General features: G+C 68.7%; 53 protein-coding genes, 1 tRNA gene and 1 riboswitch. Of the genes, 15 read left to right on the forward strand and 39 right to left on the reverse strand.

Features of this window, described 5'->3' with window-relative positions:
- The 3 genes from VKQ35_RS18180 to VKQ35_RS18190 all read right to left on the reverse strand — a co-directional run.
- Positions 1 to 125 (reverse strand): uL13 family ribosomal protein (locus VKQ35_RS18180; protein WP_324364182.1); only part of this gene is annotated, 125 nt, incomplete at its 3' end.
- A gap of 166 nt (positions 126 to 291) precedes the next feature.
- Positions 292 to 915 (reverse strand): cytochrome P460 family protein, encoded by a 624-nt coding sequence (locus tag VKQ35_RS18185; protein WP_324364132.1) that lies wholly within the window; start codon positions 913 to 915, stop codon positions 292 to 294.
- Between the two features lie 94 nt (positions 916 to 1,009).
- Positions 1,010 to 2,041: a COX15/CtaA family protein gene (locus tag VKQ35_RS18190; protein WP_324364133.1), complete on the reverse strand. Its 1,032-nt coding sequence runs from the start codon at positions 2,039 to 2,041 to the stop codon at positions 1,010 to 1,012.
- A gap of 88 nt (positions 2,042 to 2,129) precedes the next feature.
- Between VKQ35_RS18190 and VKQ35_RS18195 the strand changes: the two genes are divergently transcribed.
- Together VKQ35_RS18195 and VKQ35_RS18200 are read left to right on the forward strand one after the other, a co-directional pair.
- Positions 2,130 to 2,333 carry a DUF2842 domain-containing protein gene (locus VKQ35_RS18195; protein WP_324364134.1) on the forward strand — a complete coding sequence of 68 codons (204 nt, stop codon included), beginning with the start codon at positions 2,130 to 2,132 and terminating at the stop codon, positions 2,331 to 2,333.
- Positions 2,334 to 2,394: 61 nt separating this feature from the next.
- Positions 2,395 to 2,471: transfer RNA gene (locus VKQ35_RS18200), tRNA-Pro, on the forward strand.
- 29 nt (positions 2,472 to 2,500) lie between these two features.
- Here VKQ35_RS18200 and VKQ35_RS18205 read toward each other — a convergent pair.
- The 6 genes from VKQ35_RS18205 to VKQ35_RS18230 all read right to left on the reverse strand — a co-directional run bounded on the left by VKQ35_RS18205 (position 2,501) and on the right by VKQ35_RS18230 (position 6,598).
- A complete protein-coding gene (locus VKQ35_RS18205) occupies positions 2,501 to 2,899 on the reverse strand; it encodes a MerR family transcriptional regulator (RefSeq protein ID WP_324364135.1) in 399 nt (132 codons plus the stop codon).
- A 28-nt stretch (positions 2,900 to 2,927) separates the two neighbouring features.
- The gene (locus VKQ35_RS18210) at positions 2,928 to 3,230 is read right to left on the reverse strand and encodes an integration host factor subunit alpha (protein WP_324364183.1); all 303 of its coding nucleotides are present in this window, start codon (positions 3,228 to 3,230) and stop codon (positions 2,928 to 2,930) included.
- Positions 3,231 to 3,324: 94 nt separating this feature from the next.
- Positions 3,325 to 4,305 (reverse strand): beta-ketoacyl-ACP synthase III, encoded by a 981-nt coding sequence (locus VKQ35_RS18215; protein WP_324364136.1) that lies wholly within the window; start codon positions 4,303 to 4,305, stop codon positions 3,325 to 3,327.
- Entirely contained in the window at positions 4,302 to 5,414 is a 1,113-nt protein-coding gene (plsX, locus tag VKQ35_RS18220) for a phosphate acyltransferase PlsX (protein ID WP_324364137.1), read from the reverse strand. The genes VKQ35_RS18215 and plsX overlap by 4 nt, the downstream gene beginning before the upstream one ends.
- 108 nt (positions 5,415 to 5,522) lie before the next feature.
- On the reverse strand, positions 5,523 to 6,056 hold the full coding sequence (locus VKQ35_RS18225) for a DUF177 domain-containing protein (RefSeq protein WP_324364138.1): 534 nt from the start codon (positions 6,054 to 6,056) through the stop codon (positions 5,523 to 5,525).
- Positions 6,053 to 6,598, reverse strand: coding sequence for a ubiquinol-cytochrome C chaperone family protein (locus VKQ35_RS18230; RefSeq protein ID WP_324364139.1), 546 nt, complete (start codon positions 6,596 to 6,598; stop codon positions 6,053 to 6,055). Before VKQ35_RS18230 ends, VKQ35_RS18225 begins: the two co-directional genes overlap by 4 nt.
- A gap of 130 nt (positions 6,599 to 6,728) precedes the next feature.
- On the opposite strand from VKQ35_RS18230, the gene VKQ35_RS18235 reads away from it, so the two are divergent.
- Positions 6,729 to 7,232, forward strand: a complete 504-nt coding sequence (locus VKQ35_RS18235; RefSeq protein WP_324364140.1) for an outer membrane protein assembly factor BamE — start codon at positions 6,729 to 6,731, stop codon at positions 7,230 to 7,232.
- 215 nt (positions 7,233 to 7,447) lie between these two features.
- Here the strand turns inward: VKQ35_RS18235 and VKQ35_RS18240 are convergent, their stop codons facing one another.
- Together VKQ35_RS18240 and VKQ35_RS18245 are read right to left on the reverse strand one after the other, a co-directional pair.
- Entirely contained in the window at positions 7,448 to 9,580 is a 2,133-nt protein-coding gene (locus tag VKQ35_RS18240; RefSeq protein WP_324364141.1) for a sodium-translocating pyrophosphatase, read from the reverse strand.
- Between the two features lie 198 nt (positions 9,581 to 9,778).
- Complete coding sequence (locus tag VKQ35_RS18245; RefSeq protein WP_324364142.1) at positions 9,779 to 10,219, reverse strand: hypothetical protein; 441 nt, start codon at positions 10,217 to 10,219, stop codon at positions 9,779 to 9,781.
- 99 nt (positions 10,220 to 10,318) lie between these two features.
- Here VKQ35_RS18245 and VKQ35_RS18250 point away from each other — a divergent pair, with 99 nt between their 5' ends.
- Together VKQ35_RS18250 and VKQ35_RS18255 are read left to right on the forward strand one after the other, a co-directional pair.
- Positions 10,319 to 11,290, forward strand: a complete 972-nt coding sequence (locus tag VKQ35_RS18250) for a retroviral-like aspartic protease family protein (RefSeq protein WP_324364143.1) — start codon at positions 10,319 to 10,321, stop codon at positions 11,288 to 11,290.
- Positions 11,291 to 11,344: 54 nt separating this feature from the next.
- Positions 11,345 to 11,839, forward strand: coding sequence for a hypothetical protein (locus tag VKQ35_RS18255; RefSeq protein ID WP_324364144.1), 495 nt, complete (start codon positions 11,345 to 11,347; stop codon positions 11,837 to 11,839).
- On the opposite strand, the gene VKQ35_RS18260 is transcribed toward VKQ35_RS18255, so the two are convergent.
- The 10 genes from VKQ35_RS18260 to glyA form a co-directional block, all read right to left on the reverse strand.
- Positions 11,836 to 13,650: a DEAD/DEAH box helicase gene (locus VKQ35_RS18260; protein ID WP_324364145.1), complete on the reverse strand. Its 1,815-nt coding sequence runs from the start codon at positions 13,648 to 13,650 to the stop codon at positions 11,836 to 11,838. The two genes, VKQ35_RS18255 and VKQ35_RS18260, sit on opposite strands and share 4 nt — an antisense overlap.
- An 89-nt stretch (positions 13,651 to 13,739) precedes the next feature.
- A complete protein-coding gene (locus VKQ35_RS18265) occupies positions 13,740 to 14,243 on the reverse strand; it encodes an isoprenylcysteine carboxyl methyltransferase family protein (RefSeq protein WP_324364146.1) in 504 nt (167 codons plus the stop codon).
- Positions 14,240 to 15,289, reverse strand: a complete 1,050-nt coding sequence (locus VKQ35_RS18270; RefSeq protein ID WP_324364147.1) for a hypothetical protein — start codon at positions 15,287 to 15,289, stop codon at positions 14,240 to 14,242. Before VKQ35_RS18270 ends, VKQ35_RS18265 begins: the two co-directional genes overlap by 4 nt.
- 60 nt (positions 15,290 to 15,349) lie before the next feature.
- Entirely contained in the window at positions 15,350 to 16,306 is a 957-nt protein-coding gene (gene thiL, locus VKQ35_RS18275) for a thiamine-phosphate kinase (RefSeq protein WP_324364148.1), read from the reverse strand.
- Complete coding sequence (gene nusB / locus VKQ35_RS18280; RefSeq protein ID WP_324364149.1) at positions 16,293 to 16,748, reverse strand: transcription antitermination factor NusB; 456 nt, start codon at positions 16,746 to 16,748, stop codon at positions 16,293 to 16,295. The genes thiL and nusB overlap by 14 nt, the downstream gene beginning before the upstream one ends.
- Position 16,749: 1 nt before the next feature.
- Positions 16,750 to 17,193, reverse strand: coding sequence for a 6,7-dimethyl-8-ribityllumazine synthase (locus tag VKQ35_RS18285; protein WP_324364150.1), 444 nt, complete (start codon positions 17,191 to 17,193; stop codon positions 16,750 to 16,752).
- A 31-nt stretch (positions 17,194 to 17,224) separates the two neighbouring features.
- Positions 17,225 to 17,815 carry a riboflavin synthase gene (locus VKQ35_RS18290; protein WP_324364151.1) on the reverse strand — a complete coding sequence of 197 codons (591 nt, stop codon included), beginning with the start codon at positions 17,813 to 17,815 and terminating at the stop codon, positions 17,225 to 17,227.
- Positions 17,816 to 18,460 carry a RibD family protein gene (locus tag VKQ35_RS18295; RefSeq protein ID WP_324364152.1) on the reverse strand — a complete coding sequence of 215 codons (645 nt, stop codon included), beginning with the start codon at positions 18,458 to 18,460 and terminating at the stop codon, positions 17,816 to 17,818.
- Positions 18,461 to 18,462: 2 nt separating this feature from the next.
- On the reverse strand, positions 18,463 to 18,930 hold the full coding sequence (gene nrdR / locus VKQ35_RS18300; protein WP_324364153.1) for a transcriptional regulator NrdR: 468 nt from the start codon (positions 18,928 to 18,930) through the stop codon (positions 18,463 to 18,465).
- 29 nt (positions 18,931 to 18,959) lie between these two features.
- Complete coding sequence (gene glyA / locus VKQ35_RS18305; protein WP_324364154.1) at positions 18,960 to 20,264, reverse strand: serine hydroxymethyltransferase; 1,305 nt, start codon at positions 20,262 to 20,264, stop codon at positions 18,960 to 18,962.
- A gap of 232 nt (positions 20,265 to 20,496) precedes the next feature.
- Here glyA and VKQ35_RS18310 point away from each other — a divergent pair, with 232 nt between their 5' ends.
- Entirely contained in the window at positions 20,497 to 20,928 is a 432-nt protein-coding gene (locus VKQ35_RS18310) for a MucR family transcriptional regulator (RefSeq protein WP_324364155.1), read from the forward strand.
- A gap of 65 nt (positions 20,929 to 20,993) precedes the next feature.
- Positions 20,994 to 21,824 (forward strand): hypothetical protein, encoded by an 831-nt coding sequence (locus tag VKQ35_RS18315; protein ID WP_324364156.1) that lies wholly within the window; start codon positions 20,994 to 20,996, stop codon positions 21,822 to 21,824.
- On the opposite strand, the gene hemA is transcribed toward VKQ35_RS18315, so the two are convergent.
- The 6 genes from hemA to VKQ35_RS18345 all read right to left on the reverse strand — a co-directional run bounded on the left by hemA (position 21,821) and on the right by VKQ35_RS18345 (position 28,898).
- Positions 21,821 to 23,047, reverse strand: coding sequence for a 5-aminolevulinate synthase (gene hemA / locus VKQ35_RS18320; RefSeq protein WP_324364157.1), 1,227 nt, complete (start codon positions 23,045 to 23,047; stop codon positions 21,821 to 21,823). The two genes, VKQ35_RS18315 and hemA, sit on opposite strands and share 4 nt — an antisense overlap.
- A 179-nt stretch (positions 23,048 to 23,226) precedes the next feature.
- Positions 23,227 to 24,117, reverse strand: coding sequence for a 3-hydroxyisobutyrate dehydrogenase (gene mmsB / locus VKQ35_RS18325; RefSeq protein WP_324364158.1), 891 nt, complete (start codon positions 24,115 to 24,117; stop codon positions 23,227 to 23,229).
- A gap of 24 nt (positions 24,118 to 24,141) precedes the next feature.
- The gene (locus tag VKQ35_RS18330; protein WP_324364159.1) at positions 24,142 to 24,900 is read right to left on the reverse strand and encodes a methyltransferase; all 759 of its coding nucleotides are present in this window, start codon (positions 24,898 to 24,900) and stop codon (positions 24,142 to 24,144) included.
- Positions 24,901 to 24,944: 44 nt separating this feature from the next.
- Complete coding sequence (locus VKQ35_RS18335) at positions 24,945 to 25,997, reverse strand: enoyl-CoA hydratase/isomerase family protein (RefSeq protein ID WP_324364160.1); 1,053 nt, start codon at positions 25,995 to 25,997, stop codon at positions 24,945 to 24,947.
- Positions 25,998 to 26,010: 13 nt separating this feature from the next.
- On the reverse strand, positions 26,011 to 27,150 hold the full coding sequence (locus VKQ35_RS18340; RefSeq protein WP_324364161.1) for an isobutyryl-CoA dehydrogenase: 1,140 nt from the start codon (positions 27,148 to 27,150) through the stop codon (positions 26,011 to 26,013).
- 53 nt (positions 27,151 to 27,203) lie between these two features.
- Positions 27,204 to 28,898, reverse strand: a complete 1,695-nt coding sequence (locus tag VKQ35_RS18345) for an amidohydrolase (RefSeq protein WP_324364162.1) — start codon at positions 28,896 to 28,898, stop codon at positions 27,204 to 27,206.
- Positions 28,899 to 28,996: 98 nt separating this feature from the next.
- Between VKQ35_RS18345 and hemB the strand changes: the two genes are divergently transcribed.
- Positions 28,997 to 30,013, forward strand: coding sequence for a porphobilinogen synthase (gene hemB, locus VKQ35_RS18350; RefSeq protein ID WP_324364163.1), 1,017 nt, complete (start codon positions 28,997 to 28,999; stop codon positions 30,011 to 30,013).
- Between the two features lies 1 nt (position 30,014).
- On the opposite strand, the gene VKQ35_RS18355 is transcribed toward hemB, so the two are convergent.
- The 4 genes from VKQ35_RS18355 to VKQ35_RS18370 are packed head-to-tail and all read right to left on the reverse strand — an operon-like array spanning position 30,015 to position 33,214.
- Complete coding sequence (locus VKQ35_RS18355; RefSeq protein ID WP_324364164.1) at positions 30,015 to 30,890, reverse strand: SMP-30/gluconolactonase/LRE family protein; 876 nt, start codon at positions 30,888 to 30,890, stop codon at positions 30,015 to 30,017.
- A gap of 59 nt (positions 30,891 to 30,949) precedes the next feature.
- The gene (locus VKQ35_RS18360; RefSeq protein WP_324364165.1) at positions 30,950 to 31,825 is read right to left on the reverse strand and encodes an alpha/beta hydrolase; all 876 of its coding nucleotides are present in this window, start codon (positions 31,823 to 31,825) and stop codon (positions 30,950 to 30,952) included.
- 10 nt (positions 31,826 to 31,835) lie between these two features.
- Positions 31,836 to 32,333: a GNAT family N-acetyltransferase gene (locus VKQ35_RS18365; RefSeq protein ID WP_324364166.1), complete on the reverse strand. Its 498-nt coding sequence runs from the start codon at positions 32,331 to 32,333 to the stop codon at positions 31,836 to 31,838.
- The gene (locus VKQ35_RS18370; protein WP_324364167.1) at positions 32,330 to 33,214 is read right to left on the reverse strand and encodes an NAD(P)-dependent oxidoreductase; all 885 of its coding nucleotides are present in this window, start codon (positions 33,212 to 33,214) and stop codon (positions 32,330 to 32,332) included. The genes VKQ35_RS18365 and VKQ35_RS18370 overlap by 4 nt, the downstream gene beginning before the upstream one ends.
- Positions 33,215 to 33,302: 88 nt before the next feature.
- Between VKQ35_RS18370 and VKQ35_RS18375 the strand changes: the two genes are divergently transcribed.
- The 6 genes from VKQ35_RS18375 to VKQ35_RS18400 all read left to right on the forward strand — a co-directional run bounded on the left by VKQ35_RS18375 (position 33,303) and on the right by VKQ35_RS18400 (position 40,531).
- Positions 33,303 to 34,199, forward strand: a complete 897-nt coding sequence (locus VKQ35_RS18375) for a flagellar motor protein MotB (RefSeq protein WP_324364168.1) — start codon at positions 33,303 to 33,305, stop codon at positions 34,197 to 34,199.
- Between the two features lie 102 nt (positions 34,200 to 34,301).
- Entirely contained in the window at positions 34,302 to 35,069 is a 768-nt protein-coding gene (locus VKQ35_RS18380) for an arginyltransferase (RefSeq protein ID WP_324364169.1), read from the forward strand.
- Positions 35,070 to 35,078: 9 nt separating this feature from the next.
- Positions 35,079 to 35,753: a DnaA ATPase domain-containing protein gene (locus VKQ35_RS18385; RefSeq protein ID WP_324364170.1), complete on the forward strand. Its 675-nt coding sequence runs from the start codon at positions 35,079 to 35,081 to the stop codon at positions 35,751 to 35,753.
- Between the two features lie 63 nt (positions 35,754 to 35,816).
- On the forward strand, positions 35,817 to 38,042 hold the full coding sequence (locus tag VKQ35_RS18390; protein ID WP_324364171.1) for an RNA degradosome polyphosphate kinase: 2,226 nt from the start codon (positions 35,817 to 35,819) through the stop codon (positions 38,040 to 38,042).
- Positions 38,023 to 39,537, forward strand: coding sequence for a Ppx/GppA phosphatase family protein (locus VKQ35_RS18395; RefSeq protein WP_324364172.1), 1,515 nt, complete (start codon positions 38,023 to 38,025; stop codon positions 39,535 to 39,537). The genes VKQ35_RS18390 and VKQ35_RS18395 overlap by 20 nt, the downstream gene beginning before the upstream one ends.
- Positions 39,538 to 39,541: 4 nt before the next feature.
- On the forward strand, positions 39,542 to 40,531 hold the full coding sequence (locus tag VKQ35_RS18400) for a D-2-hydroxyacid dehydrogenase (RefSeq protein ID WP_324364173.1): 990 nt from the start codon (positions 39,542 to 39,544) through the stop codon (positions 40,529 to 40,531).
- On the opposite strand, the gene VKQ35_RS18405 is transcribed toward VKQ35_RS18400, so the two are convergent.
- The 3 genes from VKQ35_RS18405 to rnd all read right to left on the reverse strand — a co-directional run bounded on the left by VKQ35_RS18405 (position 40,528) and on the right by rnd (position 44,170).
- Entirely contained in the window at positions 40,528 to 41,364 is an 837-nt protein-coding gene (locus VKQ35_RS18405; RefSeq protein ID WP_324364174.1) for a hypothetical protein, read from the reverse strand. The genes VKQ35_RS18400 and VKQ35_RS18405 overlap by 4 nt on opposite strands.
- Positions 41,365 to 41,468: 104 nt before the next feature.
- The gene (locus tag VKQ35_RS18410) at positions 41,469 to 42,458 is read right to left on the reverse strand and encodes a metallophosphoesterase family protein (protein ID WP_324364184.1); all 990 of its coding nucleotides are present in this window, start codon (positions 42,456 to 42,458) and stop codon (positions 41,469 to 41,471) included.
- A 530-nt stretch (positions 42,459 to 42,988) separates the two neighbouring features.
- Complete coding sequence (rnd, locus tag VKQ35_RS18415) at positions 42,989 to 44,170, reverse strand: ribonuclease D (RefSeq protein ID WP_324364175.1); 1,182 nt, start codon at positions 44,168 to 44,170, stop codon at positions 42,989 to 42,991.
- A gap of 81 nt (positions 44,171 to 44,251) precedes the next feature.
- Between rnd and purM the strand changes: the two genes are divergently transcribed.
- The gene (gene purM, locus VKQ35_RS18420; protein WP_324364176.1) at positions 44,252 to 45,277 is read left to right on the forward strand and encodes a phosphoribosylformylglycinamidine cyclo-ligase; all 1,026 of its coding nucleotides are present in this window, start codon (positions 44,252 to 44,254) and stop codon (positions 45,275 to 45,277) included.
- On the opposite strand, the gene VKQ35_RS18425 is transcribed toward purM, so the two are convergent.
- The 5 genes from VKQ35_RS18425 to VKQ35_RS18445 form a co-directional block, all read right to left on the reverse strand.
- Entirely contained in the window at positions 45,274 to 46,008 is a 735-nt protein-coding gene (locus tag VKQ35_RS18425; protein ID WP_324364177.1) for an alpha/beta hydrolase, read from the reverse strand. The two genes, purM and VKQ35_RS18425, sit on opposite strands and share 4 nt — an antisense overlap.
- A gap of 17 nt (positions 46,009 to 46,025) precedes the next feature.
- Entirely contained in the window at positions 46,026 to 47,033 is a 1,008-nt protein-coding gene (locus VKQ35_RS18430) for a sodium:calcium antiporter (RefSeq protein WP_324364178.1), read from the reverse strand.
- 25 nt (positions 47,034 to 47,058) lie between these two features.
- Positions 47,059 to 47,216: riboswitch (yybP-ykoY riboswitch) on the reverse strand.
- Positions 47,217 to 47,254: 38 nt separating this feature from the next.
- On the reverse strand, positions 47,255 to 48,310 hold the full coding sequence (locus VKQ35_RS18435) for a 2-oxoacid:ferredoxin oxidoreductase subunit beta (protein WP_324364179.1): 1,056 nt from the start codon (positions 48,308 to 48,310) through the stop codon (positions 47,255 to 47,257).
- A complete protein-coding gene (locus VKQ35_RS18440; RefSeq protein ID WP_324364180.1) occupies positions 48,307 to 50,151 on the reverse strand; it encodes a 2-oxoacid:acceptor oxidoreductase subunit alpha in 1,845 nt (614 codons plus the stop codon). The genes VKQ35_RS18435 and VKQ35_RS18440 overlap by 4 nt, the downstream gene beginning before the upstream one ends.
- Positions 50,139 to 50,411 (reverse strand): NADH-quinone oxidoreductase subunit I (locus VKQ35_RS18445; protein WP_324364181.1); only part of this gene is annotated, 273 nt, incomplete at its 5' end. The genes VKQ35_RS18440 and VKQ35_RS18445, both read right to left, overlap by 13 nt.

Consider the following 50,411-nt stretch of genomic DNA (forward strand, 5'->3'; position numbering starts at 1 on the left):
TGCTTGCCGCGAAGACGGTTGGCGATGAAGGTCGCGAGGCGGCCGACCACGGCGTTCTCGGCGTCGATCACGATCCACTTCTTCTCGACCTCGGCGGGCTTCAGCGAAGCCGTGGTCTTCATCATGGGAAACTCATCCGGATCTTGGGCGGCGACAAAGGGGTCTCCGCGTGAGCCGGCGCATATGCCGACAATGCCGGACGCTGTCAACTCGCGCGGCGCGATTTATATCTAGATCGTTGAAAATAAGAACTTTTCTTGATACGGTAGTATAATACCGTCTGGGTCACCCCTACTTCGCCTTGGAGGCCGCCGCCTCTTCCGCCAGATAGGCGGCGCTGTAGGTTTTCATCTGCGCCGCCTTCTCCTGCAGCGTCGGGTAGAACTGCACGAAGGTGGTGTCCACCGCGCCGTGCTGCTCGTGGCAAACGTTGCATTGCGAGGTCTGCGGCAGCGCCGCGCCGGGCGTGTCGCCGTTCAGCGGGAAGAAGGCCCAGCCGCTCTTGAAGCGCGCGGTATCCTTCACGTGCGCCTCGCGGCCCATCACCAGCGGCGCCTGGTACAGGCCGTTCTTGTTGATCGAGCCCCGCTGCTGGCCCATGCGGGCCTCCAGGACAAAGATCGTCTTGTCGGGCCAGGTCCCGGTCTTCTGGTAGGCCGCGTAGGCCTCGCGGTTGACGAAGACGTTGTCGAACATGTGGTGGTCGGCCGCGCCAGGGGCGTCGCTGTAGGACATGTCCATGCCGCTGGAGAGATAGATCCAGGACCGGTAGTCCTTCGGCGGGATCAGCTTGCCGTCGGGCGTGTAGCTCACGGCGGGCGCGGCCGGCTGGGCCTGCGAAACCGCCGCGGCGGCGAGACCGCCGGCCAGCGCGATGGCCAGGACGGCGGCGAAGGTGCGGATCTGGGGCGTCATCGGGGCGTCTCCGGCCAAGCTGGGCTTACACAGGGTTCTGGCCTGAGCCGCACCCAGCCGCAATGACGGGTTTCCCGCGATTCCTGCCGCGCCGTCAGACCCGCCGCACCCGCCAGGCGAAGGCGGTGGCCAGGCAGAGGGTGAGCGCCGCCATCAGCTGGTGGGCCACGCCCAGGCCGAGCGGCACGCGCGCCATCAGGGTGGCGACGCCCAGCAGGGCCTGCACGACCACGGCGCCCGCGACGATCGCGCCCAGCGCCTTGGCCGGCGCCGCCAGATAGGCGGAGCGCCAGGCGGCGGCGCCCAGGCCCACGGCCACGATCAGCAGCAGGTAGGCGACCAGCCTGTGATGCAGCTGCACAGCGCCCTGGCTGTGCGCCAGCGTCGCCCACAGGCTCGGCCCCGCGTAGTCGCCCGGCAGCAGATGGCCCGCGAACAGCGGCCAGTCGTTGTAGACCAGCCCCGCCTGGTTGCCGGCCACCAGGGCGCCCAGCAGGATCTGGACATAGATCAGGCCCAGCAATCCCAGCGCTCGGCCGCCCCAAGGGCTCGGCAGGGTCTGGCGCGCCCAGCCGGCCCAGGCGTCCAGCGCGGTCCAGACCAGCGCGGCCAATAGCGCGAAGGCCAGGCCCAGGTGGATCATCAGCCGCTCGGGGGCGACCGAGACCCGGGTCACCAGCCCGCTCGCCACCATCCACCAGCCGACCAGCCCCTGCAGGCCGCCCAGCAGGAAGAGTCCGCCCAGGCGCCAGAACAGCCGGCGCGGGATCTCGCGGCGGACCGCGAACCACAGGAAGGGAACAAGGAACGCCACGCCCAAGAGACGCCCCAGCAAACGGTGCGACCACTCCCACCAGTAGATGAAGCGGAACTGGTCCAGCGTCATGGTCGGATTGACGAAGCGGAACTGCGGGATCGCCTGGTAGCGCGCGAACTCCGCCTGCCAGTCGGCGAGGCTGAGCGGCGGCAGGGCGCCGGTGATCGGCTTCCACTGGGTGATCGACAGGCCCGAACCGGTCAGCCGCGTCGTCCCGCCCAGCACCACCATGCCCAGCACCAGCACGGCGACGGTGAGCAGCCAGATCGCCACGGCGCGCGAACGGTCGGAACGCAGGAACGAGGTCATCGGCGCGCCCTACCCCGGAAAGCCGGCGCCGTCCACTTAACGCCTGTCCATGCTTCCGCCGGACCCGGTCAGCGGCTAAGCAGCGCCCATGTCCCCGCGCCTGCGCAAGCTCATCGGCCTCTTCGGCGTCCTGGCCTTCCTGCTGGCCTACATCGTCCTGGTCGCCGACATCGCGCCGCACGTGCCGACCCACGGCCCGCTGCAGTTCGCCTTCTACGCCCTGGCCGGCGTGTGCTGGGGGATTCCGATCCTGCCGCTGCTGAGCTGGATGAACCGGGCGCCGCGCGCCTAGCTCAAATTAGCGTTTGCCCCCATCGGAGAAGCCGCTAGAAGACCCGCTCGCCGCGAGGCGTCGGAGCGTAGCGCAGCCTGGTAGCGCACTTGACTGGGGGTCAAGGGGTCGCAGGTTCAAATCCTGTCGCTCCGACCATTCGCCGGCGAGACTTCCCCCTTAGAGTCTCACTTCAGAAGCGCGTCGAGCCGCTGCTTGGCGGCCTCCAGGGCGCGCAGGGCGTCGTAGAGGCCATCGCGTCCCGCGGCGGGCGCTGCAGGCGATGATGCCGCGCCCTGCGCCGGCGCCGGCCCGGCCTCGCCCCCAGCGCTGACCAGCCGGCGCAGACCTTCCTCGCGGTGCAGCCGCTGGACGCCCTTGATGGTGTAGCCCTCGTCGTGCAGCAGGCGCCTGACGCCACGCAGGACCGCGATGTCGGAGGGGCGATAGAACCGGCGCCCGCCGGCCCGCTTCATCGGCCGGATGAAGGCGAACTTGGTTTCCCAGAACCGCAGGACATGTTGCGGCACGTGAAGCTCGTCCGCCGCTTCGGAGATTGTCCGAAAGGCTTCCGGCCCCTTGGCCACGGCCTAGGCCGTCCTCACAGCGCCGCCGTCATCGGGCCAGCGCGTTGTCGACGCGCGCCTTCATGACCTGGGAGGCGCGGAAACCAATCACCCGGCGCGGCTCGATGGCGGCCGGTTCGCCGGTCTTGGGATTGCGCCCCATGCGCGCGCGCTTGGCCCGTACCTGGAAGACGCCGAAGCCGGAAAGCTTGACCTGCTGACCCTTCTCCAGGGCCACGGCCATCAGTTCGAGGACGCGTTCGACCAGTTCGCCGCAATCCTGGCGCGTCAGACCCACTTCCTCATGGACCGCTTCGCAGAGGTCCGCCCGCGTAACCGTCGCGCCCTTCATGCTCACTCGTGCCCCCATAGCGACGCCACCAACGTGCCTTGATTGTCCCATCGCGTCAAAGACTTCAAGCGTCAGATTGCCGACTTTGCTTAACCTAGAGCCGAAGGACGCAGGCGCCCCAGGTCAGGCCGCCGCCCATAGCTTCCAGAAGCAGCATCTGGCCGGGCTGGATGCGCCCATCGCGCACGCCCTGGTCCAGGGCGAGCGGAATCGACGCCGCCGAGGTGTTGGCGTGCTGATCCAGCGTCGTGATGACCTTGGCCTCGTCGATGCCGACCCGCTTGGCGACCCCTTGCAGGATGCGCAGGTTGGCCTGGTGCGGCACGAACCAGTCGACGCTGGCCACCTCGATGCCGGCGTCGGCGGCGGCGGCGGTGATCGCCTCGGAAATGTTGACGACCGCGTGGCGGAACACCTGGTTGCCCTGCATGCGCAGCTTGCCGACCTGGCCGTTGGTCGACGGCCCGCCATCGACGAACAGCAGCTCCTGCTTGGTGCCGTCGGCGCGCAGCGCGAAGCCCAGCAGGCCGCGGTCGGCGGTGGTCCCCTCGCCTTCCTGCGGCTCCAGCACCACCGCGCCGGCTCCGTCGCCGAACAGCACGCAGGTGCCGCGGTCGCTCCAGTCCATCAGCCGAGTCATGGTCTCGGCGCCGATCACCAGGGCGACCTTGGACCGGTTGCGGGCCACGAAGCCGTCGGCGACCGAGAGCGCGTAGACGAAGCCCGAGCACACCGCCTGGACGTCGAAGGCGATGCCTACGGGACAGCCCAGCTTGCGCTGCACGATGGTGGCGGCCGCCGGAAAGGTCAGGTCCGGGGTGGTGGTGGCCACGATGATCAGGTCGACCTCGTCCGGCGTGCGGCCGGCGGCGGCGAGCGCGCGGCGCGCGGCCTCCACGGCGAGGTCGGAGACCGGCTCGTCGTCGCGGACCTGGTGTCGCTGGCGGATGCCGGTGCGCTCGACGATCCACTCATCCGAGGTGTCGACGAACTTCGCCAGGTCGTCGTTGGTCACCACCCGCTCAGGCAGATAGCCGCCGACGCCGGTCACCACACTCCGCAGCACGCTCGTCACTCGCTGGCTCCTTGGGCGGCTCCCTCAGAGCCCCCAGAAGCTGGGGTTTCGGTCGGGAGCGCCTCAATCGTCGGCGCAGGCGCAGGTTCGGCGAGCGCATCGGGGAGCCGTCTCATATTCCTTTCGATCTCGGCGGAGAAGTCGCTCCGCGCCAAATCGGCGGCCAATCTGATGGCCATGGCGAAATCCCGGTCGCTGGCGCCGCCGTGGCACTTCACCACGATGCCGTTCAGGCCCAGCAGCGGCGCGGCCGGCGTCGGCGAGAGCCGCTCGCGGAACTTGAGCAGCGCCGGGCGCGCCAGCATGTAGCCCAGGCTGGCGAACACGCCCGAGGCGAAGGCGCTGCGCAGCTCGGCGATCATGAACCCCGCCGCGCCCTCCATGGCCTTCAACGCCACGTTGCCGGTGAAGCCATCGGTGACGACCACGTCCACCGCGCCGTGGGTGATGTCGTCGCCCTCCACGAAGCCGCGGTAGTCGAGATCGATCTTGCCCTCGCGAAGGATGCGGTTGGCCTCGCGGACCTCCTCATGGCCCTTCATCTCCTCGGACCCGACGTTCAGCAGGCCGACAGTTGGCTTTGACAACCCATGGGCGGCGCGGTGATAGGCCTCGCCCATGATGGCGAACTCGACGAGCCGCTCGGCGTCGCAGTCGATGTTGGCGCCCGCGTCCAGCAAGGTGGTCGGGCCCCTAGGCGTCGGGATGCTGGTGACCAACGCCGGCCGCTCCAGGTCGCCGGTCATCCGTAGGATCAGCTTGGAGATCGCCACCAGAGCGCCGGTGTTGCCGGCAGAGACCGCCGCGGTGGCCTGGCCTTCGCGGATCGCCTCGACCGCGGCCCACATCGAGGTGCCCTTGCCGCGGCGGAGCGCCTGGGCGGGCTTTTCGTCCATGGCGATGACGCGCTCGGCGTGGCGGATCTCGACGCGCCGGGCGGCGTCGCGGTGCTTGGCCAGCGCCGCGGTCAGCACCGCTTCGTCGCCATGCAGGAGGAAGCGGACATCCTCCGGCAGCGAGGCGAGCGCGCGGACCAGCGCCGGTATGACCACGGGCGGTCCGTGGTCTCCGCCCATGGCGTCGATGGAAATCACCAGTGGTTGGGTCAAGACGGCGCTTTGGTCCTTCGACGGGTCCCGCCGGATTCGCCCGGGACGATAGCGTCCTGCCCCGCCAAAGCAAACAAGCCCCGGCAAAGCAAACAAGCCCTCAGGCGTTCATGTCTCCTCGCCCCTCAGTTTCTTGAGCACCGCGAAGGGCGAATCCGGTTCCTGCGGCGGCGTATAGTCGAACTCGACGCCCGGTTTGCGGGCGAAGGGGTCGATTTCCAGGGCCAGATGCTCGACCACATAGCCGGCCAGGTCGATGGCGTCGCCCTCCAGCACATCCGGCGGATCGGGCGCTTCGGGGTCGTAGTCCACCTCGCCGCCGGTGGGCTCCGGAGCCTGCGGGCTGCCGGCCGGGACGGCGCGGACCTCGATCCCGCCGCTGAGCGGATGTTCGAACGGGTCCAGCGAGACGGCGCAGAGCTGTTCGACCACGGCGTCGAAGCGGCCGGTGATCTCCACGCCCTCCATCCACGGCTTCACGGTCAATTGTGCGGTGAGCGCCGGCAGGCCCTGCAGATCGAGCGCCTTGGCGATCCCGGCGCGCTGGGCCTCGTCCGGCTCCAGGCGCACGGTGACCGCGCCGCGGGCGACCTCGTGCAGCCGAAGCGGCGTGGTCCAGGACGATGTGGCAGGCGGGCTCATAGAGGTTTCCAGGCGACCTGGCCGGCGGCCAGCACCTCGATCGGCTGCGAGGCCAACGCCGCGCGCTGCGCCAACACATAGGCGGTCAGCCTGGGCGCCGACGCGGGGTCGGTCTCGGCATAGACGGTGCGGACGATCAGCGCCTGCAGCGGCGCCTCGTCCGGCAGGGCGGTGAAGGCGGCCTCATAGGACTTGCCCCGGCCGTAGAAGGCCTCGCCCAACTTGCGCATCTTGCGCCCCACCGAGAGGTCGCCGACGCCCAGTTCCCGCAGCGCGTGATCGAGGTCCTTCAAATAGGCGTCGAACAAGGCCTGCGAGACATCGGTCGCCGCCGCGCCCCACGCCTGGCCATCGGGGCCCCGCAGACGATCCAGCAGGAGCACCACGTGCAGGCTGTAGATCTCGAATCGACCCTCGGCGGTGTCCGGCGCGCCCAGGTCGGCATAGAGGCCGCTCGTGCGCGATTGCTCGACCGCCCGGGCGTAGAGCGCACGGCCGGCCGCCTGCGCGGCGCGGGGTCGGAACAGTCGGTCCAGCAGCATGACGCCTCGATTTCGCCCGATCCGTTCCATAAAGCCGCATTGAACTAAGGGGCGAGCGACGATAGGTCAAAGCCCCAGGACAGCCGTCCGATCAAACCCACTGGCGCACAGAGCAGGTTCCAAGCTTCCGATGACCGCACGAACCGCCTTCGCCGCCCTGGCCGCCACCCTGCTGATCCCGGCCGCCGCCGGCCTATCGGCCTGCGCCCCGGTCACCAACTATTCCGGCTTCCAGGCCATCGAGTCCGACCCGAAGGACGTGAAGATCGGCACCGACACCAAGTCGACGGTCCGCACCCGCCTGGGCTCGCCCTCGGCGACGGGCGCCTTCGACACCAACACCTGGATCTACATGAACCAGCTGAAGTCCCGCGTGGCCTTCAAGAAGCCCGAGGTGATCGCACGCAACGTGACGCAGATCACCTTCAACAAGGACTCCGAGCTGGTGGAGAGCGTCAACAGCCTGACGCTGAAGGACGGCAAGGTCGTGGCCTTCAACGGCCGCGAGACGCCCACCCGTGGCCGCGAGCTGACCATCCTCGAACAGATCCTCGGTAACGTCGGCCGCGGCGGCTTCCTGCCCAACCAGGACGAAGGCGTCCCCGGCAACCGCCCCGGCGACCGGCGGAATTAGAATCATCCCTCCTCTTTAGGGGAGGGACAGATCGCGAAGCGATCAGGGTGGGGGACTCGCGTTCAAGCGCGGACTCAGCACGCCGGCCCACCCTTCCCCACCCGTCTCGGCTTCGCCTCGCCACCCTCCCCTAAAGAGGAGGGATGACTCCCAGAATCAAAAACGCCCCGGAGATCGCTCTCCGGGGCGCTTCTGTCTCGGCCTAAGCCGATCGCCTAGTGGATCACGCCGTGGGCCAGGACCGCCAGCAGCAGCAGGGCCACGATGTTGGTGATCTTGATCATCGGGTTCACCGCGGGACCCGAGGTGTCCTTGTAGGGGTCGCCGACGGTGTCGCCGGTCACGGCCGCCTTGTGGGCTTCCGAACCCTTGCCGCCGTAGTGGCCTTCCTCGATCAGCTTCTTGGCGTTGTCCCAGGCGCCGCCGCCCGAGGTCATCGAGATGGCGACGAAGAGGCCCGTGACGATCACGCCCATCAGCATGGCGCCGACGGACGCGAAGGCGTCGACCTTGCCGGCGATGGCGCGGATCACGAAGAACAGCACGATGGGCGAGAGCACCGGCAGCAGCGAGGGGACGATCATTTCCTTGATCGCCGCCTGGGTCAGGATGGCCACGGCGCGGCCGTACTCCGGCTTCACCTCGCCGGTCATGATCCCGGGGTTCTCACGGAACTGGCGGCGGACTTCCTCCACCACCGATTCCGCGGCGCGGCCCACAGCGGTCATGCTGAGGCCGCCGAACAGGAAGGGCAGCAGGCCCCCGAACAGCAGGCCGACCACGACGTAGGGGTTGGAGAGGTCGAAGGCCACCGGGCCCAGCTGGTCGAAGAAGCTGCCCGGCGCGGCGGTCGCGGCGAAGAACTTCAGGTCCTGGGTGTAGCAGGCGAACAGCACCAGGGCGCCGAGACCGGCGGAGCCGATCGCATAGCCCTTGGTCACCGCCTTGGTGGTGTTGCCGACCGCATCGAGCGCGTCGGTGGTGACGCGCACTTCCGGCGGCAGGCCGGCCATTTCGGCGATGCCGCCGGCGTTGTCCGTCACCGGTCCGAAGGCGTCCAGCGCCACGATGAAGCCGGCCAGCGACAGCATCGAGGTGGTGGCGATGGCGATGCCGAACAGGCCCGCCAGGTTATAGGTGACGATGATGCCGACGATGATCGTCAGCGCCGGCAGGGCGGTGGATTCCAGCGACATGGCCAAGCCCTGGATCACGTTGGTGCCGTGACCGGAGACGGACGCCTTGGCCACCGACTTCACCGGACGGAAGCCCGTGCCGGTGTAGTATTCGGTGATCACCACGATGGCGGCGGTGACCACCAGGCCGGCGATCCCGCACCAGAACAGGCTCATGGCGTCGAAGGACTTGTCCCCCACCGTCAGCGTGGTGGTGACCAACTTGGTCATCACCCAGTAGATCGCGCCCACCGACAGCACGCCGGTGACGATCAGGCCCTGGTAGAGGGCCCCCATGATGTTGTTGTTCTTGCCCAGACGCACGGCGAAGGTGCCGATGATCGAGGTGACGATGCAGACGCCGCAGATGGCCAGCGGCAGCAGCATCATGTTGGTGACGACCTCGGTCCCGGCGCTGGCGAAGAAGATCGCCGCCAGCACCATGGTGGCGACCGTGGTCACCGCGTAGGTCTCGAACAGGTCCGCGGCCATGCCGGCGCAGTCGCCGACGTTGTCGCCCACGTTGTCGGCGATGGTCGCGGCGTTGCGGGGGTCGTCTTCCGGAATGCCGGCCTCGACCTTGCCCACCATGTCGCCGCCGACGTCGGCGCCCTTGGTGAAGATGCCGCCGCCGAGACGCGCGAAGATCGAGATCAGCGAGGCGCCGAAGCCCAGCGCGACCATGGAGTCGACCACTTCGCGGCTGGTGTTCTCATGGCCCAGCGGGCCTGTGAGCAGGGCGAAGTAGCCGGCCACGCCGATCAGCGCGAAGCCCGCCACCAGCATGCCGGTGATGGCGCCCGAGCGGAACGCCAGCGACAGGCCCTTGGCCAGGCCTTCCGACGCCGCCTGCGCGGTCCGCACATTGGCGCGGACCGAGATCAGCATGCCGACGAAGCCCGCCGCGCCCGACAGCACCGCGCCGATGGCGAAGCCCGCTGCGGCCAGCGGACCGATGAGGAAGAAGACCGCGATCAGGATGACCACGCCCACCACGCCGATCGCGGTGTACTGCTTGTTCAGATAGGCCTGCGCACCCTCTTGGATGGCGGCGGCGATTTCCTGCATCTTCGCATTGCCGGGCGAGGCCCGGAGCAGCGAAGCGGTCTGCACGGCGCCGTACAGCACGGCCAGCAGGCCGGCCCCGATCACCAGCATCAAGATAGAACTCATGTCGTGCGCACCCCTTTACGATCGCGCGGAGGGGGATCGATCGCCGCGCGATGCGCACGGCCCCGGCTCGCTCCCAGCCCCATTTTTCCCCAAATGTTCAGGGCGCGCTCTCATAGCGCCCCGAACGAGAGGGCGGAAAGTGCCAAAGTTGGCCCGCGCACGCAACCTGCGCCTCGGGCGGCCTCCCAGGGTGCGTGCTTACGGCGTCTCCGGCGGCGCGGGACGCGGTGGCATCACATGCTTCTGCGGGGTCTGCGAGGTGACCACCACCGACGCCACGATGCCCGGTCCGGCGATGGCGCTGGCGTCGCGGGTCATCGCGGCGATCAGCTTGGCTTCGTCCAGCTTCTGCCAGTCGGTGGCGACCACGAAGGGGGTCTTGTGCCCGTCGCGCACCAGGGCGTCGCGGAAGGCTGGCTCCTTGTCGCGCACCTTGGTCACGTCGGCGCTGGGCCGCAGGTTCACCCGCACATAGACGAAGACATAGTTCACCAGCCGCCCGTCGACGACGATCGGCAGGCCCACCGGCTGCAGGTCGACGTACTGGCCGACCTCCTTGGGCTTCTTGTCGTCGGCCGCATGGCCCGGCCCGGCGAGGGCCAGCAGGGGCGCGGCGAGAATCAGCAGGCGCTTGAACATGACCGCGAGCTTGCGCCTGCCGGGTTGCCGGAAGGTTGAGGGGCGAACGCGACCGCCAAGATGCTAAGCTGAAAGAGAAGACCCGGAGGATTCCGCGCCATGCGTCTTAGCCGCCGTCAGGCCGCCGCGGGTTTGATCGCCCTGGGAAGCGCCGCGACGCCGCTCGACCGCGCCTTTGCACAGACGCCGACGCCGCCGGCGTCGGCCGAGGAGACGCCGACCGAACTTGGGACCGGCCGCGACGGCTTCGAGCACATGCTGGCGCCGGTGACGGTCAACGGTCAGGGGCCGTTCCAATTCCTCATGGACACCGGGGCCAACACCTCCTGCATCTCCCGCGACCTCGCCCAGCGCCTGGCGCTCGCCGCGACCGAACCGGCGCGGGTGCATACGGTGGTCGGCGTGCGCGAGCGGCCGGGCGTCCTGATCGAAAAGCTGCAGGTGGGCGAGCGTAGCCGCCGCTCGGTGCGCGCGGCCTCCCTCCCCCTGGAAGCGGGGCTGGACGGGGTGCTCGGCGTCGACTGGCTGAAGGGCCAGCGGCTGGAGCTGGGCTTCAAGACCAGGAGCCTGTCGATCACCCGCTCGCACAGTGACGTCTCGCGCGAAGGCGTGGCGGTTGTGCCGGCGCGGCGCAGCGACGGCCAGCTGACCATCGTCGACGCCGATCTTTCCGGCCGGCGCATCAGCGCCATGATCGATTCCGGGTCGCAGATGACCATCTGCAACAGCGCGCTGAGGGCGCTGGTTTCCGACTTCAACCGCCACACCCAGCGCGACGACACCTACCGGCGCGTGAACCTGGAGACCGTGATCGGCGAGTCCTTCTCGGGCGAGCTGATCTACCTGCCGTTCCTGCGGCTGGGCGGGCTGCAGCTGGGCAATGTGCCGACGGTCTGGGCCGACATGCACGTCTTCGAACTCTGGGGCCTGAAGGAAACGCCCGCCCTCGTGATCGGCATGGACCTGCTCACCCAGTTCGACACCGTCTCCCTGGACTTCGGCCGCTCCCAGGTGCGCTTCGACCTGTCACAGGCGCAGCTGAACCCGGCGAGCGCGCCGCGGCCGGCCTAGCCAAGGCCCGGCGAGTCCGCCTACCGTCGCCGCCAGTGAACCGCTGGGGGCGGCATGGACATCCACAAACCCAAAAGCTCTTCGACATCCCGCCGTTGTTTCGCCCCCGCGCTGGCGGTGCTGGGCCTGCTGGCGGCGGCGGCTCCGGCCTGGGCGGCGGATGCGCCCGACCGCTCGCAGCAGCAGGCCGCCTTCCAAGGCTACACCAACGCCTGGCAAGCGACCTCCGACGGCGCGCGTCAGCAGCTCCTGAAGGACGCCCTGGCGCCCGGCATGACCTACCAGGACGCCTCGGTCCGCGCCGAGGGCGTCGCCGGCGTCGACGCCATGATCGCCCGGTTCCAGCATCAGAGCCCCGGCGTCGGCCTGCGCCTCGACGATCAGCTGCTTTGGGCCGATCACGGCCTGGCCAGATGGTCGATGACCGATCCCAAGGGCGGGCTGATCATGCACGGCTACGATGTTGTGACCTACGACGCAGCCGGCCGCATCAAGAGCATCGTCGGCTTCTTCGACATTCCTGGGCAGCGGCAGGCGGCCGCGCGCTAGCTGGGCGCGTTGGGCTTCCGCTTCGGCTTGCCCCCGGGCTTTCTCACGAACTTGCCCGCTGGCGGGGGCCTCGGCCCATTGGGGCGCGGCGAGATCTGCGGCCGCGGTCCTGTGTGCGGCGGACGGTCGGGGCGCGGCCCGCGCGGACGGTCGGCGGCCGGCGGGGCGGCGGCGGGCTCGATGCGGATATCGCCCTCGGCCGCGCCCTTCACCGCCTGGCGGAAGCGGGCTTCCGTCTCGGCGATGATTTCGAACTTGGTCTCGCGGTCGAAGATGCGGATCTGGCCGATGTCCTTCTTGGTGACATGGCCCAGACGGCAGATCAGCGGGATCAGCCACTTGGGGTCGGCGTTGTTCTGCCGCCCGATCGGCATGCGGAACCACTCGGCGCCGACGCTTTCCGGACGGGGCTCGCGGGACGGACCGGGGCCCTCCCGCATCGGATCGTAGTTCGTGCCGCCACGCTGCGGCCGGGCCGAAGGGATGGTCTGGCCGGTCTCGCGGACGTCGTCGAACAGGTCCTCCGGCTCAGGCAGGCGTTGGCGGTGCAGGCGGATAAGCGCGGTCGCCACCAGTTCCGGCGAGCTGTCGGCCAGGATCTTCTGAGCCAGGGCGAGGTCTTCCTCTGACGCCGGTTCGGTCAGGATCGGGTCGGCCAGCAGGCGCTGCTGGTCCTTGGCGCGGATCTCGTCGGCCAGCGGCGGGCCGGACCAGCCGGCGTCGATGCTGGCGCTGTCCAGCAGCCGCTCGGCGAACCGGCGCTTGTTGTAGGGGACGACCAGGACCGAGGTCCCCTTCTTGCCCGCCCGGCCCGTGCGGCCGCTCCGGTGCAGCAGACCGGCCTTGTTGACCGGCAGCTCAGCGTGGATGACCAGACCCAGGTCCGGCAGGTCGAGGCCGCGGGCGGCCACGTCGGTGGCGACACAGGCCCGCGCATGGCCGTCTCGCAGCGCCTGCAAGGCGTCGGACCGCTCCTTCTGGGTCATCTCGCCCGACAGGCCGACGGCGGAGAAGCCGCGTTCGCGCAGCGCACTGTGCAGCCGGCGCACCGCCTCGCGGGTGTTGCAGAACACCAGGGCGCCGGGGCTCTCGAAATAACGCAGCAGATTGACCACGGCGTGCTCGATCTCGCCGGGCGCCACGCGGATCGCGCGATATTCGATGTCGCCGTGCGCCTCGTCGCGGCGCAGGGTGTCGATGCGGGCGGCGTCCTTCTGATAGCGCCGCGCGAGGTTGGCGATCTCCTTGGCGATGGTCGCGGAGAACAGGAGGGTCCGGCGTTCCTTGGGCGTCGAATCGAGGATCTCTTCAAGGTCTTCCCGGAAGCCGAGGTCGAGCATCTCGTCGGCCTCGTCCAGCACCACGACCTCCAGCGCCGAAAGGTCGAGCGCGCCGCGCTCGATATGGTCGCGCAGGCGGCCGGGGGTTCCGACCACCACATGGGCGCCGGCCTGCAGGGCGCGGCGCTCGGCGCGCGGATCCATGCCGCCGACGCAGGTGGCGACGCGGGCCCCGGCCTGGGCGAAAAGCCAGGTGAGTTCGCGGCTGACCTGCAGGGCGAGCTCGCGAGTGGGCGCGATCACCAGGGCGAGCGGCGCCTCGGCGCGCCCGAACCGCTCCGCCTGCCCCAGGATGCCGCGGGCCAGCGCCAGGCCGAACGCCACGGTCTTGCCGGAGCCGGTCTGGGCCGAGACCAGCAGATCGCGATCGTCAGGCTCGCGCAGCACGGCGGCCTGTACGGGCGTCGGTTCGAGATAGCCCTGTTGCTCGAGCGCGCGCTCGAGGGCGGGATGGGTGGCGGGAAACGGCATGGCGATCTTTGGGGAGGTCCTTGGGCCCGCCGGCAAACCGCAGCGGACGCGCCAAAAGCCGCAACATGCTCCACAAAGCAAGTCCAGCGTTAGGTCTGCGTCGACGTGGCGTCCGCAAGAGCGGCGTTCTCGGCGCCGATGCGCAGCCACAGCATCGCGGCGTTCAGGACCGAAAACACTGCCGCATAGCCGGTCAGGCCGAAGACCAACGGCAGCACCGCGATCTCGCCGGCCACGACCGCGTAGTTCGGGTGCGGGATCAGCCGGTAGGGCCCTTTGCGCACCAGGGTCTCGCCCGGGACGACGATGATCCGCGTGGTCCAGCGCCGGCCGATGGAGGTCAGGACCCACACACGCAGAACCTCCAGCAGCGCATAGGCCATGACCCACCAGAGGTTGGCCGGCCGGTTCCAAGCGAGCGTCCAGAGCCCGCCCAGCCAGGCGGCGTGCAGGGCGACCATCAGCGGATAGTGCTCGGCCCCGCGCTCGACGCCGCCCTGCGCCAGCAGCCGCCGCGTGTTGCGCTGGGCGACCACCAGCTCGCCCAGCCGCTGCGCCGTCACCAGGGCCAGGATGGCGATGGAAAGGATCATGCCGCCGCCAGGGTCACCGTGCTGGCCGTGAAACCCGGGCCCAGGGCGGAGAGCACCGTGCGCCTGGGCAGGCCGCGCCGCCGCGCGCGGTCCAGCACGAACAGCGCCGTGGGCGAGGACATGTTGCCGTGGTCGGCCAGCACCTCGCGCTCCAGATCCAGCGCGCCCTGCCCCAGGCCGAAGGCGCCTTCGATCGCCTCGATCACCTTCATCCCGCCCGGATGGCAGAGGAAGCGGTCGACATCGTCCAGGCCCAAGCCCTGGCGCGCCAACATCGACTCCATCGCCGTCTTGATCTCTCTGGAGATGAACGGCGGCAGAGCGCGGGCCAGGACGACGCCCAGGCCGGTGGCGTCCACGCGCCAGCCCATGATGTCCAGCGTGTCGGGCCAGGTGTGCTCGGCGGCGCCGGTAACCTCCGCGAACCCTTCGGCGCCACTCGACAGCACGCAGGCCGCCGCTCCGTCACCGAAGATCGCGGTTGAGATGATGTCGGTCTGGGTCAGGTCCTCCAGCCGAAAGGCCAGCGAGCAGAGTTCGACGCAGACCAGCAGCACGGTCGATCCGGGCTGCGCCCGGGCCAGCCGCGCGGCAAGACTTAAGCCGGTCACGCCGCCCGCGCAGCCCACGCCGAACACGGGAACCCGCGCCGCGTCGCTCCGAAAGCCTATCCGGGTCACGGCGCGGGCCTCGAGGCTCGGCGTCGAGATGCCGGTCGTCGAGACGGTGACGATGGTGTCGATGTCGCCGCCGGTCAGGCCCGCCTCCGCCAGCGCCGCCGTCGCCGCTTCGCAGAACAGGTCCAGCGCCACCTCATCATAGACCTGGGCGCGGTCGGGCCAGGTGCGCGGTTTGAGATACCAGTCGATCGGCCTCGCCATCTGGCGGGCGCGGACGCCGGCGTGGTGGAACACCGGCGTCATCCGCTCGAACGCCGGGAAACGGGCGCTGAAGATCTGGGTCGCGGCCTCGACCACGTCATCCTGATCGAGAACGTTCGGCGGCGTGGCGGTGGCGAGGGACAGCAGATGTACGGCGGCGGTCATGGCGGTCTCTGCGGTTAAGGTCCCGCTCCCGCAACCCTCAGTCCTGATTGAGGTTCCGCCTCAGACGTGCCGCCAGCCTTTATGTACGGCGTCAAGTTTCGAGGGGCCCGCGAAGACCTCGATTTCAGAACCCGCGACGACCTCGCCGATGGCCGTGAAACCTTCTGGCGCGGGACCGCCTACCGTGCAGACGACCTCGTAGTCGTCGCCGCTGGCCGCCAGGCGCAGGAGGGCTGCATTGCGGTCGGGCTGCGCATCCAGCCAAAGACGCCCGGCTTTCGACACCGGCAGCCTGTGGAGATCGAGCCGCATCCCGACCCCGCTCGCCTCGCCGATATGGCCCGCGTCGGCGATCAGTCCGTCGGACACGTCCGCCGCGGCGGTGGCCCGGTCGCGCAGGGTCTCGCGCAGGTCCAGACGCGGCGTCGGCAGGCGATAGCGCCCAGCGAGCCAGCCGTCCGCGTCGTCGATCTCGCCCTGAACCGCCGCCAGCCCCAGCGCCCCGTCGCCGATCGTGCCGCTGACCGCCACGGTGTCCCCGACCCGCGCGCCGGCGCGCCGCACCATCCGCCCTTCCGGGACCCAGCCCAGGGCGGTCAGGCTCGCCGTGAACGGCCCCGGCGTCGAGACGGTGTCGCCGCCCAGCAGGGCGACGCCGAACGCCTTCAGGTCCTCGCCCAGGCCCCGCGCGAAGGCCGCGCGGTCCGCGGCGCTGAACCCCTTGGGCCAGGCCACCGCCAGGAAGCAGCCGAACGGCTCGGCCGCCTTGGCCGCCAGGTCGGAGAGGTTCACGCGCACCAGTTTGCGGGCGATCAGGTCCGGCGCCTCGCCAACCGGGAAATGCACGCCACCCACGATGGCGTCCTTGGTGACCACCAGGTCGAAGCCCGGCCGCTGCGGCACGACAGCCGCGTCATCCATCAGGTCGAACGCGCCCGCCGCCCCGCCGGTCAGCGGGCGGAACAGCCGCGCGATTTCGGAGAATTCATCCTCACCTGGCGGCTTAGCGTCGGGCATCCTGCGCCACCGCGTCCAGGGCGCCGTTCACGAACCCCGGTTCCGGCCCTTCGAAGAAGGATTTGGCGAGCTCGACATATTCGTCGATCACCACCTCGACCGGCACGTCGGGCCGATGGATCAGCTCATAGGCGCCGGCCCGCAGGATCGCGCGCGCCGTGGCGTCGAGGCGGTCGAGCCGCCAGCCGGTGGCAAGCTTCTTGGCGACCGCCGCGTCCACCGCCTTCTGATGCTCCACGACGCCGCGCACCAGGTCGGCGAAGAAGGCCTCGTCGGCGGTGGCCAGCGGCGCGTCGTCTTCCTCGGCGCTGCGGTCGAAGCGGTGCTCGGCGAATTCGCGGATCACCGCTTCCGCGCCCACGCTGGAGACCTCCATCTGATAGAGCGCCTGGACGGCCGCCAGCCGCGCGACGGAACGGGCCTGCTTGGGGGGAACGCTCACCCTAGAGGCCGATCAGCAATTGCTGGCGTAGCGCGATCATCGTCAGGGCCGCACGCGCCGCGCCGCCGCCCTTGTCGCCTTCGCTGGCCCGCGCCCGCGCCCAGGCCTGCGCCTCGTCCTCGACCGTCAGGATGCCGTTGCCCAGGCAAAGCATCTTGTTGACCGAGAGATCCATCAGGCCGCGCGCCGATTCATTGGCGACGATTTCAAAATGATAGGTCTCGCCGCGGATCACCGTCCCCAGCGCCACATAGCCGTCGTAGCGGCCGCCCTCCTCGGCGAGGGCGATCGCCGCCGGGATCTCCAGCGCGCCCGGCACCGTCACCACGTCATAGGCGGCCCCGAACGCCTCAAGCGCATCCTGCGCGCCCTTCAGCAGCTCGTCGGCCAGGTCGGAATAGAACCGCGCCTCGACGATCAGGATGCGGACTTGGTCTTCACTCATCGAGAGGCCCTTCAGCGTGTGTGGCGCAGCCTTAGGCCGTTTCTTGAAAGCGCGCGAGATAGCGCGCCAGCATGTCGATCTCCAGGTTCACGCGCGACCCGGCCTTCAGCTCACCCAGAGTCGTCACGTCCCAGGTGTGCGGGATCAGGTTCACGCCGAAGACGTCGTCCTCCACCTCGTTGACCGTCAGCGACACGCCCTCGACCGTGATCGACCCCTTCGGCGCGATGAACCGGTGCAGTGGCCGCGGCGCCCGGATCCGCACCCGGTGCGAGCCGCCTTCGCTCGCCACCGACAGCACCTCGCCGATCCCGTCCACGTGGCCGGAGACAATGTGGCCGCCGAGCTCGTCGCCCACGCGGGCGGCGCGCTCCAGATTGATCCGCCGCCCCTCCCGCCAGCCGTCCAGCGTGGTCAGCGACAGGGTCTCGCCCGAAACCTCCACCGCGAACCAGTCCGGGCCCTTCTCGACCACCGTCAGGCAGCAGCCCGCGTGGCTGATTGAGGCGCCGATGTCGATCGTCGCGAGGTCGAACGCCGTCTCGATCTCGAACCGGCGGTCGCGGTTGGTCTCGCGCACGCTGCGTACACGCCCCACATCGGTGACGATTCCCGTGAACATTCAGCCCCTCGCGTAGCGTTCCCAGAGGTCGTCGCCGACCTCGCGGGTTTCCGTGCGCCGGAAATGGGGCGCCTGCGCCAAGGCCGCAACCGCCAAGGCGCCGACGCCCGGCCGCCCCTCGCCGCCGATCAGGATCGGGGCCCGGAACCATTCCAGCCTGTCGACCAGGCCGCAACGCAGGAAGCTCGCCGCCACCTGGCCGCCGCCCTCGACGAACAGCCGATGCAGGCCTTCCGCCGCCAGGCTCTCGACGACCGTCTTCAGCTCCGGCCGGTCTTCGCCAACCGCGCGCACGGTCAACACCCGCACGCCGGCCGCCACCAGGGCTGCATCCGGCTCGCCGGTCGCGACGACAAAGGTCGGAATCTCGCGCGCGGTTCTTGCAAGTTTGCCGTCGGGCGGCAGGCGCTGGCGGCTGTCCAGAACCACCCGCGCCGGCTGGGCGCCGGCATATCCCGGCAGCCGAACCGTCAGCTCCGGATCGTCGGCGAGCGCCGTCTCGATGCCGACGAGCACCGCATCGTGCTCGGCGCGCAGGCAATGCACCGCCTCCCGCGCCTTCGCCCCGGTGATCCAGCGGCTCTCGCCGCCCGCCGTGGCGATACGGCCGTCCAGCGACGTGGCGAGCTTCAGGGTGACCGCCACGCCTAGTCCTCGGCGACCTCGGTCAGCCCCTCCTCGCCCAGGAACTTGGCGAAGTCCTCGGTTTCGCGGAAGTCGCGGTAGACGGAGGCGTAGCGGACATAGGCCACGTCATCGAGCGCCTTCAGTTGCTTCATCACCAGCTCGCCCACGGCCGACGACGGCAGCTCCGTCTCGCCCATGCTCTCCAGCTGCCGCACGATCGAGGAGATCATCCGCTCCACCCGCTCCGGATCGATCGGCCGCTTGCGGATCGCCACCGAGATCGAGCGGGCGAGCTTGTCGCGCTCGAAGGGCGTGCGACGGCCCGACCGCTTCAGGATGGTCAGTTCGCGCAGCTGCACGCGCTCGAAGGTGGTGAAGCGGCCACCGCATTCGGGACAGAGCCGGCGACGGCGAATAGCCGCGCCGTCTTCCGACGGACGGCTGTCCTTCACCTGGCTTTCGGCGTGACCGCAGAACGGACAGCGCATGATCTAGCCCCCTTGGGCTGAAGCAAACCCTATCCGTTGTAGATAGGGAAGCGCGCCGTCAAGGCCAGGACCTCGCCGCGGACCTTCTGCTCGACGGCGGAATTGTCGCCGCCGGCCTTCAGACCGTCGAGCACCTGGCCGATCCAGGTCCCCACCTGGCGGAACTCCGCCGGGCCGAAGCCCCGCGTCGTGCCGGCCGGCGAGCCGACCCGCAAGCCCGAGGTCTGCATGGCCGGCAGCGGGTCGCCGGGGATCGAGTTCTTGTTGGTGGTGATCCCGGCGCGCTCCAGGGCGATCTCGGCGTCGGCGCCGGAGACGTTCTTCGGCGTCAGGTCCACCAGCATCAGATGGCTGTCGGTGCCGTTGGAGACGATCTTGAAGCCGGCGCTCTGTAGGCTGTCGGCCAGCGCGCGGGCGTTTTCGATCACGTTCCTCGCATAGACCTTGAACTCCGGCCGCAGGGCCTCGCCAAAGGCCACGGCCTTGGCGGCGATCACGTGCATCAGCGGGCCGCCCTGCAGCCCGGGGAACACCGCCGAGTTGATCTTCTGGTTCCACTTCTTCGAGTTGGTCAGGATCATGCCGCCGCGCGGGCCGCGCAGGGTCTTGTGCGTGGTGGTGGTGACGATGTGGGCGTGGGGGAACGGGTTCGGATAGACCCCGCCCGCCACCAGGCCCGCGTAGTGGGCGATGTCGACCATCAGGAGCGCCTCGACCTCGTCGGCGATGGCGCGGAACTGCTCGAAGTCGATGGCCCGCGAATAGGCCGACCCGCCGGCGATGATCACCTTGGGCTTGTGTTCGCGCGCCACCTCCCAGGCCTGTTCGTAGTCGATCAGGTGGTCCTGCATCCGCACGCCATAGGCCACCGGATTGAACCACTTGCCCGACTGGTTGACGCTCTTGCCGTGGGTCAGGTGGCCGCCGTGGTCCAGGTTCATGCCCATGAAGGTGTCGCCCGGCGTCATGGTCGCCATGAACACCGCCTGGTTCGCCTGGCTGCCGGAGTGCGGCTGGACGTTGGCGTATTCGCAGCCGAACAGCTGCTTGGCCCGCTCGATGGCCAACAGTTCGACCTCGTCCACCACCTCGCAGCCGCCGTAGTAGCGCTTGCCCGGATAGCCTTCGGCGTACTTGTTGGTCAGCACGCTCCCCTGCGCATCCAGGACGGCGCGCGAGACGATGTTCTCCGACGCGATCAGCTCGATCTGGTCCTGCTGGCGCTTCAGCTCGGCATCCAGGATCTGCGATACGGCCGGGTCCCCCTCGGCGACGCCCTGTCCGAAGAAGCCGTCGGCGGCGGCGGAACTGGCGGAGAGCGACTGAGACTGCATGCGGAGCGTCAAGGGCGGCGCCTTTCGGGCTGACGATTCTCTGAGACCGGCGGAGAGCGCTCTTTACCCCCAAACCCGCGCAGCCTCCACCGGCTGTTCCCGCGAAAAGCTCACAGAACGTCTGAAAGCCACCCGGCGGGAACAAACGTTCAGAACCGGCGTTGAACCCTGACCGGCCGCGCGGGTTCCGTCGCCGCGGGCCTTGTGTGCGCCAAAACAGTGGGGGACTTGCATGAGCGTTGCGCCAGACCCGGAAGGGCCTTCGGGCGAAGACCTGATGAGGTTGGGGACCGGCATCGTCGCCGCCTTCGTCAGCCGCAACGCCGTCCCTGCCGAGGCCCTGCCCGACGTCATCCGCACCGTGCACCAGGCGCTGCTGAGCCTTTCGGGAGATGTCGTCGCGGTCGCCGAGGAGCGCCCCAAGCCCGCCGTCACGATCGGCCGCAGCGTACAGCACGACTTCATCGTCTGCCTGGAGGACGGCAAGAAGCTGAAGATGCTCAAGCGCTACCTGCGCTCGCGCTACAACATGAGCCCGGACGACTACCGCAAGCGCTGGGGCCTCGCCGCCGACTATCCGATGGTCGCCCCGGCCTATGCCGCGCGCCGCTCCGACTTCGCCAAGCAGATCGGCCTTGGCCGCGGCGTGCGGCGCCGTAAGTAGCGCCCGCTTTCCCGCCGGGGCGCACGGGCGTAGCCTTCGGCAAAACGAAGGTGGGAGAAACGCACATGTCGGTCGCCGAAGGGCTGGTCTGGACCAGCGAATTCCGCTCGCCCCGTAATTCCGCCGCCGAGGTGAAGGGCTCGATCCACGACGACGCCACCGCGTCAAAGCTGGGCTTCCGGGGCGGCACTGTGGCCGGCTCGATCCACATGGACCAGTTCGCGCCGGGCCTCCTGGAGCTCTATGGCGAGGCTTGGTTCGCGACCGGCGGCATGTCGCTCTACTTCACCAAGGCGACCACCGACGGGGAGCCCGTGCAGGCGACGGTCGAGGCCGGCGCTGAGCGCGCACGGCTGACCATGCACGACGTTCCGGGCGACCAGATCTGCGAGGGAACCGCCAGCCTGGGCCCCGACGCGCGGTCGGAACTCAGCAAGCGCATCGAGAGCCAGGCGCCGGCCGCGCCGGGATCCTTGCGCATCCTGGGCCAGATCGCCGTCGGCGAGGAGCACAGGGACATCCCGGTCCGCGTCGAGGCCGAGCATCTGCTGAAATCGCTGGAAACGCTCACCGAGCCCCTGCCCGCCTATCGCGACGGCCTGGTCCTGCCGCCCTCGCATCTGATCCGCCTCACGCACCAGGTCCGCAAGCATACGGTCGGCAAGGCGGGGACGTCGGTGGGTCTGTTCGGGGCTCTGGAGACGCAGGCGCTCGCCGGTCCGCTCAGGGCCGGCGTCGACTATGTCGCCCGCACCAAGATGCTGAAGCTCACCGAGAGCCCGAAGACCGAGAACGCCTGGTACGAGGTGCTGGTGGCCGACAAGGCGGGCCAGGACGTCGCCCGGGTCGTTTACTACCTGCGCTTCATGAAGGCGTCGTCGCCGCTTTGGGCTTAGGCGGCCACGCCGCCGACGCGCTGGATGTTGCAGTGGACCCAGAGCTCTTCCAGGGCGGCCACCAGCTTGTCCATCATCTCGTCCGTGTGGGCCGGTGACGGGGTGAAGCGCAGACGCTCGGTCCCGCGCGGCACGGTCGGATAGTTGATCGGCTGGACGTAGATGCCGTGCTCTTCCAGCAGGATGTCGCTGATCATCTTGCAGTGGACCGCGTCGCCCACCAGCACCGGCACGATGTGGCAGACGCTGGGCATCACCGGCAGGCCGGCCTTGGTCAGGCGTTCCTTCAGCGAGGCCGCGCGCTCCTGGTGGGCCTCGCGGATCTCGTTGTGCTCTTTCAGATAGCGGATCGAGGCCACCGCGCCCGCGGCCAGCGCCGGCGGGATGGAGGTGGTGAAGATGAAGCCGTCGGCGTAGCTGCGGATCGCGTCGCAGATCACCGCGTCGGCGGCGATATAGCCGCCCATCACGCCGAACGCCTTGCCCAGCGTGCCTTCGATGATGTCGATGTCGGCCATCGCCCCGTCGCGCTCGGCGACGCCCGCGCCGCGCGGGCCGTACATGCCCACCGCATGGACCTCGTCGATGTAGGTCATGGCGCCGTACTTCTTGGCCAGCGCCACGGTGGCCGGGATGTCGGCCACGTCGCCGTCCATGGAGTAGACGCTCTCGAAGGCGATCAGCTTCGGCAGCGCCGGGTCCGTGGCGGCCAGCAGCTCTTCCAGGTGCTCGAGATCGTTGTGGCGGAAGATGTGCTTCTCGCCCTTGTGCGCGCGGATGCCGCTGATCATCGAGTTGTGGTTCAGCGCGTCGGAGAAGATCACCAGACCGGGGAGGATCTTGTGCAGGGTCGAGAGCGACGCCTCGTTGGAGACGTAGCCCGAGGTGAACAGCAGCGCCGCTTCCTTCTGGTGAAGGTCGGCGAGCTCGCGCTCCAGCTCCACATGATAGTGGGTCGTGCCGGAGATATTGCGCGTGCCGCCCGAGCCGGAGCCGGCCTCATCCAACACCCTGTGCATTGCGTCCAGGACGACCGGGTTCTGGCCCTGGCCGAGATAGTCGTTCGAACACCAGACGGTGACGTCGGCTTCCGAGCCGTCGGCCTTGGTCCAGGTGGCGCGGGGGAACTGGCCACGATGGCGCTTCAGGTCGGCGAAGACCCGGTAGCGGCCCTCGGCGCGGACCTTTTCAACGGCTTGCTGAAACGCGGCGCGGTAATCCATCGACGTCCAATCCCGGGTCCCGCGATCGATTGAGCTCGCGCGGGCGGCCGGTTCCCTCTGATGCGGCCTCGGTTTTGGCGCCGATGGCCTTAGTTGTCCATAAGACGGGCGGTCGCGGTTGACGACCTTTCGTCACGGACGGCTGAAAATTCGTGAACGGCGGTTAGTTAGGCTGAGTCTTAAGCCGGGGCATGGCCCCTGAAAAGCTCCAGTATGGCCGAGAAGTCCTTGCCCCCGCCGCCGAGGCGGTCGAACAGGGCGTAGAGCCCCTCGGCCTGGGCGCCCAGCGGGGTCGCCGCGCCGGCCTTGGCCGCGGCCTCCTGCGCCAGCTTCAGGTCCTTCAGCATCATGGCGGTGGCGAATCCGCCCTCGTAGTTGCGGTTCGACGGCGCCGCCGGGACCGGCCCCGGCCAGGGGCAGTAGCTGGTCAGGCTCCAGCTCTGGCCGGAGGACTTCGACGCGATCTCGAAGAACCGCTCGGCGTCCAGCCCCAGCTTCTCGGCCAGCGCGAAAGCCTCGCAGGTGGCGATCATCGTCGCCCCCAGCACCATGTTGTTGCAGATCTTGGCCGCCTGGCCCGCGCCGTGGTCGCCGGCGCGGATGGTGATCCGCGACATCGGCCCGATCAGCGCCTCCACCGCGGCGAAATCGGCCTCGGCGCAGCCGACCATGAAGGCCAGCGTGCCGGCCTCGGCGCCCGCCTGGCCGCCGGAGACCGGGGCGTCGGCGAAGCGGAAGCCGGCGTCGCTCACCTGTTTGGCCACCGCGCGGGCGCTTTCCACGTCGATCGTCGAGCAGTCGATCATCAAGGCGCCGGGCTTTGCGTTCGGGATGATCTCGTTCGCATAGACGGCGCGGACGTGCTGGCCGGCCGGCAGCATGGTGATCACCGCGTCGGCGGCCTTCACCGCCTCGGCGGCCGAGCCGGCGGCGACGCAGCCCGCGCCGACCGCCTTCTCCAGCGCGGCCTTCGACAGGTCGAACGCCAGGACCTCATGACCCGCCTTGGCCTGGTTGGCGGCCATGCCGCCGCCCATGTTGCCAAGGCCGATAAAGGCGATGCGGGTCATGAAAATCCTCTTGGGTACTGAGACTTACTTGGGCTTGCGGAACTTGTAGACGAACTGATCCGTCTGGCCCTGGGAGAAGCCGTCGCGAATGCCCTTGGTGTGGTCATCGGCCGGGTTCTTCAGGACGGTGCTCTCGCCCTCGTATTTGAAGCCCGCGGCGGTCACCTCCGCCTTCACCACCGCCGGGTCGATGCGGTGCAGGGTCTTGGTCGAGCTCGGATCGCCCGCATTGGCCACGTGGTCGAGGACGATGAACACGCCGCCCGGCTTCAGCGAATTGTAGATCGCCTTGTCGAAGGCCAGCATGTCGACGCCCGCGATGTTCTTGACGTCGTGATAGTTCTGCGAGGTCCAGATCACGTCGGCGGGCGTCGGAACCGACAGGCCGTTCTGCAGCGGCTGGTGGATCGACTTGACGTTGGAATAGTTGGCGTCGGCGGCCAGGACGTCGATGGCCGGGGGCGGCGGCGGCTTGGCCGGATCGGTGGCCGGGCGCGGCGGGCCGCTCACGGCATAGACGGTTCCCTTGGCGCCCACGGCCTTGGAGAACAGGCGGGTGAAATAGCCGCCGCCCGGCAGCATATCGACGACGGTCTGGCCCGGCTTCACGCCGGCGAATTCCAGCATCTCGGCCGGCTTGCGGTCGGCGTCGCGCTTGGTGTCGGCCTCGGGCCGGCCCTTGTCGGCCACCGCAGCCATCTGGTTGGCGTCCGGCTTGGCGTAGGCAAGGCCCGCGGTCGCGATCACGGCCAGTGCGGCCGCGGCAAGCAGCTTGGATTTCATTCGTCGTCCTCCCGATGGCGGCCCGTTTGGAAACCGCCCTGACGTCAAGGTAAGGGCGTCCACTCCTCAGTGGAAGGCAGGGGCGCGAAAATGCCGTCGATCAGCGTTTCGCTGACCGCTTCCAGCGTCGGCGGGTCCCATTTCGGCGCGTTGTCCTTGTCGACGATCACCGCGCGCACGCCTTCGAGGAAGTCGTGCCGCTGCACGACCCGCGCGCCGATCCGGTACTCCATGGCCATGTTGTCGGCGAACCGGGTCATGGCGCCGCCGAGCTTCAGCTGGCGGAAGGCGACCTTCATGGTCTGCGGCGACTTGGTGGCCAGCACCGCCAGCTGCTCCCGCGCCCAGTCGGTGTCGGCGGCTTTCAGGTTCGCGGCGATGGCCTCGACGCTGTCCCCGGCGAACAGCCGGGCGATCTCGTCCTGATGCGCCGCCAGGGGCGGACGGCCGGCGTCGCCCTCGAACTCGGTCAGGATGGTCTCGATGGCGCTCGGCTCCGCCAGGATCGCCGCCTTCAGCGCCGGAAGCTGGGAGCTCTCCACATAGTCGGTGGCGAGGCCGGTGAGTTCGCAGTCCGCCGCCTTGATCCTGGCCCCGGTCAACGCCAGCCAAAGCCCGATGTGGTCGCTCATCCGCGACAGGTACCAGCCGCCGCCGACGTCGGGGAAAAGCCCGATGCCGGTTTCCGGCATGGCGAAGGTCGTGCGCTCGGTCGCCACGCGGTAGCGACAGGGCCGCGAAAGCCCCACGCCGCCGCCCATGGTGATCCCGTCCATGATCGCCACCAGAGGCTTGGGGTAGTCGTGGAGCAGGCTGTTCAGCCGGTACTCGGTGAAGAAGAATTCGCGGGCCTCGCGCCCATCACCGGCCCCGCTCTCGGCCAGCATGCGGATGTCGCCGCCGGCGCAGAAGCCGCGCTCGCCCGAATGGTCGATCAGCACCAGCCGCACGCCCGGATTGTCGATCCAGGCCAGCAGGGCCTGGGTCATCAGGGCGATCATGTTGCTGGTGAGCGCATGCAGCGCCTGCGGCCGGTTCAGGGTGATCCGGCCGACCTTGCCCTCGACGCGGGTGATGACTTCAGGTTCGTCACTCATTGCCGGAACAGCTTCATTGTCTGAACAACTCTCGGGCCGTGATCACCCGCATGATCTCGTTGGTGCCTTCCAGGATCTGGTGGACGCGCAGGTCGCGCACGATCCGCTCCAGCGGGAAGTCGGCCAGATAGCCGTATCCGCCGTGCAGCTGCAGGGCCTGGTTGGCCACCTCGAAGCCGGTGTCGGTGGCCAGCCGCTTGGCCATGGCGCAGTATTTGGTCGCCTGCGGGTCGCGGTTGTCCAGCGCGTTGGCCGCGCGCCGCACCATCAGCCGCGCCGCCTCCAGGTCGGTCGCCATGTCGGCCAGGCGCCATTGCAGGCCCTGGAAGTCCTTCAAGGGATTTCCGAACTGGTTGCGGGTCTCCAGGTGCGATTTGGCCGTGTCGAGCGCCAGGCCCGCGCCGCCCAGTGAGCACGACGCGATGTTGATCCGCCCGCCGTCGAGGCCCGCCATGGCGAAGCGGAACCCCTCGCCCTCCCCGCCGATGCGGTTTTCCACCGGCACGCGGCAGTCGTCGAAATTGACCTGCGCCGTGGGCTGCGACTTCCAGCCCATCTTCTTTTCCTGCCCGCCGAACGACAGCCCCGGCATCCCGTTCTCCACCACCAGCGCCGAGACGCCCTTGGGTCCCGGCCCGCCGGTGCGGACCATCACCACGTAGACGTCCGAGGTCCCGGCGCCGGAGATGAAGGCCTTGGACCCATTCAGGACGTAGTGGTCGCCGTCCAGCCGCGCCGTGGTCTTCAAGGCTGCGGCGTCCGAGCCGGACCCCGGTTCGGTCAGGCAATAAGACGCGATCAGCTCCATGGTGGTCAGCCGCGGCAGGTATTTGCGGCGCAACTCGTCGGCGCCGAACCGGTCGATCATCCAGCTCGCCATGTTGTGGATCGAGATGAAGGCCGCCGTCGAGACGTCGCCATAGCTCAACTGCTCGAAGACGATCGAGGCGTCGAGCCGGCTCAGCGCCGAGCCGCCCACGTCCTCCTGCACATAGAGGCCCGCGAACCCCAGCTCGGCGGCCTTCCTGAGCACATCGACGGGGAAATAGCTCTCGGCGTCCCAGCGCGCGGAATGGGGCGCGAGCTCGGCGGCGGCGAAGGCGCGCGCGGCGTCCTCGATGGCCCGCTGGTCGTCGGTGAGGGTGAAATCCATGAGGGCGGAGTCAGCGCGCGTCGCCGCGCCTGTCAATCGCCGCGTGACGCCAATCAGGCCTGATACATCACCGTCCCGCCGGTCACGGTGCGCAGGATCTTGATGTCCTTGATCTTGTCCGGATCGACGGTGTGCGGGTCGTCGGCGAGGATCACATAGTCGGCGAGCTTGCCGGGCGTGATCGAGCCCTTGAGGCCCTCCTCATGGCTGGCGTAGGCGCCGTTCAGGGTGTTGACCCGCAGCGCCTCGTCGACGGTGATCTTCTGGTTCGCGCCCCAGGTCTTGCCGTCCCAGCCCTTGCGCGTGACCATCGCCTGCATCGCCATCAGCGGCGAGAACGGGCCCGGGTTGAAGTCGGAGCCGGCGCAGACCGGCACGCCGGCGTCCAGCAGGTCACGGAAGCACATGGCCTGGCGGATCGTGGCCTCGCCGTAGAACGGGAACTTGTCGGAGTTGTAGTAGGCGTAGGTCGAGAACACCGCCGGCACGACGCCCGCCGCCTTGATCCGCGCGATCAGCGAAGGGTTGAGAAGCGTGCAGTGGGTGATCTTCGGCCGCGCGCCCGGCCGGGGATAGAGCTTCTGGGCGCGCTCCACGGCTGTCAGCACCCGGTCGATCGCCACGTCGCCGTTGGCGTGGCAGTTCACATCGATCCCGGCGCGGTGCACCCGCTCGATCCAGGCGTTCAGCACCTCCGGCGTTTCGGTGAGGTTGCCGAAATAGGGCGGCGAGACCCCGGCGTAGGGATGGCTCATGGCCATGGTGCGTTCCGAGAACGAGCCATCGACCAGGTGCTCGGAGGTCGCGCCCAGCTTGATCCACTCATCGCCGAAGCCGGTCTGCAGGCCCGAGCGGATCATCGCCTCCATGACCAGCGCCTGCGGCTCGTAACTCACCCGGTGCTTGAGGTCGCCGCGCGCGCGGACGTCCTGCAGCGCGCTGAGATCGCCGCCCTCGTGATGCACGCTGGTCAGGCCGTAACGCACGAACTGCTTGGACATGTGCGCCTGGCCGTCGCGTCCGCGCCGCGCGGCCTCTTCCGGCGAAAAGGTCTGGCGCAGGCCGATCCTCTCGATCGGCGCGCTCGCCAGGTCGGTCACACGGCCGTTGAGCTCCCCGTCGGGGCCCTTGTCGTAGGTGCCGCCCGGCGGGTTCGGGGTCGCCTTGGTGATCCCCGCCATGGCGAAGGCCCTGGAGTTGTAGAACATGGTGTGGCCGCCGCGGTGGCGCACGCCGACCGGCTGGGTGGTCGACACCTTGTCGAGGTCGTGGACGTTGAGCAGGCGCCCGTCCTTGACCTTGATGTCGTCGAAGAACTCGCCGCGGACCCAGGTGTCGGGCGGCAGCGTCTGGGCCCGGGCGCGCAGTTTCTCGACGATGCTGTCGATGGTGACGAACTCGACCTCGAACGGATTGCCCACCAGCACGTCGTAGAGCAGCGTCTCGCCCGGCGCGTGGTTGTGGCAGTCGATAAAGCCGGGCGTGACGGTCGCCCCCTGGGCGTCGAAGGTCTGGGTCCGGGGCCCCGCCAGCGCGCGCATGTCGTCGCTGGAGCCCACCGCGACGAACCGGCCGGCCCGGACCGCGAAGGCCTGGGCGCGCGGCGTCTTGCCGTCAACGGTGTAGACCTTGGCGTTCAGCACCAAGAGATCGGGCGCATCGGACCCCGCGCCGAAGACGGGCGCGGACCAGGCCGCGCCCAACCCCGCGCCTGCGAAACCCAGAAATCCCCGACGATTTGGTTGCATGGCCGCCCTCCCCGCTCACCGCCATTAGCCCCCAGCCGCGGGCGCAGGTCAAAACGATGGTTGCGCCGGGCGGGCTTGCGGGTGCAAAGGCGCGAACCATGAGCAAAGCGCCCCTCGCCGCCTACCCCGCCCTGCGTCTGCGCCGCCTGCGCCAGGCCGACTGGGTCCGCCGCCTGGTCCGCGAGACCGTGCTGACGCCGTCGGACCTGATCTGGTCGATGGTGGTGCACGAGGGGGAAGGCCAGATCCCGGTCGCCTCCATGCCGGGCGTCAGCCGCCTGTCGGTCAAGGACTGCGCCGCAGCCGCCAAGGAAGCGCGGACGCTCGGCATCCCGGCCATCGCCATCTTCCCGCACATCGACGGCGGCAAGAAGGACGCCCGGGGCTCGCTCGCCCACGACGCCGACGGGGTGATCCCGCGCGCCATCAAGGCCATGAAGGACGCCGCGCCCGAGGTCGGCATCATGTGCGACGTGGCGCTCGACCCCTTCACCGACCACGGCCACGACGGCCTGATCGAGAACGGCAGGATTCTCAACGACCCGACCATCGAGGCCCTGGTCGCCCAGGGGATCATGCAGGCCAAGGCCGGCTGCGACATCCTGGCGCCCAGCGACATGATGGACGGCCGCTGCGGCGCGCTCCGGCAGGCGCTGGAGAGCGAGGGCCTGCAGGACGTGATGATCATGTCCTATGCCGCCAAGTACGCGTCGGCCTTCTACGGCCCCTACCGCGAGGCCATCGGCTCGGGGAAGCTCGGCACGGGCTCGGTCGACAACCCCGGCGACAAGAAGACCTACCAGATGGACTCGGCCAACCACGCCGAGGCCCTGCGCGAGGTCGCCCTCGACATCGCCGAGGGGGCCGACATGGTGATGGTCAAGCCGGGGATGCCGTACCTCGACATCGTGCGCCAGGTGGTCGACGCCTTCGCCATGCCGACCTTCGCCTTCCAGGTCAGCGGCGAGTACGCCATGCTGATGGCCGCCGCCCAGAACGGCTGGCTCGACGAAGAGCGGGCGATCATGGAGAGCCTTGGGGCCTTCAAGCGCGCCGGCGCCGCGGGGGTCATCACCTACTTCGCGCCGCGGGCCGCCAGGCTATTGGGCGCCTAGCCTAGGGCCGTCCGGCGTGCGGGCTGTCGACCTGCGCGACGAGGATCTTGCCGGTCGGCGCGGCGGCCTCCGCGCCGTCCAGGGCCGCGGCGGTCAGGATGAACAGCGTCCGGCCGTCATCGCCGCCCAACATGCAGGCGTAGCAGGGCTGGCCGGTCTCGATGATCTCCAGCACCTCGCCGCCGGCGGCGATGCGCAGGCATTGCGGCGCGTTCGGATTGGCGATCCAGACCGCGCCGGCGGCGTCCAGGCAGGCGCCGTCCGGGATCGCCGGCGCCGTCGAGGCCCAGACCCGGCGGTTGGAAAGGTCGCCGTTCGGGCCGATATCGAAGGCGGTCATGACGCCTGCTAGGGTTTCGCCGACGATCAGCGTCTTGCCGTCCGGCGTGATCATCGAGCCGTTGGGGAAATGCAGGTCCTCGGCCGCCACGCGGGTCTGACCGTCCGGCGTCACATAGGCGAGCTTGGCGGTGGCGTGGTTCGCCAGGACGTCCGGCACGCCGCGTTCAGCGATCGCCGCGCCCAGGTCGAAGCCGAAATTGCCGACATAGGCGCCGCCGGCCGCGTCGACCACCATGTCGTTGCAGTGGAAGGTGGCGATATGGCCAAGGTCCGCGTGGACGCCGACCTGCCCATCGAGCCCCCGCCGCAGCACCCGCCGCTTGGTCATTCCGACGATCAGCAGCGTGCCATCGGGCATCCAGCCGAGACCGGACGGCTGGTCGTCGATCTCGACCTCGGTGCGCAGGTCACCCGCCGGCGACACCGAGTAGACCGTGTGGGCGTAGAAATCGCTGAACCACAGCCGCCCGTCCCGCCAGCGCGGCCCCTCCCCGAACTGCAGGCCTTCGACCAGAAGCCGCGTCGTCCGTCCCATCGCGTCGCCTTTCTCTCCGGAAGGTCTTGCCGCCATGATCGTCGAGGTGACCACCCGTGTCACGCCGGCCGCGGCGTCTCCAGCCAGGCCTTCAGGATCGCGTTGACCTTCTCGGGCGCCTCCTGCTGCACCCAGTGCGAAACGCCGGGCAGGCGTTCGATCGTCAGGTCGCGGACATGCGCCTGCGTCCCCTCCAGCAGCTCGATCCCCAGCGCCGCGTCCTCCTCGCCCCAGACGATCAGGGTCGGCGTCTCGATGACCGGCCAGGGCCCGGCGAGCTTGCCCTGCGCCCGCATGGCCGCCCGGTACCAGTTGATCATGCCGCGGATCGCGCCCGGCCGCTGGGCGTCGGCGGCATAGCGGGCCAGCACGTCGGGCGTGAAGTTCGTCTTGTCGACCGCCATGCCGTGAAAGGCTTGTCTGATCGCCCGCGCATCGTTGGCGGTCATCGCGCGCTCCGGCAGGCCAGGAAGCTGGAAGAAGAACATGTACCAGGACCTCTTCAGCTGGGCCCACGAGCGCCTCAGGTGCTCGGCCATCACCGCCGGATGCGGCACGTTCATGATCACCAGCCGCTCCAGCGGCCGGACCCGGTTGGCGGCGAAGGTCCAGGCCAGGCCCGCACCCCAGTCATGGCCGATCAGGGTGACGCGCTTGGCGCCGCTGGCGTCGATCAGGGCGGCGACGTCCTCCATCAGCCGGTCGATGCTGTAGGCCGGCACGTCCGCCGGCTTCGGCTCGGTCTCGCCATAGCCGCGCAGGTCCGGCGCCCAGGCGCGGTAGCCCATCGAAGCCAACAGCGGCAGCTGATAGCGCCAGGAGAACCGGCTCTCCGGAAAGCCATGCAGGCAGAGCGCCAGATGGTCGCCTTCCCCAGCCTCGTCCACCGCGAAGTCGAAGCCGCCCACGGCAATCCGGCGCGTCGTGATGGTCATGGCCCCCGCCTCAGGTGGTGAAGTAGCAGCTCTCTTCGTCATGGCCCGGAATGAGGATCATGCCCGCATCCCGCATCCCGATCTTCTTCAACACCGCGATGGAGCCGAGGTTCGCCGGCTTGGTGATCGCCACGATGGTCGAAAGCCCCAGCCGGTCGCGGCCATAGGCCAGGCTCGCGGCGGCGGCTTCCGAGGCCAGACCCTGGCCCCAGAACGGCTCCAGGAAGGCGTAGCCGACGTCGGGATGCTCCAGCCCGTCGCGCTTGACGAGGCCCGCCAGGCCCGTCGCCTCGCCGCTCGCCTTCAGGTCGGCGCGCCACAGCCCAAAGCCGTTGGCCTCATAGCCGGCCCGCGCGCGCTCGATATAGCCGCGCGCGCCCTCCAGATCGCTGACGCCCCGGTCGCCGATGTTCTCGCGGAACCCCGGACTCAACAGCAGCTCCAGGATGAACGGCGCGTCGGCCTCGGTCAGTTCGTGCAGCGCCAGGCGCTCGGTCTCGAGGATCACGCCTCGGCCTCGCCGGGAGTCTTGGGGGGCTTTTCCAGCCGCGCCACCAGGCTGGAGGTGTCCCAGCGCCGGCCGCCCAGGGCCTGCACCTCGGCGTAAAACCCGTCGACCATGGCGGTCATGTCCAGCGCCGCGCCATTGCGGCCGGCCTCGTCCAGCACCAGGCCCAGGTCCTTGCGCATCCAGTCGACCGCGAAGCCGAAGTCGAACTTGCCCTCGGTCATGGTCTTCCAGCGGTTGTCCATCTGCCAGGACTGCGCCGCCCCCTTGGAGATCGCGTCATAGACCAGCTGCGGATCGAGCCCGGCGCGCTTGGCGAAATGCAGGCCTTCTGCGAGTCCCTGGACGACGCCGGCGATGCAGATCTGGTTGACCATCTTGGCGAGCTGGCCCGAGCCCGAGGCGCCCATCAGCTTGGTCGCCTTGGCGTAGGCGGCGATCACCGGCTCGGCCTTGCTAAAGGCCTCGGGCGTCCCGCCGCACATGATGGTCAGCTGGCCGTTCTCCGCGCCCGCCTGACCGCCGCTGACCGGCGCGTCGACGAAGGCGCGGCCGCCATCGGCCGCCAGCGCCGCCATGTCGCGGGCCACCACCGCCGAGGTCGTGGTGTGGTCGACCACCACGCCGCCCGGGGCCATGGCCGGCAGGGCCTCGCTCACCACCTGGCGCACATCGGCGTCATTTCCCACGCAGAGGATGAAAAGCTCCGCCCCGGCGGCCGCCTCCGCCGCCGTCTCGCCGGCCCGGCCGCCGTTCGCCGCCACCCAGCGCTGCGCCTTGTCGGCGCTGCGGTTATAGACCGCCATCTCATGGCCGGCCTTGGCCAGGTGTCCCGCCATCGGGAAGCCCATCACGCCGAGACCGGCGAACGCCACTTTCATTCAAAAAGCTCCTTAACCAAGTGCAACGCCAATTTAACCTGGGGCTGCGCATTTGAGTCCCTCGTAACAGGCGACGGCGGGGCGGACCATGTCGGTGAGCGGCGAACGGCCGATCATCATCAAGCGCATCAAGAAGAGCGGCGGCGGGGGTCACCACGGCGGCGCTTGGAAGGTGGCCTATGCGGACTTCGTGACCGCGATGATGGCCTTCTTCCTCCTGATGTGGCTGATCAACACCACCTCGCCGGAGCAGAAGCGCGGCATCGCCGACTATTTCGCGCCGGCCAGCGTCTCCGAGACCACGTCCGGCGCCGGCGGCATCCTGTCCGGCACGGCGCTTGGCAACGACGGCGCCAAGCAGAACGGCTCCCAGTCGATCGTCCAGGACGCCAGCCCCGACGTGAAGAACCCGGACGACGGCAAGGCCAAGGACGCGGCCAAGGCCTCCGCGGGCGACCCGACGAAGATGGAACAGGCCAAGAAGGAGGCCGCCGCCTTCGCCTCGGCTGAGGAATCGCTGAAGCAGGCGCTGCAGGACATGCCGGAGCTCGCCGAGCTGTCGAAGCAGATCATCGTCGACCAGACGCCGGAAGGGCTGCGCATCCAGCTGATCGATCAGGAAGGCCGCCCGATGTTCAACCAGGGCACCGCCAACCCCAACGACCGCGCCAAGATCCTGCTGCGCGCCGTCTCCAAGGTCATCAACCAGCTGCCCAACCGGATCAGCATCTACGGCCACACCAGCGCCAACGCCGGCTCGGTCAAGAAGGCCAAGGGCGACTGGCCGCTCTCGACCAACCGCGCGCTGGCCTCGCGCGACATTCTGGAGAGCGCCGGCGTCGATCCCGACCGGTTCTATCTGAGTGGCGGCAAGGCCACCTCCGAGCCGCTCTATCCGGACGACCCGACGCTTCCCGGCAACCGCCGGATCGCCATCGTGTTGTTGCGTGAGGCGCCTGTGCTGCCGCCGGACCGCGGCCCTTAGTCCCACGGCCTGTTGCGGAGCTGTAACAGCCCTTGCGCCGCGGCGCGGCATGACGCCTAATCGAAGTTCAAGCGCTAGTGATACGAAGGCGACCGCAGGTCCGTGACGCAGCATTTTCCGTCCCGACAGCTCAGGTTCTTCCTGACCGCGCCGTCGCCCTGCCCGTACCTCCCGGAACGATTCGAGCGGAAGGTGTTCGCCCACCTGCCGCTCTCCGACGGCGCCAGCGTCAACGACAGCCTGACCCAGGTCGGTTTCCGCCGCTCGCAGAACATCGCCTACCGCCCGGCCTGCGAGGCCTGCACGGCCTGCGTCTCGGCGCGGATTCCAGCCGCCGACTACATCTTCTCGCGCTCCGAACGTAAGGCGATCGCCCGCAACGAGGACCTGGAGCGCAACCTCGTCGAGGCCGAGGCGACCATGGAGCAGTTCGATCTGCTCCGCCGCTATCTGCTGACCCGCCACGCCGACGGCGGCATGGCCGAGATGACCTGGCCGGACTACGTCGCCATGGTCGAGGACACCGCGGTCCGCACCCACATCATCGAGTACCGCGTCCGCGCGCGGGGCCCCGGTGCGGGCGACCTGGTGGCCTGCGCCCTGGTCGACGTGATGAGCGACGGCCTGTCGCTGGTCTACAGCTTCTACGACCCGACCCAGAGCCGGCGGTCCCTGGGCTCCTTCGTGATCCTCGACCACGTGGTCCAGGCCTGCCTGATGGACCTGCCCTACGTCTATCTGGGCTACTGGGTGCGCGGCTCGGAGAAGATGGACTACAAGGTCCGCTTCTCGCCCATCGAGCTCCTGAAGCCCGAGGGCTGGACGCTGGTGGTCGGCGGCGCGGCCAAGGCGGCCAACGACACGCTTTAGGACCTCAGGATGGCGAGGCAGCTTCGTCTGGGCCTTCGCCGGCCCACGGCCCATACCCGCGACAGCTTCGTCTGCGGCGCATCGAACGCGCAGGCGAGGAGCGCGCTCGACGCCTGGCCGCGCTGGCCGGGTGGCGCGCTGGTGCTGGTCGGACCCGAAGGCGTCGGCAAGACGCATCTGGCGCGGGCCTGGGCCGCCGGCGCCAAGGCCGCGGTCCTCGACCGCGCCCAACCCCACGTGGCCGCCGCCGCCGGCCGGCCGGCCCTGCTGGAGGACGTCGATCAGGGCGTCGAAGCCGAGGCCCTGTTCCACCTGATCAACCAGGCCGCCCAGGATGGCGCGAGCCTGCTGCTCACCGCGCGGCTGACCCCCACCGCCTGGCCCGCCGAGCTGCCCGACCTGCGCTCGCGCTTGAACGCCCTGATGGTCGCGGAGATCGCCCCGCCGGATGACGAAGTCTTAGGCGGCGTCCTGAAGAAATTCTTCCGTGAGCGGAACATCCGGCCGCATGACGATGTCTATCCCTATCTGCTGCGGCGCATGGAAAGGTCGATCCCCGGCGCGGCCGAGATCGTGCGGCGCCTCGATGAGACCGAAGATGGTCAGATGCGGCCGGTTTCACGGGTGCTGGCCCGCGAGATCCTTGAGGACGGTTCCGAAAATCTTGATCTTTTCGAGGGATGACTTGAAGCGGTCACACGCTGGGCTCAAAATCCCGGCTCCGTGACCTGGGGTGGAGACCTGCCGATGAGCTATGCCGAGCCGATCGCCGCGGATCCCGCGAACGAGGCCGGCGTCGCGCCTGGGCGGTCCCCGCTGAGCTGGAACGAGGAACTGGCCGCCTCGCCGACCCGGTTCTTCAATCGTGAACTCTCCTGGCTCGCCTTCAACCGCCGGGTGCTGGCCGAGAGCAAGAACCCGCGCCACCCGCTGTTCGAGCGCCTGCGCTTCCTGTCGATCAGCGCCAACAACCTCGATGAGTTCTACATGGTCCGCGTGGCCGGCCTGCGGGCTCAGGAGCGCGAGGGCGTCCGCACTCAGAGCCAGGACGGGCTGACCTCCAGCGAACAGCTCGAACGGGTCAACGCCGAGGCGGCGGACCTGATGGCCGATCAGCAGACCCGCTGGCGGGAGCTTCGTGAAGAACTGGCCGAAGAGCGCCTGCGGGTGACCCCGGCGATCGATGTCACCAACGCCGAGCTGGACGCCCTTGAGGAGCCCTTCGTCTCGCAGATCTTCCCGGTCCTGACGCCGCTGGCCATCGACCCGGCCCATCCCTTCCCGTTCATCCCGAACCTCGCCTTCTGTCTGGCGCTCAAGCTGCGGCGGCTGGCGGACAATCGGGTGCTCTACGCGCTCGTGCCCATTCCGGCCCAGGTGGCCCGCTTCTGGGAACTGCCCGCCCACCGCAACGGCCGGCGCAAGATGGAGCGCCGGTTTGTGTCCCTGGAGACCCTGGTCAGCCTGTTCCTCGACCACCTGTTCCCGGGCTGCGAGGTCCAGGGCCAGGGCGTGTTCCGGGTGATCCGCGACTCCGACATGGAAATCGAGGAAGAGGCCGAGGACCTGGTCCGCGAGTTCGAACTCGCGCTGAAGCAACGCCGCCTGGGCAGCGTGGTCCGTGTCGAGATCGACGCCTCGATGCCCGAGGAACTGCAGGGGTTCATCACCGCCAGCCTGCATGCCGAGCCGCAGGACATCATCCTGATCGACGGTCTGCTGGGCCTGGACGAACTCAGCCAGCTGATTCCCGCCGACCGGCCCGACCTGAAGTTCAAGCCCTTCGAGCCGCGCTTCCCCGAGCGCATCCGCGACCATGGCGGCGACTGCTTCGCGGCCATCGGCGAGAAGGACATCCTGGTCCACCACCCCTTCGAGAGCTTCGATGTGGTGGTGCAGTTCCTGCGTCAAGCCGCCCGCGACCCCAATGTGCTGGCCATCAAGCAGACCCTTTACCGCACCAGCCACGACAGCCCGATCGTCGCGGCCCTCATCGAGGCCGCCGACGCCGGCAAGAACGTCACCGCGGTGATCGAGATCAAGGCCCGTTTCGACGAGGCCGCCAACCTCAAGTGGGCCCGCGACCTGGAGCGCGCCGGCGTGCACGTGGTCTTCGGCTTCGTGGAATATAAGACCCACGCCAAGCTCTCGACCGTGGTGCGCCGGGAGGGCGACGTGCTGCGCTCCTACTGCCACTTCGGGACCGGCAACTACCACCCGATCACCGCGCGCTTCTACACCGACCTCTCGCTGTTCACGACCGACCCGGCGTTGGGGCGCGACTCGGCGCGCCTGTTCAACTTCGTCACCGGCTACGCCCAGCCGGAAGGCGGACTGGAGAAGCTCTCCTATTCGCCGATCACCATGAAGCCCGACTTGCTGTCGCATATCGCCCGCGAGGTTCTGAACCGCGCCGAGGGCAAGCCGGCGGGCATCTGGGCCAAGCTCAATTCGCTGGTGGATCCGCAGATCATCGACGCCCTCTACGCCGCCAGCCAGGCGGGGGTGGAGATCGACCTGGTGGTGCGCGGCATCTGCTGCCTGCGCCCCGGCATCGCGGGCCTCTCCGAAAACATCCGCGTGAAGTCGATCGTCGGCCGCTTCCTGGAGCACGGCCGGATCGTCGCCTTCGCCAACGGCGCGCCCCTGCCCTCGTCCGAGGCCCGGGTCTACATCTCCTCGGCCGACTGGATGCCGCGCAACCTCGACCGCCGCGTCGAGGCGCTGACGCCCATCGAAAATCCCACCGTCCACCAGCAGGTCCTGCAACAGATCATGCTGGCGAATCTGAAAGACGAGGCTCAGAGCTGGGCCCTCGACGCGACCGGCCACTACAGCCGCGACCCGTCCTGGGACCACCCGAGCGCCTTTTCCGCGCACGAGTATTTCATGACCAACCCCAGCCTTTCGGGTAGAGGGCAGAAGGTGAAGGACATGCCGCGCGCGATCGATCATGTGGCCTCGCGGGGATAGCGGGCCCTCCTCCCGGCAAGCCGCCGTCATCGACGTCGGTTCAAACTCGGTCCGCCTGGTGATCTACCGGCTGGACGGGCGCGCCATTTGGACCGTCTACAACGAAAAAGCGCTGGCCGGCCTCGGCCGCGACCTGCCGACCACCGGACGCCTGTCGCCGGAAGGGGTCGAGGTGGCGCTCACCGCCATCCGCCGCTTCCGCGCCCTGCTGGACGGCTGGCGGGCCGAGGACGTCACCGCCGCGGCCACCGCCGCCGTGCGCGAGGCCGCCGACGGCCCTTATTTCCTCAAGCGGATCCGCGAGGAGACCGGCCTGAACGTCCGCGTCCTCACCGGCGACGAGGAAGCCCGCTACGCTGCGCTGGGCGTCATCGCCGGCCAGCCGGACGCGCAGGGCGTGGTCGGCGATCTTGGCGGCTCCAGCCTGGAGCTCATCCGCCTTGGCGCGCTGGATGGCGGCGGTCGGCGTGAGGCCGACGCCGGCGCGACCCTGCCGCTCGGTCCGTTTGCGCTAGGCGCCCCGCGCGCGCTCGACGCCGACCGCACGCGCCGCCTGATCGAAAACGCGCTGGCGCCCCACGCCGCCCGCTTCGCCACCCGCCACTTTCACGCGGTCGGCGGCGCCTGGCGCAACCTGGCGCTCTTCCAGATGGAGCTGATCGACTACCCGCTGCACGTGGCCCACCAGTACGAAATGAGCCGGGCGGACGCGCTCAGCGTCTCGCGCCTGGTCGCCCGCCAGTCCCGCGCCTCGCTGGAGCGCATGCAGGGCCTGTCGAAGAAGCGCATCGAGACCCTGCCCTATTCGGCGGTGGTGCTGGAGGCGCTGATCGAAAGTCTGGGCGTCGAACGGGTCACCATCTCGGCCTTCGGCGTGCGCGAGGGGCTGTTGCTCGACGCCATGGATGCCGAGCTGCGCGACCGCGACCCGCTGATCGAGGGCTGCGAGGCCCTGACCGCGGCCCGCGGCAGTTCGCCCGAACTGGGCGCGGCGCTGGAGGCGTGGCTGACCCCGGCCTTCGAAAAGCTCAGCCCGGTGTTCGGCGCGCGCGACCCGGTGCTGCTGGCCGCTGCCTGCCGCCTGGCCGACCTCGGCGCGCGCCTGCACCCCGACCACCGCGCCGACCTCGCCTTCGAACAGGTGCTGCGCGCGCCCATCGCCGGCATGAATCACCCCGAGCGCGCGTTCCTGGCCAGCGTCGCCTTCTCCCGCCACACCTCGGCGACCACGCCGCCGGAGGCCGACGCCGTCGCCCGCGTCATCGGCGCCGACCGCCGCCAGCGCGCCCGCGCGCTGGGCGCGGCGGTGCGCCTGGGCTGCGACCTCTCGGGGCGCAATCCGCGCCTCCTGGAGAAGTCCAGCCTGTCCATCCAGGCCGAGCGTCTGGTGCTGACGGCGGCCGGCGGCTGGACCGACATGCTGCTGGGCGAACAGACCGCCAAGCGCGCCCAGACCCTGGCCTCGGCGCTGAAACTCAAACTCGAACTCGGATGATCCCATGCAGATCCTGATGACCAAGGCGGCCTATGGGCGCGTGGGCGAGCGGCTGGCGAAGGTCGCGCCGGACGCGCAGGTGGTGACCGCCGGCCCGGACGACGCCTACGAGCTGAACGGCGAGCCCATCGACAAGGACACCATCGACCCCGAGGTCGTCTGGCTCAGCCTCGACAGCTACGCCTCTGGCACGCTTGGCGGTCTCTATGGCCGGCTGATGAAGGCGCAGGCGCCGCGCTGGACCCAGATCATGGCCGCCGGCATCGACAACCCGATCTTCCGCAACATCATCGAAAAAGGCGTCCGCCTCTCCAAGTCGAGCGCCCAGGCGACGCCCATCGCCGAATATGTGGTCGCGCACGCGCTCAGCCTGCAGGTCCCGATCCAGGTCCAGGCCGATCTGCAAGCCAAGCACGAGTGGAAGTCGACGCCCTACCGCGAACTCGGCAACACCCGCTGGGTGCTGGTCGGCTTCGGCAACATCGGCCACGAAATCGCCAAGCGGATCAAACCCTTCGGCGTCGATCTTACCGTGGTCCGGCGCAGCCCGAAGGCCGATGGCGACCTCGCCGACCGGGTCATCACGCTTGCCGATCTTCGCCCGGTCCTGCCCGACGCCGACGTCATCGTCCTGGCCTGCGCGCTCAACGACGAGACCCGCGACATGTGCGACGCCGCCTTCTTCCAGGCCCTGAAGCCCGGCGCGATCCTGATCAACATCGGCCGCGGCGGCCTGGTGGACGAAGACGCGCTCAAGGCCGGCCTCGACCGCGACCAGCCGGCCCAAGCCGTGCTCGATGTCTTCCAGACCGAGCCGCTTCCGGGGGACAGCTGGATCTGGGACCACCCCAAGATCCGGGTCAGCGCCCACACCTCCAACTCCGGCGACGGCAACCTTGGCCGTGGCGACGAGCTCTTCCTCGAGAACCTGCGCCGCTATCTGGCCAAGGAGCCGCTGCTCAACGAGGCCGACAAGAGCGAGGTCGGGCTCTAGAGGAAGGGATCGATCTTCGCCAGTTGCGCCTGCAGGCCGGTCAGGTCGACCGTGGTTCCCTCGCCGTGTGCGACCGCGGTGTAGATTCCGTCGCCATTGCCGTCGGCGAACACTTCGAAGCTGGTATGCGAGCCGTGCGTGAACGTCTCCTCGACGATCCCCGGCGCGAGCTGGGTGAAGGCCTCACCGCTGTGGGGTGTGAAAGCGGTGACCGTTCCATCGGCGTGGACCGTGGAGATCGACGCCACGGCCCCACCCGCGCCAAAGGTGAACTCCGCCCGCTCGAACGGCTCTACCGACAGGGCTGTCGTCGCCGATCCTTCGGGGATGACCGTCTCCGTCCGGGAGGCGACCGCGAACAGGCCGGAGGCGCCTGTCTGCACATAGGTGGTGGTGTCGACCTCGTGGCCCTCCACGGCCGTTTCAGTGACGGTCGCGCCGCTGGCCGTAAAGGTCGCGTCCGGCGGCGCATGCAGGGCGTGCGTGTGCTCGTTGGCGGCGCTGGAGCCGGACACCACCTGCTCGGCGGTCACCGTCCCGTTGCTCACGGTGAAGCTGAAGCCGAAAACGTGGCCGGCGGCGTCGGTGGTCGTGGGGGTCAGGACCGTCTGGGTCTCCGACGTGATCTGGTAGAGGCTGGCGTTACCGGCCTCGGCGGTGAACTGGATCGTGTCGGTGGCGTGGGCGCCGGCCAGGGTCTCGGTGACCGTCCCCGCGCCGACCGCGAAGGTCGCGTCGCTGGGGATGCGAAGGGTCTCGGTGTGCTGGCCGAACACCGCCTCCTCGGCCGTCACCTGGTTGTTGACGATGGTGAATTCGAAGGTCCTGCTCATGAACTGCTCTCCTCAAGCCCGGTCCCCCGAGGCTCAAGGATCGCGCGGAATTCGGCGGAAATTCGGTGGCGGCGCGCCGAACCTGCAAAAGTCGGCGCTTGCGTCTACTTCGCCGGACACTTCGGCGGTCCATGGTCGAGACACAGCGCCTCGCCGCCGGCCGGCACGCGCCCCGTCTTGTCCAGCACCCCATCCAGCCGCAGGTTGGCGATCGACGGGCCGTCTTTGGTCATGGTCACCCACAGGAAGTGATCCATGGCGCCCGGCGAACCGTCCATGGCCCGGCCGCCGCCGGTCGTCCCCAGCATGATGTAGTCGCGCCCGCTGCGGACCGTGTAGCTGTAGCGGTGCAGGTGCCCGTTGATGAGCGTGTAGGGCCGGCCCTTCAGCGCCGCCTCGATCCGCCCCAGCCCGCCCTCGCCCGGCCGGTTCCACACCGGCTTGTGCATCAGGAGCACCGTCCAGCGGGCCTTCGGCGTCGCCTTCAGGACCTTCTCGAAATAGGCGTCCTGCTCCGGCCCGATCTCGCCGACTTTGGCCTCCATCAGGTCGGCGTAGGGCAGCGTTTCCGCCTTCTTCGGGTCGGTCTTCGAAGTCTGCAGATAGTCGTCGCGCAGGCGGTAGATCTCCTGCATCCGTGCAGCCGGATAGTCCTCGGTGTCCAGCACCAGGAACAGCACGCCCTTGTAGCTGAAATGGTAGTAGCGCCGCCCGTAGCGGGCCTCGAACACCTGCCGTTGCGCGAGGTTCGTCAGGTCGTGATTGCCGCCGACGTGGAAATAGGGCGCGTGCGTCGCAGCCAGCCGCGCGTCGAACTCGTCCCACTCGCGGTTCAGCAGGGCCTTGTCCTCGGTCCCGCCCTCGATCTGGTCGCCGATGGTGGTGATGAAGGCCGGATGCAGCAGGCCAAGCTCGGCCGCCGCCACCTCGAACACGCCCTTGCGGTAACCGGAGTAGAGGTCGGTCACCACGGCGAAGCTGAAGTTCCCGGGCGAATCGTCGAAGGGCTTGCCGGACCACGGCTTGGCGCCCTCGATCTTCGGCGGCTGGAAGTTCGGCGCCTTCGCCGCGTCGGCGGCCCCGACGAATGCCATCACAGCCACGGCCACCGCCGCCGCCGACCATCCGAATCCCCGCCGCATCCGCTCTGCCCCCGCTGTTCGTGCGATCATAGCGGCGCAGGGAAACGCGCATAGCAAGAGGGCGGCGCCTCGGTTGCCCGAAACACCGCCCTCTGAACCAGATCCGTTGGGGGATCTGAGCTTTCAAGGTCGAAGGGAATTTTGGGCTTCGCTGGATTGCTCCAGCTCGACTTCGATCCGTCTTCGGTGTCCCCGGGATCGAAAGGTTCGGGTTGCCCTGAGCCATCCTACCCCCGGGAGCCTCCTGTCCGCTCTCGTCCCGGTCGCCCGGTCCGCCGCGCCTCAGTCCCTCTCGGCAAATTCAGAATTGCGCCGATCCCGGACGGGCGCAACGGCCCGTTCGAAACACCCTGTGCGCGGACTCCGGCATGGGCGGTGCATGGGCTGTGGAGAACCCCGGGAGGCGGCCCGAAAGCCGCGGGAAATCAAGGCGGCGCGCTTATCCTCAGGAACCGTGAAATCGAACCCAAATGGGTGGCGGGTCAGCCTGCGCTGACGGCCTTCGGGGCGCGGCGAACCTCGACGACCCGCACGCGAGCGCCGTCCAGCACCAGGGCCAGTTCGCCCCGCTTCAGCTTCAGCGCGTCCTCGCCGAACGCCTCGCGCCGCCAGCCCTTCAGCGCCGGGGTGTCGGCCTCGTCGTCGTTGGCGATCAGGTCGAGGTCGGAGACCGTGGCGATCAGCTTGGACGCCACGCCCGCCTCCTCCGCCCGCGCCTTCAGGAGCACCTTGAGCAATTCGACCACCGCGCCCGCGGCGGGCGACGGCGCGGTGCGCGCCCGCTCGACAACCGGGGCGTAGGCCTCCGGATCCTTCAGCGCCTCGCGCACGGCGGCCAGCAGGTCCGGTCCGAACCGCGAACCGGAGAAGCCCTTGGGAACCGAGCGCAGGCGGTCCAGCTGGTCGGCATCGGTCGGGGCCTGGGTCGCCACCTCGTCGATGGCCTCGTCCTTCAGGATGCGCCCGCGCGGTTGGTCTCGGGTCTGCGCCATCCGCTCGCGCCAGGCGGCGACGGCCTTGTAGACCGCCATGTACTTGGCCGCGTGCTTGCGCGGCCGAAGCCGCTTCCAGGCGTTTTCCGGCTCGACGTCATAGACCGCCGGGTCGGTCAGATTGGCCATCTCGTCGGTGACCCAGCCCAGCCGGCCTTCCTTCTCCAGCCGCTCGCGCAGCATCGGATAGAGCGAGGCCAGGTGGGTCACGTCGGCCAGCGCATAGGTCAGCTGATTGTCCGACAGCGGCCGGCGCGCCCAGTCAGTGAAGCGCGAACTCTTGTCGAGCTCGATCTTCAGCATCTGGCGAACCAGCGCGTCATAGGCGATCTGCTCGCCGAACCCCGCGGCCATGCCGGCCACCTGAGTGTCGAACAGCGGCCTGGGCATGGCCTGCAGGTTGTTGAAGATTTCCACGTCCTGGCGCGCGGCATGGAAGACCTTGAGGATTTTCTCATCGCGCATGATGGCCAGGAACGGCTCAAGGTCGATGCCCTCGGCCAGCGGATCGATGCAGGCCTCGACGCCATTGGCGCCGGCGGCCTGGATCAGGCACAGCTTCGGCCAGTAGGTCGTCTCGCGCATGAACTCGGTGTCCACGGCGACGAACGGCTGGCCCTTGAGCTTGTCGCAAAACACCGCCAGTTCCGCGGTGGTCGTAATCGGCGTCATCGATTAGCTATAGCCCGGCGAGGCGGCGAGTCTGCAAGCCCGCGTTTGACCTGCGGTAATTTTCTCTCGAAGGCGTCGAAGATGTCCGACCGGCCCAATGGCCTTACCTATGCTGAGGCCGGCGTCGACATCGACGCCGGAAACGCTCTCGTCGAGCGCATCAAGCCGCTGGCCAAGTCGACCCGCCGCGCCGGCGCGGAGGCGTCCCTGGGCGGTTTCGGCGCGCTCTTCGATCTCAAGGCCGCGGGCTATGACGATCCGCTGCTGGTCACCACCACCGACGGGGTCGGCACCAAGCTGAAGGTCGCCATCGAGACCGGCATCCACGACACGGTGGGCGTCGACCTGGTGGCCATGTGCGTCAACGACCTCCTGGCCCAGGGCGCCGAGCCCTTGATGTTCCTGGACTATTTCGCCACCGGCAAGCTCGACGTCGAGGCCGCCGCCACGGTGGTCGCCGGGATCGCCGAGGGCTGCCGCCAGGCCGGCTGCGCGCTGGTGGGCGGCGAGACCGCCGAGATGCCGGGCATGTACGCGGCCGGCGACTATGACATGGCCGGCTTCTGCGTCGGCGCCGTGGACCGCGACAAGGTGCTGCCGCGCCTGGGCGACCAGAAGGTCGGCGACATCCTGGTCGGCCTGGGCTCCTCCGGCCCGCATTCCAATGGCTATTCCCTGGTTCGCCGCATTGTCGAGCGCTCGGGCCTGGCCTGGGACGCGCCGGCGCCGTTTGAAGGGGGCAAGACCCTCGCCCAGGCGTTGCTCGCCCCCACGCGGATCTATGTGAAGACCGTGTTGCCGCACCTGAAGGCCGGCCGCATCGAGGGTCTGGCCCACATCACCGGCGGCGGCCTGATCGAGAACCCGCCGCGCGCCATCGCCGAGGGCCTGGTCGCCAGGTTCGACTGGAACGCCTGGGTTCCCCCGCCGGTGTTCGGCTGGCTGCAGGAGGTCGGCGGCGTTTCCGACCTGGAGCTTCGGCGCACCTTCAACTGCGGCGTCGGCCTGATGCTGATCGTCGATCCGCACGACCTGCCCGACGTGCTCGAAGGCCTGGTTCGCGACGGCGAGGACGCCTTCGTGATCGGCGAACTCGCGAAGGCCTAGGCCGTCCCCGCGATCAGCGGGTCCAGGAAGAAGCGGAGCGCCGACAGCACCAGCTGCGGCGCATCGACGTGCAGATGATGGCCAGCGCCGGGCGCGACCTGGGTGCGGATGGCGGGATGCGCGGCGAGCAACGCGCGGTCGGCCTCAGTCACGATGCTGGGTTCCAGCGCCGTCGTCTCGTCCGGAGGGGCGCCGAACAGGCACAAGGTCGGGGTTCTCAGGCCGTCGAGCACGCCCGCGTAGCTGCGCGTCTCCACGGTGTCGGCCGATATTCCGAACACGGTCCAGATCAGGTCGACGGCGTCTTGCGGTGGCCGCCGCGCGAGCGCGGCGCGGAACTCTGGAAGAGCGTAGGCCAGGCCAGACGTGCGGATCAGTGGATCGAGCACAACCAAGCCCCGCACATTCGGCGCGCGCAGACCCATCGCCACCAAACCTCCCAGCGACGCGCCGCAGACGACGGTTGGACGGCCAAGCTGCGCAATCGCGGACGAATAGGCGGCCATGAAGACGCCCGGCGTGTTCGCCGTGAGGTTCGGACAGTGATTTCCCGGAATATGTCCCTGCAGCACCGCCGCTTGCGGCAGCCGCTGCGGAAGCAGGTCAAATGCGTCGATGGGCGCAAAGGCTCCGGCGATCACCACCACGACAGGCCGATCGTCGTCGAAGGCGGCCGGCTCGCCTCGCAGCCAGATCGGTCCAAGCGATGTCTCGAAGGCGCGAGTCTCCATGCCCTTGTTTGACACGCTCAGCCGAGGTGGAAACCCCAGACGATCGCAGCGAACAGGACGTAGAAGCCCGCCATCGCGGCCAGGAACCCGCGGCTGATCATCCCGCGCCGGAACGCCAGGAACATCGCTGCGACCGCGAGCGCGGTCACCGCGGCGCCCACCAGCAACGACCTGTCCAGGATCCAAGGCGTGAAGAACAGGCCAAGGGCGGTCGGCACCGTCGCCTGGATCATCATCGCGCCGGAGATGTTAGCGAGCGCCAGGCGGTGTTTGCCCTGCCGCACCCAGATGATCGCGTTCAGCGTCTCCGGCAGTTCAGTGGCGATGGGGCTCAGCAGCAAGGCCAGCAGCTGTGGCTTGATCCCCAGCGCAGGGCCCAGCACGTCGAGTTGCTTCACGAAATATCGGCTGGCCAGGAAGATCACGGCCAGGGCCAACAGCGTTTGGACGACGGCCACCCAGGTCTTGGGCTCGGCCGCCTGCGGCGTCAGCTTGAGGGGTTCGAGCTCGTCTTCCTCAAGGCTGCCCTCGCCACGCATCTCCTTCCAGAAGTAGGCGCCGTAGGCCGCCAGGAAGAGCGCGCCGAGCCAGGGCTTGAAGGCGAAGGCCACGACGCCGAGCGCGATCTTCCCGGCGAAGATCACCAGGAACCAGCCCTGATCGCGGCTCAGGTTCTTGAAGTCAGCGCGGATCGCCGCGGTTTTCGGGAGCTGGGTGCGGCAAAGGATCAGCACCACCCCGACCGTGGCGTAGGCGATGGTCGAGAGCACCAGTGGGCCGCCCAGCGCCGCGCCGATGCCGATCTGCTTCTGGGCGGCGGTCGCTCCGAACACCACGGCGACGAAGGTGACCACGCTCTCCGGCAGGGCGGTGCCGAACGCCGCCAGGATCGAGCCCGTGGCCTGCTCGCCCACGGCGAAGCGGCGGCCGACCCACTCGACGCCGTTCACGAAGAACTCGCAGGCGAGATAGATCACGGCCGCTGAGCCCAGCAGCAGGGCGACGGTCAGGAACAGCGGGTTCATCGAATCTCTTTAGGGGGTCGGACGCAGGCCAAGGGGATCGGCGCCCTCGCCCAACCCAGGACGAACGCCGAACCCATTGGTCTCACCAGGTCCGTTTGGACTGTCCGCGCCATGACGAAAGTCAGGTGTGTTGACGCGAGCGCCTCTGGGATACGAGGCCGGCTACTCCCCAAAGAGTGGGTGGGTCTTACGTAGCCTGCCGCGGGCGGTCAACGCCGAAGCTAGCGCAAGCCGGCGTTGATCGCCGCCAACGCCTTGGAGCCCGGCACCAGGGCGGCGTTGTCGAGCTCGTTCAGCGGCGTCGCCACGGTGTCGAGCGCATCGTGCAGATCGCCGGCGTCCGGATCGACGTAGAGCAGGCCGGTGACGATCTCGCCTTTGATCTGCCGCGACCCCAGGAAGCCCAGCGCCTGGGCGCGGTCGGAGGGATCGTAGAGCTCGGCCAGCTTGTGCAGCGAGAGCACCGAGCCGTCGTGTTGGGTGACCATCACCGTCTCGCCCGGCTGATAGTTCACATGGATCGGCGAACGCGCCGGGATCATGTCCAGCTGGTTCACCGCCTCATTGTGCTCGCGGACATAGTCGAAGCTCTTGGTCGAGCCCACGTGGTTGTTGAACTGCACGCAGGGGCTGATCACGTCGATGAAGGCCGCGCCCTTGTGCGCCAAGCCCGCCTTGATCAGCGGGATCAGCTGGTCCTTGTCGCCGGAGAACGAGCGGCCGACGAAGGTGGCGCCGAGCTGCAGGGCCATGCCGACCAGGTCGATGCCGGCGTCGTGGTTGACCACGCCCTTCTTGGACTTGCTGCCCTTGTCGGAGGTCGCCGAGAACTGGCCCTTGGTCAGGCCATAGACCCCGTTGTTCTCGACGATGTAGAGCATGTTGACGCCGCGCCGAACGGCGTGGGCGAATTGGCCCAATCCGATGGACGCGGAATCGCCGTCGCCGGAAACACCCAGGTAAATCAGATCCTTGTTGGCAAGGTTGGCGCCGGTCAGGACGGACGGCATTCGACCGTGCACGGTGTTGAAACCGTGGCTCGCGCCCATGAAATAGTCGGGCGTTTTCGAGGAGCAGCCGATGCCGGAAAGCTTGGCGATCCGGTGCGGCGGCAGGTCGAGCTCGAAGGCCGCCTGGATGATCGCCGACGAGATCGAGTCGTGGCCGCAACCGGCGCAAAGGGTCGAGACCGAGCCCTCGTAATCGCGGCGCGTGAACCCGCGCGCGTTGGTCGGCAGGTTCGGGTGATGCAGCTGGGGTTTCAGGATGTAGGTCATTCGGCGGCCTCGGTCTGGCCTAGGGCCAGGATCTGGCCGATCTCGCGGGCGATGAACCGCGCGGTGATCGGCGTTCCGTCGTAGTGCAGCACCGGCGCGAGCTTGGCCGGATCGATCTCGCCTTCGTTGACCAGCAGGGTGCGCAGCTGCGCGTCGCGGTTCTGCTCGACCACGAAGACGCGGTCGTGGGCGGCGATGAAGTCGTAGACCTCGTCACTGAACGGGAAGCCACGCACGCGCAGGGCGTCCAGATGGCGGCCTTGCGCCTCCAGGGTCTCCAGCGCCTCGTGCATCGAGGGCGTCGTGGAGCCGAAGTAGATCACGCCATCGGAGGTCTTGCGCTTGGCGGGCCGCGCGACCGGCGCCGGGATCAGCGACTTGGCGGTCTCGAACTTGCGCAAGAGGCGCTGCATGTTGTCGACATAGACCGCGCCCTCCTCGGAGTAGCGCGCGTAGGGATTGCGCGAGGTGCCGCGGGTGAAATAGGCGCCCTTGTTGGGGTGCACGCCGGGATAGGTGCGGTAGGGGACGCCGTCCCCGTCCACGTCCTTGTAGCGGCCGAAGTCGGCGCCCGCCTCCAGCTCGTCGTGGGTCATCACCTTGCCGCGGTCGAGCTGGCGGCTGTCGTCCCAGGCGAAGGGCTTGGTCAGCCACTCGTTCATGCCGATGTCGAGGTCGAGCATGACGAAGATGGTGGTCTGCAGCCGGTCCGCCAGGTCGAAGGCCAAGGCCCCGAACTCGAAGCATTCGCCCGGATCGCAGGGCAGCAGCATCGGGTGCTTGGTGTCGCCGTGGCTGGCGTAGGCGGCGCCGATCAGGTCGGCCTGCTGGGTCCGGGTCGGCATGCCGGTCGACGGCCCGCCCCGCTGCACGTCGAAGATCACCGCCGGAATCTCGGCAAAGTAGGAAAGGCCGATGAACTCGGTCATCAGCGAGATGCCGGGCCCGGACGTGCAAGTGAAAGCGCGCGCGCCGTTCCAGCCCGCGCCCACCACGATGCCGATGGAGGCGATCTCGTCTTCGGCCTGGACGATGGCGTAGCGGGCCTTGCCGTCAGGGTCGGTGCGTAGGTCCTCGCAGTAACTGGTGAACGCCTCGGCCAGCGAGGTGGACGGCGTGATCGGATACCAGGCGCAGACCGTGGCGCCGCCATAGACTGCGCCGAGCGCGGACGCGGCGTTGCCTTCCACATAGATGCGGTCGCCCACCTTGTCGGCCTTGCGGACCTGCAGGCGGATCGGCTGCAGGTGCTCGTGCACATAGGCGACCCCCATGTGCAGGGCCTCGAAATTGGCGTCGATCAGCTTCTGGCGCCCGGCGAACTGCTCCGAAAGGATGGTCTCGATCACCTTGGGATCGATGCCCAGCAGGGCTGCCAGCGAACCCAGGTAGACGATGTTCTTGAACAGCTGACGCTCGCGTGGCAGCTGGTAGCGCGCGTTGCACATCGCCGTCAGCGGCACGCCCAGCACGGTGATGTCGTCGCGGAACTTGCTGGGCGGCAACGGCTTGGTGGAATCGTAGAACAGGAAGCCGCCGGGCTCGATCTCGGCCACGTCCTTGTCCCAGGTCTGCGGGTTCATCGCGACCAGCAGATCGGTGCCGCCGCGGCAGCCGAGATGGCCGGCCTCCGAAACGCGCACCTCGAACCAGGTCGGCAGGCCCTGGATGTTCGACGGGAAGATGTTCCGGGACACGACCGAAATCCCCATGCGCAGGATCGCCTTGGCGAAGAGCTGGTTCGAGCTGGCCGAGCCCGAGCCGTTGACGTTGGCGAACTTCACGACGAAGTCGTTGATCCGCTCGAGGGCGCGCGGCGCCCGTTCCATCATTTGTGGCATGCCGGTCCGGCCTGAGTCATCTCGAGGAAGAATTTCTGCATGTCCCAAGCGCCCGTCGGACAGCGTTCGGCGCACAGCCCGCAATGCAGGCAGACATCCTCGTCCTTCGCCATGATGCGGCCGGTCTTCAGCGCCTCGGACAGATAGAGATCCTGCGTCACATTGCTTGCCGGGGCGTTAAGGCGCGTCCGCAGCTCCTCCTCCGGCCCATTTGCGGTGAAGGTGATGCAGTCCATCGGACAGATGTCGACGCAGGCGTC

Source organism: Phenylobacterium sp., from assembly GCF_035309685.1.
Lineage (GTDB): Bacteria > Pseudomonadota > Alphaproteobacteria > Caulobacterales > Caulobacteraceae > Phenylobacterium.

Excerpts from the sequence above, each read along its gene's own strand:
- thiL (WP_324364148.1), bottom strand. The coding sequence starts at position 16,306 with ATGCCCGACGCTAAGCCGCCAGGTGAGGATGAATTCTCCGAAATCGCG.
- VKQ35_RS18185 (WP_324364132.1), bottom strand. The coding sequence starts at position 915 with ATGACGCCCCAGATCCGCACCTTCGCCGCCGTCCTGGCCATCGCGCTG.
- glyA (WP_324364154.1), bottom strand. The coding sequence starts at position 20,264 with ATGCAGTCTCAGTCGCTCTCCGCCAGTTCCGCCGCCGCCGACGGCTTC.
- VKQ35_RS18310 (WP_324364155.1), top strand. The coding sequence starts at position 20,497 with ATGAGCGTTGCGCCAGACCCGGAAGGGCCTTCGGGCGAAGACCTGATG.
- VKQ35_RS18405 (WP_324364174.1), bottom strand. The coding sequence starts at position 41,364 with ATGAGCAGGACCTTCGAATTCACCATCGTCAACAACCAGGTGACGGCC.
- VKQ35_RS18285 (WP_324364150.1), bottom strand. The coding sequence starts at position 17,193 with ATGAGTGAAGACCAAGTCCGCATCCTGATCGTCGAGGCGCGGTTCTAT.
- VKQ35_RS18375 (WP_324364168.1), top strand. The coding sequence starts at position 33,303 with ATGTCGGTGAGCGGCGAACGGCCGATCATCATCAAGCGCATCAAGAAG.
- VKQ35_RS18240 (WP_324364141.1), bottom strand. The coding sequence starts at position 9,580 with ATGAGTTCTATCTTGATGCTGGTGATCGGGGCCGGCCTGCTGGCCGTG.
- nrdR (WP_324364153.1), bottom strand. The coding sequence starts at position 18,930 with ATGCGCTGTCCGTTCTGCGGTCACGCCGAAAGCCAGGTGAAGGACAGC.
- hemA (WP_324364157.1), bottom strand. The coding sequence starts at position 23,047 with ATGGATTACCGCGCCGCGTTTCAGCAAGCCGTTGAAAAGGTCCGCGCC.
- VKQ35_RS18210 (WP_324364183.1), bottom strand. The coding sequence starts at position 3,230 with ATGAAGGGCGCGACGGTTACGCGGGCGGACCTCTGCGAAGCGGTCCAT.
- VKQ35_RS18345 (WP_324364162.1), bottom strand. The coding sequence starts at position 28,898 with ATGCAACCAAATCGTCGGGGATTTCTGGGTTTCGCAGGCGCGGGGTTG.
- VKQ35_RS18410 (WP_324364184.1), bottom strand. The coding sequence starts at position 42,458 with ATGGCATTCGTCGGGGCCGCCGACGCGGCGAAGGCGCCGAACTTCCAG.
- VKQ35_RS18190 (WP_324364133.1), bottom strand. The coding sequence starts at position 2,041 with ATGACCTCGTTCCTGCGTTCCGACCGTTCGCGCGCCGTGGCGATCTGG.
- VKQ35_RS18335 (WP_324364160.1), bottom strand. The coding sequence starts at position 25,997 with ATGAGTGACGAACCTGAAGTCATCACCCGCGTCGAGGGCAAGGTCGGC.
- VKQ35_RS18330 (WP_324364159.1), bottom strand. The coding sequence starts at position 24,900 with ATGAAATCCAAGCTGCTTGCCGCGGCCGCACTGGCCGTGATCGCGACC.
- VKQ35_RS18435 (WP_324364179.1), bottom strand. The coding sequence starts at position 48,310 with ATGACCTACATCCTGAAACCCCAGCTGCATCACCCGAACCTGCCGACC.
- VKQ35_RS18290 (WP_324364151.1), bottom strand. The coding sequence starts at position 17,815 with ATGTTCACGGGAATCGTCACCGATGTGGGGCGTGTACGCAGCGTGCGC.
- VKQ35_RS18225 (WP_324364138.1), bottom strand. The coding sequence starts at position 6,056 with ATGAGCCCGCCTGCCACATCGTCCTGGACCACGCCGCTTCGGCTGCAC.
- VKQ35_RS18260 (WP_324364145.1), bottom strand. The coding sequence starts at position 13,650 with ATGCCGTTTCCCGCCACCCATCCCGCCCTCGAGCGCGCGCTCGAGCAA.
- VKQ35_RS18255 (WP_324364144.1), top strand. The coding sequence starts at position 11,345 with ATGGACATCCACAAACCCAAAAGCTCTTCGACATCCCGCCGTTGTTTC.
- VKQ35_RS18440 (WP_324364180.1), bottom strand. The coding sequence starts at position 50,151 with ATGCCACAAATGATGGAACGGGCGCCGCGCGCCCTCGAGCGGATCAAC.
- purM (WP_324364176.1), top strand. The coding sequence starts at position 44,252 with ATGTCCGACCGGCCCAATGGCCTTACCTATGCTGAGGCCGGCGTCGAC.
- VKQ35_RS18425 (WP_324364177.1), bottom strand. The coding sequence starts at position 46,008 with ATGGAGACTCGCGCCTTCGAGACATCGCTTGGACCGATCTGGCTGCGA.
- VKQ35_RS18265 (WP_324364146.1), bottom strand. The coding sequence starts at position 14,243 with ATGATCCTTTCCATCGCCATCCTGGCCCTGGTGACGGCGCAGCGGCTG.
- VKQ35_RS18390 (WP_324364171.1), top strand. The coding sequence starts at position 35,817 with ATGAGCTATGCCGAGCCGATCGCCGCGGATCCCGCGAACGAGGCCGGC.
- VKQ35_RS18370 (WP_324364167.1), bottom strand. The coding sequence starts at position 33,214 with ATGAAAGTGGCGTTCGCCGGTCTCGGCGTGATGGGCTTCCCGATGGCG.
- mmsB (WP_324364158.1), bottom strand. The coding sequence starts at position 24,117 with ATGACCCGCATCGCCTTTATCGGCCTTGGCAACATGGGCGGCGGCATG.
- VKQ35_RS18430 (WP_324364178.1), bottom strand. The coding sequence starts at position 47,033 with ATGAACCCGCTGTTCCTGACCGTCGCCCTGCTGCTGGGCTCAGCGGCC.
- VKQ35_RS18400 (WP_324364173.1), top strand. The coding sequence starts at position 39,542 with ATGCAGATCCTGATGACCAAGGCGGCCTATGGGCGCGTGGGCGAGCGG.
- VKQ35_RS18270 (WP_324364147.1), bottom strand. The coding sequence starts at position 15,289 with ATGACCGCCGCCGTACATCTGCTGTCCCTCGCCACCGCCACGCCGCCG.
- hemB (WP_324364163.1), top strand. The coding sequence starts at position 28,997 with ATGAGCAAAGCGCCCCTCGCCGCCTACCCCGCCCTGCGTCTGCGCCGC.
- VKQ35_RS18395 (WP_324364172.1), top strand. The coding sequence starts at position 38,023 with ATGTGGCCTCGCGGGGATAGCGGGCCCTCCTCCCGGCAAGCCGCCGTC.
- VKQ35_RS18245 (WP_324364142.1), bottom strand. The coding sequence starts at position 10,219 with ATGTTCAAGCGCCTGCTGATTCTCGCCGCGCCCCTGCTGGCCCTCGCC.
- VKQ35_RS18340 (WP_324364161.1), bottom strand. The coding sequence starts at position 27,150 with ATGGATTTCACCCTCACCGACGACCAGCGGGCCATCGAGGACGCCGCG.
- VKQ35_RS18385 (WP_324364170.1), top strand. The coding sequence starts at position 35,079 with ATGGCGAGGCAGCTTCGTCTGGGCCTTCGCCGGCCCACGGCCCATACC.
- VKQ35_RS18315 (WP_324364156.1), top strand. The coding sequence starts at position 20,994 with ATGTCGGTCGCCGAAGGGCTGGTCTGGACCAGCGAATTCCGCTCGCCC.
- VKQ35_RS18195 (WP_324364134.1), top strand. The coding sequence starts at position 2,130 with ATGTCCCCGCGCCTGCGCAAGCTCATCGGCCTCTTCGGCGTCCTGGCC.
- VKQ35_RS18355 (WP_324364164.1), bottom strand. The coding sequence starts at position 30,890 with ATGGGACGGACGACGCGGCTTCTGGTCGAAGGCCTGCAGTTCGGGGAG.
- VKQ35_RS18360 (WP_324364165.1), bottom strand. The coding sequence starts at position 31,825 with ATGACCATCACGACGCGCCGGATTGCCGTGGGCGGCTTCGACTTCGCG.
- VKQ35_RS18230 (WP_324364139.1), bottom strand. The coding sequence starts at position 6,598 with ATGCTGCTGGACCGACTGTTCCGACCCCGCGCCGCGCAGGCGGCCGGC.
- VKQ35_RS18250 (WP_324364143.1), top strand. The coding sequence starts at position 10,319 with ATGCGTCTTAGCCGCCGTCAGGCCGCCGCGGGTTTGATCGCCCTGGGA.
- VKQ35_RS18235 (WP_324364140.1), top strand. The coding sequence starts at position 6,729 with ATGACCGCACGAACCGCCTTCGCCGCCCTGGCCGCCACCCTGCTGATC.
- rnd (WP_324364175.1), bottom strand. The coding sequence starts at position 44,170 with ATGACGCCGATTACGACCACCGCGGAACTGGCGGTGTTTTGCGACAAG.